The organism is Mammaliicoccus sp. D-M19 (assembly GCF_022386695.1).
GTDB classification, from domain to species: domain Bacteria; phylum Bacillota; class Bacilli; order Staphylococcales; family Staphylococcaceae; genus Mammaliicoccus; species Mammaliicoccus sciuri.
On sequence record NZ_JAJNHW010000003.1, the window covers coordinates 57,672 to 115,342 of the forward strand.

64 protein-coding genes and 1 riboswitch (2 of these 65 cut by a window edge) are annotated in these 57,671 nt (G+C 32.6%); of the genes, 8 read left to right on the plus strand and 56 right to left on the minus strand.

Translation table 11 applies throughout. From position 1 onward, the window contains the following. The 4 genes in view from LQ675_RS08365 to LQ675_RS08380 are tightly spaced (at most 13 nt apart) and all read right to left on the minus strand, a layout consistent with a single transcriptional unit that may run on beyond the window. On the minus strand, positions 1-47 hold the 5' end (the start) of the coding sequence (locus tag LQ675_RS08365; protein ID WP_088592226.1) for a YqaA family protein. The gene continues 490 nt to the left of window position 1, outside the view; the window shows 47 of its 537 coding nt (coding positions 1-47); the start codon lies at positions 45-47; the stop codon falls past the left edge of the window. Next, on the minus strand, positions 41-670 hold the full coding sequence (locus tag LQ675_RS08370) for a lysophospholipid acyltransferase family protein (RefSeq protein ID WP_048540950.1): 630 nt from the start codon (positions 668-670) through the stop codon (positions 41-43). Before LQ675_RS08370 ends, LQ675_RS08365 begins: the two co-directional genes overlap by 7 nt. Positions 671-683: 13 nt before the next feature. Continuing rightward, the gene (locus LQ675_RS08375) at positions 684-1,622 is read right to left on the minus strand and encodes a phosphatidate cytidylyltransferase (protein ID WP_075578115.1); all 939 of its coding nucleotides are present in this window, start codon (positions 1,620-1,622) and stop codon (positions 684-686) included. After that, a complete protein-coding gene (locus LQ675_RS08380; protein ID WP_197738484.1) occupies positions 1,619-2,227 on the minus strand; it encodes a CDP-alcohol phosphatidyltransferase family protein in 609 nt (202 codons plus the stop codon). Before LQ675_RS08380 ends, LQ675_RS08375 begins: the two co-directional genes overlap by 4 nt. Positions 2,228-2,377: 150 nt before the next feature. Between LQ675_RS08380 and coaW the strand changes: the two genes are divergently transcribed. The 3 genes from coaW to LQ675_RS08395 are packed head-to-tail and all read left to right on the plus strand — an operon-like array spanning position 2,378 to position 4,605. Continuing rightward, positions 2,378-3,175 carry a type II pantothenate kinase gene (gene coaW / locus LQ675_RS08385; RefSeq protein WP_107601768.1) on the plus strand — a complete coding sequence of 266 codons (798 nt, stop codon included), beginning with the start codon at positions 2,378-2,380 and terminating at the stop codon, positions 3,173-3,175. An 18-nt stretch (positions 3,176-3,193) separates the two neighbouring features. Beyond that, complete coding sequence (locus tag LQ675_RS08390; protein WP_107601767.1) at positions 3,194-3,823, plus strand: pentapeptide repeat-containing protein; 630 nt, start codon at positions 3,194-3,196, stop codon at positions 3,821-3,823. A gap of 11 nt (positions 3,824-3,834) precedes the next feature. Beyond that, positions 3,835-4,605, plus strand: coding sequence for a TrmB family transcriptional regulator (locus tag LQ675_RS08395; protein WP_107576511.1), 771 nt, complete (start codon positions 3,835-3,837; stop codon positions 4,603-4,605). Between the two features lie 73 nt (positions 4,606-4,678). Here the strand turns inward: LQ675_RS08395 and LQ675_RS08400 are convergent, their stop codons facing one another. The 8 genes from LQ675_RS08400 to LQ675_RS08435 form a co-directional block, all read right to left on the minus strand. Then, positions 4,679-5,212 (minus strand): hypothetical protein, encoded by a 534-nt coding sequence (locus LQ675_RS08400; RefSeq protein WP_075578116.1) that lies wholly within the window; start codon positions 5,210-5,212, stop codon positions 4,679-4,681. Continuing rightward, on the minus strand, positions 5,209-5,829 hold the full coding sequence (locus tag LQ675_RS08405; protein ID WP_048540961.1) for an ATP-binding cassette domain-containing protein: 621 nt from the start codon (positions 5,827-5,829) through the stop codon (positions 5,209-5,211). The genes LQ675_RS08400 and LQ675_RS08405 overlap by 4 nt, the downstream gene beginning before the upstream one ends. Beyond that, a complete protein-coding gene (locus tag LQ675_RS08410) occupies positions 5,826-6,524 on the minus strand; it encodes a hypothetical protein (RefSeq protein WP_239727476.1) in 699 nt (232 codons plus the stop codon). Before LQ675_RS08410 ends, LQ675_RS08405 begins: the two co-directional genes overlap by 4 nt. Positions 6,525-7,163: 639 nt before the next feature. Continuing rightward, positions 7,164-7,928 carry a hypothetical protein gene (locus LQ675_RS08415; RefSeq protein WP_229412533.1) on the minus strand — a complete coding sequence of 255 codons (765 nt, stop codon included), beginning with the start codon at positions 7,926-7,928 and terminating at the stop codon, positions 7,164-7,166. Positions 7,929-8,169: 241 nt separating this feature from the next. Continuing rightward, positions 8,170-8,832: a DUF2750 domain-containing protein gene (locus LQ675_RS08420; protein ID WP_048540968.1), complete on the minus strand. Its 663-nt coding sequence runs from the start codon at positions 8,830-8,832 to the stop codon at positions 8,170-8,172. 95 nt (positions 8,833-8,927) lie between these two features. Beyond that, on the minus strand, positions 8,928-10,121 hold the full coding sequence (gene ldmS / locus LQ675_RS08425; RefSeq protein WP_239727480.1) for an L-aspartate--L-methionine ligase LdmS: 1,194 nt from the start codon (positions 10,119-10,121) through the stop codon (positions 8,928-8,930). Then, the gene (locus LQ675_RS08430; protein WP_048540972.1) at positions 10,118-11,305 is read right to left on the minus strand and encodes a M20 family metallopeptidase; all 1,188 of its coding nucleotides are present in this window, start codon (positions 11,303-11,305) and stop codon (positions 10,118-10,120) included. The genes ldmS and LQ675_RS08430 overlap by 4 nt, the downstream gene beginning before the upstream one ends. Positions 11,306-11,364: 59 nt before the next feature. Continuing rightward, positions 11,365-11,464, minus strand: a riboswitch (SAM riboswitch). A 43-nt stretch (positions 11,465-11,507) separates the two neighbouring features. Next, the gene (locus LQ675_RS08435; protein WP_048540974.1) at positions 11,508-12,050 is read right to left on the minus strand and encodes a GrpB family protein; all 543 of its coding nucleotides are present in this window, start codon (positions 12,048-12,050) and stop codon (positions 11,508-11,510) included. A 137-nt stretch (positions 12,051-12,187) separates the two neighbouring features. Here LQ675_RS08435 and LQ675_RS08440 point away from each other — a divergent pair, with 137 nt between their 5' ends. Continuing rightward, a complete protein-coding gene (locus LQ675_RS08440; protein WP_048540976.1) occupies positions 12,188-12,655 on the plus strand; it encodes an S-ribosylhomocysteine lyase in 468 nt (155 codons plus the stop codon). A gap of 515 nt (positions 12,656-13,170) precedes the next feature. Here LQ675_RS08440 and LQ675_RS08445 read toward each other — a convergent pair. The 5 genes from LQ675_RS08445 to LQ675_RS08465 form a co-directional block, all read right to left on the minus strand. After that, positions 13,171-13,521 (minus strand): DoxX family protein, encoded by a 351-nt coding sequence (locus tag LQ675_RS08445; protein ID WP_048540978.1) that lies wholly within the window; start codon positions 13,519-13,521, stop codon positions 13,171-13,173. Continuing rightward, positions 13,521-14,705 carry a phosphopentomutase gene (deoB, locus tag LQ675_RS08450; RefSeq protein WP_048540979.1) on the minus strand — a complete coding sequence of 395 codons (1,185 nt, stop codon included), beginning with the start codon at positions 14,703-14,705 and terminating at the stop codon, positions 13,521-13,523. The genes LQ675_RS08445 and deoB overlap by 1 nt, the downstream gene beginning before the upstream one ends. 11 nt (positions 14,706-14,716) lie before the next feature. Further along, positions 14,717-16,018: a pyrimidine-nucleoside phosphorylase gene (locus LQ675_RS08455; RefSeq protein WP_107601766.1), complete on the minus strand. Its 1,302-nt coding sequence runs from the start codon at positions 16,016-16,018 to the stop codon at positions 14,717-14,719. Positions 16,019-16,099: 81 nt separating this feature from the next. Continuing rightward, positions 16,100-16,762, minus strand: coding sequence for a deoxyribose-phosphate aldolase (deoC, locus tag LQ675_RS08460; protein WP_058611928.1), 663 nt, complete (start codon positions 16,760-16,762; stop codon positions 16,100-16,102). Positions 16,763-16,847: 85 nt separating this feature from the next. Continuing rightward, positions 16,848-17,783, minus strand: coding sequence for a sugar-binding transcriptional regulator (locus tag LQ675_RS08465; RefSeq protein ID WP_048540985.1), 936 nt, complete (start codon positions 17,781-17,783; stop codon positions 16,848-16,850). A 112-nt stretch (positions 17,784-17,895) separates the two neighbouring features. On the opposite strand from LQ675_RS08465, the gene deoD reads away from it, so the two are divergent. Next, positions 17,896-18,606: a purine-nucleoside phosphorylase gene (gene deoD / locus LQ675_RS08470; RefSeq protein ID WP_025906394.1), complete on the plus strand. Its 711-nt coding sequence runs from the start codon at positions 17,896-17,898 to the stop codon at positions 18,604-18,606. A 285-nt stretch (positions 18,607-18,891) separates the two neighbouring features. Here the strand turns inward: deoD and LQ675_RS08475 are convergent, their stop codons facing one another. From LQ675_RS08475 to LQ675_RS08610, 28 genes are all read right to left on the minus strand, one after another. Next, positions 18,892-20,148 carry a (Fe-S)-binding protein gene (locus tag LQ675_RS08475; RefSeq protein WP_107601765.1) on the minus strand — a complete coding sequence of 419 codons (1,257 nt, stop codon included), beginning with the start codon at positions 20,146-20,148 and terminating at the stop codon, positions 18,892-18,894. Next, positions 20,138-21,547 (minus strand): FAD-binding oxidoreductase, encoded by a 1,410-nt coding sequence (locus LQ675_RS08480; protein WP_058591119.1) that lies wholly within the window; start codon positions 21,545-21,547, stop codon positions 20,138-20,140. Before LQ675_RS08480 ends, LQ675_RS08475 begins: the two co-directional genes overlap by 11 nt. 140 nt (positions 21,548-21,687) lie before the next feature. Beyond that, the gene (locus tag LQ675_RS08485) at positions 21,688-22,131 is read right to left on the minus strand and encodes a Dps family protein (RefSeq protein WP_025906400.1); all 444 of its coding nucleotides are present in this window, start codon (positions 22,129-22,131) and stop codon (positions 21,688-21,690) included. Positions 22,132-22,315: 184 nt separating this feature from the next. Further along, a complete protein-coding gene (locus LQ675_RS08490; protein WP_048540992.1) occupies positions 22,316-23,230 on the minus strand; it encodes a D-ribose ABC transporter substrate-binding protein in 915 nt (304 codons plus the stop codon). A gap of 24 nt (positions 23,231-23,254) precedes the next feature. Beyond that, complete coding sequence (locus LQ675_RS08495) at positions 23,255-24,193, minus strand: ABC transporter permease (RefSeq protein ID WP_048540993.1); 939 nt, start codon at positions 24,191-24,193, stop codon at positions 23,255-23,257. Then, the gene (locus LQ675_RS08500) at positions 24,174-25,670 is read right to left on the minus strand and encodes a sugar ABC transporter ATP-binding protein (RefSeq protein WP_048540996.1); all 1,497 of its coding nucleotides are present in this window, start codon (positions 25,668-25,670) and stop codon (positions 24,174-24,176) included. Before LQ675_RS08500 ends, LQ675_RS08495 begins: the two co-directional genes overlap by 20 nt. A gap of 11 nt (positions 25,671-25,681) precedes the next feature. Beyond that, on the minus strand, positions 25,682-26,071 hold the full coding sequence (rbsD, locus tag LQ675_RS08505; RefSeq protein WP_075578125.1) for a D-ribose pyranase: 390 nt from the start codon (positions 26,069-26,071) through the stop codon (positions 25,682-25,684). After that, positions 26,064-26,945, minus strand: a complete 882-nt coding sequence (gene rbsK, locus LQ675_RS08510) for a ribokinase (protein WP_075578126.1) — start codon at positions 26,943-26,945, stop codon at positions 26,064-26,066. Before rbsK ends, rbsD begins: the two co-directional genes overlap by 8 nt. A gap of 1 nt (position 26,946) precedes the next feature. Next, the gene (locus LQ675_RS08515; protein WP_075578127.1) at positions 26,947-27,912 is read right to left on the minus strand and encodes a LacI family DNA-binding transcriptional regulator; all 966 of its coding nucleotides are present in this window, start codon (positions 27,910-27,912) and stop codon (positions 26,947-26,949) included. Positions 27,913-27,978: 66 nt separating this feature from the next. Then, on the minus strand, positions 27,979-28,383 hold the full coding sequence (locus LQ675_RS08520) for a thiol-disulfide oxidoreductase DCC family protein (protein ID WP_201277786.1): 405 nt from the start codon (positions 28,381-28,383) through the stop codon (positions 27,979-27,981). Positions 28,384-28,642: 259 nt separating this feature from the next. Beyond that, positions 28,643-30,067 carry a Na+/H+ antiporter NhaC gene (gene nhaC, locus LQ675_RS08525; RefSeq protein ID WP_075578128.1) on the minus strand — a complete coding sequence of 475 codons (1,425 nt, stop codon included), beginning with the start codon at positions 30,065-30,067 and terminating at the stop codon, positions 28,643-28,645. Positions 30,068-30,194: 127 nt separating this feature from the next. Then, entirely contained in the window at positions 30,195-30,554 is a 360-nt protein-coding gene (locus LQ675_RS08530; protein WP_048541006.1) for a transcriptional regulator, SarA/Rot family, read from the minus strand. A gap of 244 nt (positions 30,555-30,798) precedes the next feature. Next, positions 30,799-32,172 (minus strand): alanine/glycine:cation symporter family protein, encoded by a 1,374-nt coding sequence (locus LQ675_RS08535; protein WP_048541009.1) that lies wholly within the window; start codon positions 32,170-32,172, stop codon positions 30,799-30,801. A 140-nt stretch (positions 32,173-32,312) separates the two neighbouring features. Further along, on the minus strand, positions 32,313-33,683 hold the full coding sequence (locus LQ675_RS08540; RefSeq protein ID WP_048541010.1) for an EVE domain-containing protein: 1,371 nt from the start codon (positions 33,681-33,683) through the stop codon (positions 32,313-32,315). A 211-nt stretch (positions 33,684-33,894) separates the two neighbouring features. Further along, positions 33,895-34,911 carry a LysM peptidoglycan-binding domain-containing protein gene (locus LQ675_RS08545; RefSeq protein WP_048541012.1) on the minus strand — a complete coding sequence of 339 codons (1,017 nt, stop codon included), beginning with the start codon at positions 34,909-34,911 and terminating at the stop codon, positions 33,895-33,897. 364 nt (positions 34,912-35,275) lie between these two features. Further along, complete coding sequence (locus LQ675_RS08550) at positions 35,276-35,506, minus strand: hypothetical protein (RefSeq protein WP_048541014.1); 231 nt, start codon at positions 35,504-35,506, stop codon at positions 35,276-35,278. Between the two features lie 15 nt (positions 35,507-35,521). After that, on the minus strand, positions 35,522-36,463 hold the full coding sequence (gene manA / locus LQ675_RS08555; RefSeq protein ID WP_048541016.1) for a mannose-6-phosphate isomerase, class I: 942 nt from the start codon (positions 36,461-36,463) through the stop codon (positions 35,522-35,524). A gap of 173 nt (positions 36,464-36,636) precedes the next feature. Beyond that, positions 36,637-38,172, minus strand: a complete 1,536-nt coding sequence (locus LQ675_RS08560; protein WP_239727482.1) for an AbgT family transporter — start codon at positions 38,170-38,172, stop codon at positions 36,637-36,639. Positions 38,173-38,589: 417 nt separating this feature from the next. After that, positions 38,590-39,294, minus strand: a complete 705-nt coding sequence (locus LQ675_RS08565; RefSeq protein ID WP_025906426.1) for a FadR/GntR family transcriptional regulator — start codon at positions 39,292-39,294, stop codon at positions 38,590-38,592. Positions 39,295-39,373: 79 nt separating this feature from the next. Then, on the minus strand, positions 39,374-39,742 hold the full coding sequence (dhaM, locus tag LQ675_RS08570) for a dihydroxyacetone kinase phosphoryl donor subunit DhaM (protein ID WP_048541021.1): 369 nt from the start codon (positions 39,740-39,742) through the stop codon (positions 39,374-39,376). Between the two features lie 2 nt (positions 39,743-39,744). Beyond that, entirely contained in the window at positions 39,745-40,320 is a 576-nt protein-coding gene (dhaL, locus tag LQ675_RS08575) for a dihydroxyacetone kinase subunit DhaL (RefSeq protein WP_048541023.1), read from the minus strand. Positions 40,321-40,332: 12 nt separating this feature from the next. Next, entirely contained in the window at positions 40,333-41,298 is a 966-nt protein-coding gene (gene dhaK, locus LQ675_RS08580; RefSeq protein WP_075578131.1) for a dihydroxyacetone kinase subunit DhaK, read from the minus strand. A 295-nt stretch (positions 41,299-41,593) separates the two neighbouring features. Further along, positions 41,594-43,249, minus strand: coding sequence for an alpha-glucosidase (locus LQ675_RS08585; RefSeq protein ID WP_239727534.1), 1,656 nt, complete (start codon positions 43,247-43,249; stop codon positions 41,594-41,596). 14 nt (positions 43,250-43,263) lie between these two features. Next, entirely contained in the window at positions 43,264-44,268 is a 1,005-nt protein-coding gene (locus LQ675_RS08590; protein ID WP_048541027.1) for a LacI family DNA-binding transcriptional regulator, read from the minus strand. A gap of 15 nt (positions 44,269-44,283) precedes the next feature. Then, positions 44,284-45,126, minus strand: coding sequence for a sugar ABC transporter permease (locus LQ675_RS08595; RefSeq protein WP_025906438.1), 843 nt, complete (start codon positions 45,124-45,126; stop codon positions 44,284-44,286). Then, a complete protein-coding gene (locus LQ675_RS08600; RefSeq protein WP_103354225.1) occupies positions 45,126-46,394 on the minus strand; it encodes a sugar ABC transporter permease in 1,269 nt (422 codons plus the stop codon). The genes LQ675_RS08595 and LQ675_RS08600 overlap by 1 nt, the downstream gene beginning before the upstream one ends. Positions 46,395-46,402: 8 nt before the next feature. Next, positions 46,403-47,656, minus strand: coding sequence for an extracellular solute-binding protein (locus LQ675_RS08605; RefSeq protein ID WP_048541032.1), 1,254 nt, complete (start codon positions 47,654-47,656; stop codon positions 46,403-46,405). A 41-nt stretch (positions 47,657-47,697) separates the two neighbouring features. Then, positions 47,698-48,798 carry an ABC transporter ATP-binding protein gene (locus LQ675_RS08610; RefSeq protein ID WP_075578133.1) on the minus strand — a complete coding sequence of 367 codons (1,101 nt, stop codon included), beginning with the start codon at positions 48,796-48,798 and terminating at the stop codon, positions 47,698-47,700. Between the two features lie 249 nt (positions 48,799-49,047). Here LQ675_RS08610 and LQ675_RS08615 point away from each other — a divergent pair, with 249 nt between their 5' ends. Continuing rightward, positions 49,048-49,506, plus strand: a complete 459-nt coding sequence (locus tag LQ675_RS08615) for a MarR family winged helix-turn-helix transcriptional regulator (RefSeq protein ID WP_048541036.1) — start codon at positions 49,048-49,050, stop codon at positions 49,504-49,506. Further along, the gene (locus LQ675_RS08620; protein WP_075578193.1) at positions 49,499-50,935 is read left to right on the plus strand and encodes a YhgE/Pip domain-containing protein; all 1,437 of its coding nucleotides are present in this window, start codon (positions 49,499-49,501) and stop codon (positions 50,933-50,935) included. The genes LQ675_RS08615 and LQ675_RS08620 overlap by 8 nt, the downstream gene beginning before the upstream one ends. 323 nt (positions 50,936-51,258) lie before the next feature. On the opposite strand, the gene LQ675_RS08625 is transcribed toward LQ675_RS08620, so the two are convergent. From LQ675_RS08625 to LQ675_RS08635, 3 genes are read right to left on the minus strand one after another with little or no spacing between them, the layout of a single operon-like run. Further along, entirely contained in the window at positions 51,259-52,263 is a 1,005-nt protein-coding gene (locus LQ675_RS08625; RefSeq protein ID WP_075578134.1) for a zinc-binding alcohol dehydrogenase family protein, read from the minus strand. A gap of 18 nt (positions 52,264-52,281) precedes the next feature. After that, a complete protein-coding gene (locus LQ675_RS08630; RefSeq protein ID WP_075578135.1) occupies positions 52,282-52,722 on the minus strand; it encodes a GNAT family N-acetyltransferase in 441 nt (146 codons plus the stop codon). Between the two features lie 19 nt (positions 52,723-52,741). After that, positions 52,742-52,945, minus strand: a complete 204-nt coding sequence (locus LQ675_RS08635; protein ID WP_048541044.1) for a DUF1272 domain-containing protein — start codon at positions 52,943-52,945, stop codon at positions 52,742-52,744. Between the two features lie 87 nt (positions 52,946-53,032). On the opposite strand from LQ675_RS08635, the gene LQ675_RS08640 reads away from it, so the two are divergent. Beyond that, positions 53,033-53,176 carry a hypothetical protein gene (locus LQ675_RS08640; protein ID WP_167739975.1) on the plus strand — a complete coding sequence of 48 codons (144 nt, stop codon included), beginning with the start codon at positions 53,033-53,035 and terminating at the stop codon, positions 53,174-53,176. Positions 53,177-53,199: 23 nt separating this feature from the next. On the opposite strand, the gene LQ675_RS08645 is transcribed toward LQ675_RS08640, so the two are convergent. The 8 genes from LQ675_RS08645 to truA form a co-directional block, all read right to left on the minus strand. Further along, positions 53,200-53,661: a DinB family protein gene (locus tag LQ675_RS08645; protein WP_107601763.1), complete on the minus strand. Its 462-nt coding sequence runs from the start codon at positions 53,659-53,661 to the stop codon at positions 53,200-53,202. A gap of 17 nt (positions 53,662-53,678) precedes the next feature. Further along, positions 53,679-54,050, minus strand: a complete 372-nt coding sequence (locus LQ675_RS08650) for a VOC family protein (protein ID WP_048541315.1) — start codon at positions 54,048-54,050, stop codon at positions 53,679-53,681. A gap of 80 nt (positions 54,051-54,130) precedes the next feature. After that, positions 54,131-54,340: a helix-turn-helix domain-containing protein gene (locus LQ675_RS08655; protein WP_048541047.1), complete on the minus strand. Its 210-nt coding sequence runs from the start codon at positions 54,338-54,340 to the stop codon at positions 54,131-54,133. A gap of 10 nt (positions 54,341-54,350) precedes the next feature. Continuing rightward, positions 54,351-54,830, minus strand: a complete 480-nt coding sequence (locus LQ675_RS08660) for a hypothetical protein (protein WP_048541048.1) — start codon at positions 54,828-54,830, stop codon at positions 54,351-54,353. A 131-nt stretch (positions 54,831-54,961) separates the two neighbouring features. Continuing rightward, on the minus strand, positions 54,962-55,639 hold the full coding sequence (locus LQ675_RS08665; RefSeq protein WP_107610312.1) for a YjjG family noncanonical pyrimidine nucleotidase: 678 nt from the start codon (positions 55,637-55,639) through the stop codon (positions 54,962-54,964). Between the two features lie 175 nt (positions 55,640-55,814). After that, entirely contained in the window at positions 55,815-56,207 is a 393-nt protein-coding gene (rpsI, locus tag LQ675_RS08670) for a 30S ribosomal protein S9 (RefSeq protein WP_025906473.1), read from the minus strand. Positions 56,208-56,226: 19 nt separating this feature from the next. Beyond that, positions 56,227-56,664, minus strand: coding sequence for a 50S ribosomal protein L13 (gene rplM, locus LQ675_RS08675; RefSeq protein ID WP_025906474.1), 438 nt, complete (start codon positions 56,662-56,664; stop codon positions 56,227-56,229). A gap of 209 nt (positions 56,665-56,873) precedes the next feature. After that, positions 56,874-57,671: the 3' portion of a tRNA pseudouridine(38-40) synthase TruA gene (gene truA / locus LQ675_RS08680; RefSeq protein ID WP_048541054.1), read on the minus strand. The gene runs 6 nt beyond the window's last position; the window shows 798 of its 804 coding nt (coding positions 7-804); its start codon lies off the right edge, out of view; it ends in the stop codon at positions 56,874-56,876.

The following is a 57,671-nucleotide window of genomic DNA, read 5'->3' on the forward strand; positions in this document are numbered from 1 at the left end:
AAGAAAACAATTGCTTCAAGAAAAGCCCATATAAATATGATTACCATTCTTTAAAATCACCTTCATTTCTGAGTTCATTCATTCGTTCATTAAGCTCATCCATAAATGCTTTTCTATTCTCATTAAATAAAAATGGACGCCCTACAAAAATATCAACAAAGAATGGTACAAATAGTTTTGAGCCTTTTGGTAATGATTTTCCTAAACCATGTAGAAACAAAGGTTGTATAGGAATGTTTGGTCGTTCTCTCATTAAATAATAAATGCCCGATTTATACTTTGATAACTTTTCAGGTTCTCCTCTACTTCCCTCCGGATATAAGATAATAATACTACCTTCATCTAAAGCATCAACAATTGGTTCAAATAATCCTTTAATATCTCTCGTCATTTTTCGCTCTATTGGTATGATTCTCATAATATTCATGGAAAACCATTTTAATAGTTTGTTTTTTAGAAAATAATCACCTGCTGCTACAGGTCGTGCTTTCTTAAACCCTTCTCCTTGAAACAATGAAAGTAGTACAAGTGTATCTAAATGTGAATTATGATTGGCAATAATCACAATAGGACCTTTTTTAGGTAACCATTCTCGTCTACGTATATTTAATCCTAAAACAATTAAAATAATTGGCTTAATGATACATGTATATATAATGAGTCTTAACATATCGGTTCACCCCTTAAAAGTAAAAGAACCTTACAAAGTGGAAGAAGAGTGGTGCTGTGTACGTTAAAGAATCTACTCTATCCAAAATACCGCCATGACCTGGTATTGTTTGAGAAGTATCTTTAATATTTAAATCTCTTTTTAAAGCTGAAATATTCACATCTCCCACAAATCCCATAATACTAATATATAAACCTGCTACAATCATGCCTAATAATGTGAATGGCGTTAATAATGGTGCTAAACATAACGATAGAATTGTCGTTGAAATAATCCCTCCAACAAAACCTTCCCAAGTCTTGTTCGGACTCACTTTAGGTACAATTTTGTGTTTACCAAATGCTTTACCAAACAGAAATTGAAAAACATCATTTGCTTGCGTTAATATAACTAAAAATAAAACAAGGCTCGCACCGGGTACTGAACTTTTTTCGCCAGGTAAGACAATTAAATATGCTAAATGACTTAAACTAAACACCATCAACATCATGCCCCATTGTACAGATCCCATTGATTGTAAAAACCCTTTTGTTTCACCTATCAATATAGCTTGTATCGGTATAAATAAGAACATATATACCGGTATAAAAATAATAAACATGCCATAAAACCCAAAATAGATAAATGTAAATTGAATCGGTATAGATAAGTACGCCCAGAATAATACAGCTCTATGACTACGATTCGTAGGTATTAGAGAAAAGTACTCTTTCAAAGCTAAAAAACAAAGTAAGCCAAGAAAAATCAATGACATAGTAGAGTGAATGACTAAGGCGATTGTAAAGATAATACACATACTCCACCATGATTTAATTCTTAATCTAATTTCAGTGAAGTCTTTTTCAGGATATCGTTTCGTTAAATAAATACTAATCAAACTGGATAATACGAGTACGATAAATACCCCAATCATAACAATCAGCATTTCTGAAGATATCTTCCCTAAGTTCATGATTTAACCTCCTTCAACCCATTTGTTATTCGATTATAAATATTGATTAACATGAGTATTGAACAAATATAAAACACAAAATGTAAATAAGGTATGATATTTAAATGAACAAAAATCAAGAAACTGATGAAACCTACAATAAATGCTCGGTCACTTTTACCCATCGGACCGTCATATCTTCTTGAACTACCTATCACTCGAACAGTTACACCAGCCATTTCACTAATGATTGATAAACTGATAAACAACATAATACCTATTCCATAATCTTCAGCAATAAACACGAATGGTATAAATAGAAATAAATCACTTATAACATCCCCTAATTCATTCAACAAGAACCCTAAATGAGATTTCATTTGATATTTTTTTGCCATTACACCATCAATTGCATTTAAAGCCATTCTTACAAACATCACGATAGGCATTAAAATATAAATCCATTTGTTTTCATGAAATATACTTAAAATAATTCCCGTTACGATAGATAACACTAATGCTAATATTGTAACTTGATTTGGTGTCATTCCGATTTTTCTCATCCAGTCAACGATAGGCATTAATAGTTGCTGAAATTTCGGCTTTATTTCGTATATGCTAATCAAAATATAACCTCCCTCATTTATACTTGGTATCATCTTATCATGTAATTATACAATTTTTGCAATATATTTCTAAAAACCATTAATTTATCATATACAATTTTTTATAGTATAATAACGATAATTATTTACTTTTCTAGATGAGGTGTTCGTGTGAAAATTGGTATTGATGCAGGTGGTACTTTAATTAAAGTCGTAACTGAATTAAATAATGAAAGAACGTATCAAAAATGGTTAGCAACTGACATTGATCAAGTTGCAGATTGGTTAAATCAATTAGATGATGTTCAAGTATCGATTACAGGTGGTAAAGCACAATACTTAGACTCATGCATTAAACATCAAGCAAAACGTAGTATTGAATTTGATGCGACTTATAAAGGAATTCAAATATTTTTAAAAGAGAACAATATAGATCTTGAAACATATATATTCTCGAATGTCGGTACAGGTACTTCTATTCATTACGCTACTACTGATCATCAAGAACGTGCAGGCGGTACAGGAGCTGGTGGTGGTATGATACAAGGTTTAAGTTATTTACTGACTCAAATTAGTGATTATGATGAACTTGTTCAAACAGCTTTAAATGGGGATCGAGATAAAATAGATTTAAAAGTTAAACATATTTATAAAGGTGATAACACCCCTATTTCTGGAGAATTAACTGCTGCTAACTTTGGACATGTATTACAACATATGAACGATGCATTTCCAAATGCTGATCGATTAGCAGCTGTAATGGGTATTGTAGGAGAAACAGTCACAACCGTATCCATTCATGCCGCAAGACAGTACAATACAGAAAACGTTGTGTTTATTGGATCTTCATTTGTTAAAAATGAACTACTCAAAAATATCGTCGTTGATTACACGATTTTAAGAGGTCTAAAACCATACTTCATTGAAAATGGTGAATTTTCAGGGGCGCTCGGTTCAATATATTGTTAAACATTAAGGAGCATTAATATGAAAATTATAGAACCTAAACTACGCAATGAATTTGAATATGAGGAAGAAAATGATGTAACACTCTATCAATCTTCGTATGACTTATACTTTGATAAAGCATTGATTCAATTAGATGAAGAAACGAGTCAAATCGATACAATGTATTTCAATCAATGTACATTTGAATCTGTTGATTTCACTAAAATTCACGGATTAGATATTATATTTAAAGGATGCGACCTTTCAAACTGTATATTCAGCGAAGCCTCTCTTAATAGAATACACTTCAAAGATTGTCGTATGATCGGTGCTAACTTTACAGATGTTAAACTTAAGCATGTACAATTTTCAAATTGTCAGTTGAAAATGAGTCAATTTCAAAATTGTAACTTAGATCACGTGTTATTTAACGATAATCAAATGTCAGAAACATACCTTTCATTCTGTACTCAAAAATCTGTCGCAATTGAAGGATGCGCACTAGAATCTCTTGAAGTTGTTGAAACATCATTAAAAGACATTGATTTATCGTCCAATACAATCGAACAACTTGTTGTACAACCTAATGACTTAAAAGGTGCAACAGTTTCTGAATTTCAAGCATATGATATACTTCCGTTATTCGGGGTTAACGTAACATCAAACTAGAAGGTGACAATATGAATCAAATGATAGACATTTTAAAGCGCTTTGGATTAAGTGAATATGGCTCTAAAGCTTATATCGCCCTTGTTCAAAATCCAGGCATAACAGCTTATAAACTAAGTGAAATATCAAGCGTACCACGTTCAAAAATTTATGAAGCGCTCAATAAACTTGATGAACAAGGACTCGCTTATTTCAATTTACAAGACCAAAAGAAATACTACTATGCCCTATCACCAAAACAAACCATTCAACTATTTGAAAAAAAACAAAATGAAGAACTCCTTCAACTCGAACAAGAAATCAATAAATTAAATATCGTAACAGACAATGCACCAATTCAAATAGAAGTCTTAACAAATGAATCAACAATCATCGATGCCGTAACATCTGCAATTAAACAAGCTAAAAGACAAATAACCGTTTCAATATGGCCAGACTTATATGACATCTTAACAAACCATGTCTCAGAAGATATCCATATACAAGGAATCACATTCCAAGTCGACCAACCCGGCTATGATCTCATTAATCATCGTTATACAAACTACGTCAAAAGTTCATTAGCACTTAAACCATTTGTCGTAATCGTAGATGATGAACACATGATTTACGGACAAACAGCAGAATCAAATATGCGTGCTTATATCAGTTATGACCACACACAAATAAAAATGATGAAAGACTACATTTGGCATGACGTCTTAGTCAATAAATATATTAGTAAATTTGAAGAAGATATAGAAGACGAAATAACCCTTAAGAGAAAAACCTTTTTCTCTTAAGGGTTATTATTTGGGATAAATGATTTTACTACGTTGGGATGTAGTAACTACCTTAGTAGTTACTAATAATGTATCAAACAATCTTCCCACCGTCAACACGAATCGGTAAATATAATTTCTTCAACTTATGGCCATTACGGTCGAGGTAAGCAAGTTCTAAATCATTTTCTCCATCAGGATCTATTGGTGTATAACTAAATGTAACTTGCCCCTCATATACATTATGCTTATCAAAGTAAGGTCGATCCGGCATAAGTCTTTTACCTTTTTTCGTTTTAAAGTCAATAGACTGTTGCAAGATTTCATCATTAACACGTAAAAATAAACTTGCATCAATATTATTATAATATTTATCTGGATAGTCATTCTTTTTAACTATTTTGATATCAGCACTTAGAAATATTTCTTTATCTTTAACTTTATAACTCAAATTACTAAATTGCATCGTTCCAAAAGTTATATTATGCGTTTGATTGAGTTTAATTTTCTCTTCCTTAAATTCATAATCTTGAAATTCTGCGTTTACTTTATGATACTGATTGAATCCTAATATAACGAGAACTACAATTACAATTAAAGAAAATAATAGAATTACTTTATTTTTCATTCTAATGCACCCGCTTCTATATGAACAACCTCATCTACAATACTTTCTATGTCTTCAAATTGATGAGAAGCAATCAGTATTGTACATCCTTGCTGTTTTAATCTTTCAAGGATTTGAACAAGTTTCTCAATACTCTTTCTATCCAAAGCATTGGTAGGTTCATCTAAAACAATTAACTCTGGTTCTCCCATTAGCGTTTGAGCGATACCTACTTTTTGTTTCATGCCTAGTGAATATTTTCTAACTTTTCTTTTATCCTTATAATCTAATCCAAGTTCTACTAAATATTTAGTCATTACATTGATATCTGTTATACCTTTTAATGCAGCAATTAACTTAAGATTTTTTAAAGCTGTAAATTCAGTTATGATACTTGGTTTTTCAATAAACACGCCAACTTTAAGTGGATATTTCTCTCCAAATTTAAGTGGTTTATTATTAATAATAACTTGCCCTTCAACTTTAATTAATCCTAAAATTGCTCTTAAAAGCATCGTCTTACCAGATCCATTACGTCCTTTAAATCCATAAACTTTCCCACGTTCGATTTCTAAATTAATATTATTCAGCAATAGATTACGCTGATGTTCTTTTGAAACATTTACTAACTTAATCATTCTTCATCATCACCTCTTTGGAATTTAATGTGATGATCACGTCCTAATTCAATAAACAACAACATATTCACCACAACAATAGATAGTGCACAACACAATAAATTTGTGTAAGATACACCTTGTATTCTTGAAAACAAAGATGCATTTAATATATTAATATCCAAATCAAACCTTGTTGTGGCAATTACCCACAATAACGATATCATAAAGCTTATATAAAATTTATAAGCAATGTAAGTCCAAATAAATACAATCATTAAGAAATAAACACTCACTATTAAATATGATAAATGTATAGCATTAATAGTAAATTCGCCTTCGATAAGAGAAATGATCAACCATATACTTATAATATAAATGAGACTTAAAATAAACGGGACTATAAGAAGAACCATCCATTTTCCAGCAATATTTAATAGCATTTGCCACTCTACAATATAATATTGATAAATAACGTGTATAAATCGATAAATGAAGATAATAGCAAGTACCATAATCATTATATATAACCCAGGTATTCTATATAAATGCATACTCAATTCAATGTCATTGTTACCTCGAAAAATAAATTCCCATAAACCAACTCTTATATATGGCTTAAACAACAATAAAACTAAAATAAATATACCATTTATAATAATGAATATTTTCCATAAACTTTGAATGATGTCACCTATAAATTTTAAAATATTCATCGCATTATTTCCTTCTTACTAATAATCCACTCTACAACTAAATAAAGAAATATTATGAGAACCAATTGATACATTATCCACGACCAAGAAAGATTAAATAATCTCTTTGAATCAATAATCAACCAATTCCTGTTTCCACCTTGCATTATGATGAAATCTAAATACATTAAAATATTTGCTATTATTAAGGAAATACCTCGATTTAAAAACTTAAAATATAGTGTTATTGACACTAAAGAAATCGTAAAATTACCTACCATCAACAAACAAGCTGTTACAAAAAGTATCATATTAAATCTAACTTGAAAATTCATTGCAATCATGCTTCCGAATATCATTAGTAAGCTTATTATTAAGGATATAAAGCTTACATATAGTATTACATCAATTTTTAATTTCTTCCTATATTCAATAAATGTATTATGGATATATTCGTCTCGATAAAACACAATAGTGCTGATAATTAAAATAGGTAATACAACGTAAGTAAGCGTAAAATTACTCAACAATAAATTTGTAAATTGAAATTCATCAGAAGGGAAATAATCAACATTCCCCTTCTGATACAAAGCTATTAACACAAAGAACAATATATTCCAAATTAGAAATTTTATATTAATCATTGAAGCAACTCTATATTTAATCAAGTTCATATTTGCGCATACCTCTTATATAGAAATAAATTGATAAACTGACATATAAAATAAAAGTCAACAAAATCGGCAAAACATCTATATACATAAATCCTGTTTTTCCTAGCAAAAAGTATATAGGTGGCGCTATATATGGTTGATCAGTAAAATTAGTCAAGATAATTAGTATAATTTGAAAGATAAATGACCCTATAATTGCATATATCCTCTTATTCGTATATAAAGAAAGAGTTATCGATAATACATTCATAGTGGCAGCCCACATACCAACTAATAGAATATATAATAAAATATATAATATCGGCATAGCATAATAAAGAGAAGCATTTAATGTATAAGTTGTAAAAAACCCTAATGGTTTATTAGTAAATCTTTCTGGTAATATATTCGGCAGTATTAAAAATTCACCAATAAAATTCATTATCAAAGGTGTAATTACAAGTAACGCAGCAACAACACTAGAATATAAAATCACTTTTAAGTCAACATTCTTCCTTAATTGATACATATAGGCATAATGTAACAAATTTTGTTTACGATCTTGTATATATATGTCGCTAACACCTACAGATACAGCTAAAGGCATTATTAGTAAATAAATTAATGGTACGCCACTAAAGCTATCAAATAATAAAGATTGTGTATACGGTGTATTTTCTAACAACTTATTAATTCCATAAGTTTGATAAGCATCGTATAAATGTAACAATGCAATTATCATTAATATGCTAAAAACTATTAATAATTGCATCCTCATTGTTCGTAGTTTCATATAATTTAAAATTGTTATCACCTACTTTAAAAGGTACAAAGCGCATAGTTTTTTAATTTTTTCCATCATAATGTTAAAAGTATTATAACTCCTTGAAAGCGCTTTTACAACAATCGAATAATATTATATTATTAATTAATTGCAATTAATTCGAAAGACAAAAAAAGACGCTTGCTTTATAGCGAGCGTCTTTTTTAATTACAATTATTTATTTAATTATTTAACAAGGCATTGCGTTTAAAATGGCTTTTGGATCTGTTACTGTACCGATCATGCCTGATTTTAAGTTGACTCCTAATGCGATGTCTTCTTGTTTCAAGTCTTCTAACCATTCTTCAAAGACTTCTGTTTCTACTTCAATAATATCGTATTCTTCAAAGTCATCACGATGTACTTTTTCTGCTAATTTACGCGTACTCCAGACTGTCATCATGTTTGGTAGACTTGCATCTTCTTCTGATACGATAATAAATTGTTTTTGTCCTTTAACTGTTAACCCGTATACATAGCTTTCGTTGCAAATGTCTTCTGCAAATTCTTCTATTCGGATATCATCTAATTCACTCATGATTTCTTCTATGAATGGAATTGCTTCTACAGTTAACCCTTCATTATCTTCGGATTTGTCTACAATGAATTGATCGCCTTCATCAAGGATATCATCCATTTCATATGTAACAAATCTATCTAAATCTAACTCCATAATTTTATCGTATTTAGTAATTTCATACGATTTCAAATATGACTCTGCACTTTCTTTCGTTGACCAAATAAGACGGTAATCTGTATCATTGTCTCTTAATATTTTACGGTCATTCAGCACAACATAAAATCTTTCTTTTGTTAATATTTGTTTAAATTTAGACATATCCTGGATAGCCATTCTACCACCCTTTTCTTTATATTTAATCCCAATAAAATATATTATACGTATAAGGTATAAGTCAATATAAATTAAGTTAAATTGTAAAAAATTTTTTATTCAATTTGACTACTTAATGCATCTAGAAATAGTTGCTCTTGTTCTAATGCCTTTTCTTCAGTTTCTGCATGCCAAATTCCAACAAATCTTGATTTTACGTTGTTTTTACCGAAATAGTCACCATCATAGTATGCAAGAGGATAGAGAAGTCCATTTTTGATGAATTGTTCAATTGTATTGATGAAATGTGTGTTATTGCCTGTGGAATGATAACTTAGAAATTTATGAAAACCTTCATGCAAGCGATCTTTAAGTAATAACATGCTTGTTGAACCATTTTGTCTGAAGTTTAAATCAATCGCATATACGTCATGGTTTTTATCTACTAGAAGATCAAAGCCCGACACTCCTTTATAACCATATTCAACACCGTTTTTCATTATTTCGTATCCAGCCTCAATCACGCTTTGTGGTACATGATTCGAATTAACATTACCATTGTAGAAGCCATATTCATCTGTAAGCTGTTTTACAGCACCTATATATTGTATACCCGTCTTTTCACTATAGACGTATTGAACACAATAATTCTCAATTTCTTCGATAAATTGTTCGATGATAATGTATTTTGTATCTGATGCTTCTTTAATTCGATTTGTTGCTTTCTTTAAATCCGCTTCATTATAACAAATCATTACACCATACCCACCTGCTGTAGGTAATTCGTCTCCCGGTTTAATGACCAATGGTAAATCCCAGTTTTGAATAGCTGCCTCAAATTCTTCTGCTTTCACAATTTCTCGTTTCGGTAAATATTTACCACCTGTCCATTGTTCAATTTTCGATTTATTATTTAAATCTATAAATTTAGGTTTATAAACTGCATATTCTTCATCTTTACATAAATGTTGACCATGTATATATTGGAAGAATATTTTTTTATTTTCAGCAGTTAACTGTTGTAGTAAATGTTCATATTGCGTTCTATCTTTAAAAGTATATATATTGCTCGGAATATCCACATTTACTAACTTTAAAATTCTTTTAACATTATCTGTTAAACATGCTTCATGAACGATCATGGGCATGTTACTAATAATCATTTCTCTTGCTGTTAAAAAATTAGATTGTGCTTCTTCAGCTTTTAACCAAGGATTATCTTCATAAGAAGGTCTCGCATTATATACAATATCTTCTTCATATAAATCTCTTAACGTTAAATTGAGTGGTTTCCTATATTCTTTTTTCATAACAAGTTCTCCCTTAATGTTTGATGATGCTCAATGATTTCATTTCTAAGGGATACATTCTCTATAAGTTCTAATCCCATTGAGGCCAATATTTTAGCACCATTAATTAATGCCTTATCGCCCTTTGTACTTGCAGCAGCTTGGCAAAATTCTTTCGTATGGCCCACTAAATTAGATGGTCCAATTTTAATGTGTGGGTGTATAGTCGGTACGATATGACTTACATTCCCCGTATCTGTAGAACCAAAACCAAAATCGTCATCAATGACTTCTTCACCAACTTGTTCAGCGTGCTTTCTAAATAATTCGTCTAAAGGCTTATTAATCACGAATTCATTTACACCATTTTGGATTGGTCTTAATTCGTATGTACCACCTGTTTGTATAGCTGCACCTTCAGCTATTTTCCTCACTTTATCAGTAAGGATATCTAATTCTTTACGTGAAGTGGCACGTGTGTAGAAACGTGCATGTGTAAAATCAGGAATAATATTCGCTGCTTCACCTCCATTTAATATAACGCCGTGTACTTTATCTGTCTTTTTAATTTGTTGTCTTAACATGCTCACGCCATTAAAGAAAGATAACATAGCATCTAACGCATTAACCGCTTCAAAAGCATTTTCAGAGGCATGAGCGCTTCGTCCATAGAATTTAACATCAAATACATCTACAGCTAATGAAGGCACTGTCACGTATGTCTCATGGCCAGGATGAACCATTAGTGCAATATCAATATTATCGATAATCCCAGCTTTCACATAAGTTGCTTTAGCACTACCATTAATACCTCCTTCTTCAGCAGGACAACCTAACACGACAACTTTGCCACCGATTTGATCAATCACTTTAGACAAACTGATACCTGCTAACACACTTGAGGTTCCAATAATATTATGACCACACGCATGACCAAGACCAGGTAATGCATCATATTCTGCTAAATATGCAATAGTTGGACCTTCTTTTCCTGAGTCATACGTTGCAATGAAACCTGTCGGATGTTTCGCAATATTCTTCTCTATCTTAAAATGATGATTCTTTAATTGGTCGCTTAATAAACGTGATGCAAATACTTCTTCATTACCTAACTCAGGACGTTCATGAATTTGATGACTCATTGATAAATATAAATGTCTATTTTGTTCTATATAATTAATAATATTTTGCGATAAGTTACTCATTAATGATTCACCTTTCCAATATAAAAGCGCACTACTTTGTAAGGAGTGCGCCAATCGTTCTTTTATCTTCCAGTAACAAACTGCAGGAATTGGCACCTTTCCATTATGGGAGGTTGCTGGACTTCATCGGGCCCTTCCCTCAGTCTCTCTTGATAATTCGTATGAAATTTGAATTTAATTCTAACTGTCTAACTCGGATATGTCAATGATTTGTTGCAATATCATTGGAATTTAAGTACCATTTTTCTGCTTTTTTCTCAAATTCTTTAATCATGCTGTCTTTGCCTTTATAGTACTGTTCACTGTCATCAGGAAATTCAATCACTAAGTCGTGCTTTAGTCGACTATATCTTTCTCTTTCACCATTGAATGTTCTTAAATAATCCCTAAAGGATAATAATCTTAAAATATGTGGGCTACCTTCATCATAAATATGTAAATGGTGAGAAACTGCACCGTATTGATCATATTTTTTGAAATATCGATTACCGATAACACCACGTTCTCCTTTAGATTCATATCCTAAACCTGATAATTCATGTGTAAATTCATCAATCGATTTACTATCTTTTACAACTATTAATATATCTATAATCGGCTTCGCAGATAATCCAGGAATAGCCGTTGATCCTATATGTTCAATGCTGATACTATGTTCTTTCAATAACGACTGTAAATATTTTTTCTCTTCAAGAAAAAGGTGTTGCCATATACTGTCGTATGGGACTACACGTAATCGCTCCATCTCATCACCTAATTTCAGAATAATTTATTAATATTATCTTATAAAGTAACATAGAAAGAAAGTAAAAGAAATCTGAATTGATTGTTTTTTCAAAATTAACTTGATATAATGATGCCGAAATCAAAGGAGGAATCTTCATGACAAAAATGAATGTTGAAAGTTTTAATTTAGATCATACGATAGTAGACGCACCATTTGTGAGACTTGCGGGAATCAAAGAAGGACAAAATGGTGATGTTATTCATAAATATGATATTCGATTTAAACAACCTAACAAAGAACATATGGAAATGCCTGCATTACATTCCCTAGAACATTTAATGGCTGAGAACATTAGAAACCATACAGATAAAGTGGTAGACGTAAGTCCAATGGGATGTCAAACAGGATTTTATGCTTCATTCATCAATCATGACGATTATGATGACGTACTTGCTATATTAGAAGCAACACTTAAAGATGTAGAACAAGCAACAGAAGTCCCAGCATGTAACGAAGTACAATGCGGTTGGGCAGCAAGTCATTCATTAGAAGGCGCACAACAATTAGCAACAGAATTTTTAGCAGAACGCGATAATTGGAAAAATATCTTTAAAGAAGATTAATGAGGAAAGCCCAGGATTCATGTCCTGGGCTTTTTTATGTTGAAATGTCGGTGCGTTGCGGACACTTCTGAGCAAACTTGTTCATAACGGAGTTGTTGTGAACACTTCTCGCCAAACTTGTTCATAACGGGAGCGTTAGTTACAAAACTCGGCTGAAGTGTTACTATGGAACGCCTTAGTTACAAATCTCGGCTGAACTGTAAACAAGGAGCTCCTTATTTGCACTTCTAGCCAAAACTGCTAATAACGACAGCAGTATTTGCACTTCTTACCAAAACTGCTAATAACGACACCAGTATTTGCACTTCTTACCAAAACTGCTAATAACGGCATCACTATTTGCACTTCTCACCAAACTTACTTCTAATGACACCAGTATTTGCACCTTCAGCCAAAACTGCTAATAACGACACCCAACTCCCCAACATTATATTCAACTAATCCATACATCACACTTACCCTCACATAAAAAAAGAGTTTGGGATACGATATCCCAAACTCTTTCTATATAAAAATTACATTTTTCGTACTAGTTTAATCATCACATATTGTAGTGGTAATCTACCCCACAATGCCCATTTTGGTAATTGTTTACCGTTTAATGGGATGTTCTTTTGCGCCATATAAACATTCGCTGGAAATACAGCTAGTAAGAACCATTCGATTAATTTTTTCATTAAGCTACTTGGTTTTTTGATAATTAACATGATACCAAATACGATTTCCATCACACCTGTTATCCAAACAATTGCTTTTTTAAATGGTAAATAGTTTGGAACGATTGCTTCAAAACCTTTTGATCTCACAAAATGCATGACACCTGCAAATGAAAATCCTATACCAAATAATCGTCTAACTATATTCATTACTTAATCCCCATCTCATTTAAATAGCTTTTACCGAATTCAGGTAACGTCACATTAAAGTTATCTGCTATTGTTGCACCAATTGAACTGAATGTATCATCACCTGATAGTTCATGATATTCTTTAATACTTGGACTATACATTAATAATGGTACATATTCACGTGTATGATCTGTTCCTGGAGCAGTTGGATCGTTACCGTGGTCAGCTGTAATAATGACTAAGTCATCTTCATTTAATACTGCTTGTAAGTTTTCTAATCGGTTATCAAAGTCTTTAATTGCATTTGCATAACCTTCTTTATCTCTTCTATGACCATATAATGCATCGAAGTCAACTAAGTTTAAGAAACTGATTCCAGTGAAATCACTTTTCACAACATCGATTAATTGATCCATACCATCCATGTTGTCTTTTGTTCTTATAGCTTTTGTAACACCTTCACTATCATAAATATCATTAATTTTACCGATTGCAATGACATCGTAATCAGCATCTTTTAAAGTATTCATAACTGTTTTACCAAATGGTTTCAATGCATAATCATGTCTGTTTGATGTTCTAGTGAAGTTACCTGGTTCGCCAACGTATGGACGTGCAATAATTCTTCCTATTAGATATTTAGGATCTTTCGTAAGCTCTCTTACTTTCTCACAAATATCATATAATTCTTCTAAAGGAATGATATCTTCATGTGCTGCAATTTGTAGCACTGGATCTGCAGAAGTGTATACAATTAAATCTCCAGTTTCCATTTGATGCTTGCCATATTCATCGATAATTGCAGTACCTGATGCTGGTTTATTTGCAACAACTTTTCTACCAGTAATTGATTCAATTTCTTTCACCAATTCTTCTGGGAAGCCTTCTGGATAGACTTTAAAAGGTTTATCAATATTTAGACCCATGATTTCCCAATGTCCAGTCATTGTATCTTTACCAACTGAAGCTTCACTTAATTTAGTATAGAATGCTTCTGGATTTGATACTTTTTGAACTACTGGTAAGTCTGCTATATTGCCTAAGCCTAACTTTTCTAAGTTTGGTAATGTTTCATTAAAACCTTCAAGTGTATGTTTTAATGTATGAGAACCTTCGTCACCAAATGCTTTAGCGTCTGGTGCTTCACCAATACCTACTGAATCCATTACGATTAAATGAATACGTTTAAATCGGTTTGTCATTTGACACACTCCTAATCTGTAATCACTTTATGAATTAATGTTGGTTTAACTTGTTCGTCAGAAATTGTGATGTTTTCTAAAATTTTAGCTTCTACATCTTTAACATCTTCTTGATTTGCGTAAATCGTTACTAACGATTCACCCGCTTCAACTTTATCGCCAACTTTTTTATTTAATACTAAACCAACTGCTAAGTCAATTATATCATCCTTTGTTGCTCTTCCTGCACCTAAAAGCATTGAAGCAACACCAATTTCATCTGCAACGATATGTGATACGTAACCTGAAGTTTCAGCTTTAACTTCGAAAGTATATTGAGCTTGTGGTAATTTCGTTACGTCATCTACTACAGAACCGTCTCCACCTTGATTTTCAAGGAATACTTTGAATTTTTCTAAAGCTTTACCGTTATAAATCACTTCTAAAAGTTTTTCTCTCGCTTCATCTAAAGTTTCAGCTTTCTTAGCTAATACAACCATTTGAGAACCTAAAGTTAATACAAGTTCCGTTAAATCTTCTGGACCTTCACCTTTTAATGTATCGATAGCTTCTTTCACTTCTAAGCCGTTACCAATTGCTCTTCCTAAAGGTTGGCTCATATCAGAAATAATCGCCATTGTATTTCTACCTACATTATTCCCGATTTTAACCATTGCATGTGCAAGTAACTCAGAATCTTCAATCGTCTTCATAAATGCACCTGCACCAGTCTTAACATCTAAGACAATCGCATCAGCACCTGCTGCAATTTTCTTACTCATAATTGAAGATGCAATTAATGGAATTGAATTAACTGTACCTGTTACATCTCGTAAGCCGTATAGCTTTTTATCTGCAGGTGTTAAGTTACCTGTTTGACCGATTACGGCTACTTTATCTTTATTCACTAAATCAATAAATTCTTGTTCACTAATTTCAACATGGAACCCTTCAACTGCTTCAAGTTTATCAATTGTACCACCTGTATGACCTAAACCACGTCCACTCATTTTTGCGACTGGTACGTCTAATGCTGCTACTAAAGGTGCAAGTACAAGTGTAGTTGTATCACCTACACCACCTGTAGAATGCTTATCAACTTTAATACCTTCAATTTCAGATAAATCAATTTGATCCCCTGATTCAACCATAGCCATTGTTAAGTTTGCACGTTCTTCATCTGTCATATCTTGAAAATATATAGCCATTGCTAAACTAGACGCTTGGTAATCCGGAATATCGCCTGCAGTATATCCTTTAACAAAAAATTCAATTTCTTCTTTCGTTAATTCTTTCCCGTCACGTTTCTTTGCAATTACATCAACCATTCTCATCGTTAATACCCTCCAATTTTTGTATGAATACGCTTACCTTAATCTTAAAAATTAAAGGTACTATTTCAAGTACCATTAATTTTAGTAATCTGAATCTGACGCTTCACCTTTTAAAATTTTAACGCCTGCTGAAGCACCAATACGTGTTGCACCATTATCTATCATTGTTTTAACATCTTCGTATGAACGGATACCACCAGAAGCTTTTACGCCTAAATCAGGACCAACTGTTTCACGCATTAATTTAATATCTTCTGCAGTTGCACCACCAGTTGAAAATCCTGTTGAAGTTTTAACAAAATCAGCACCTGCTGCAACAGCAAGTTCACATGCTCTCACTTTTTCAGCATCTGTTAATAATGAAGTTTCAATGATAACTTTAGTTGTTACACCGTTAGCTGCTGAAACAACACTTTCGATATCTTTTTTAACATCTTCATCTCTGCCGTCTTTTAATGCACCAATGTTGATAACCATATCTACTTCTGAAGCACCTTTTTTAATTGCATCTTCTGTTTCAAATGCTTTAACTTCACTTGTGTTAGCTCCAAGAGGGAATCCGATTACTGTACATACAAGTACATCTGTCCCTTCTAATGCTTTCTTGGCATGTGCAACGTGTGTAGGATTGACACATACTGATTTGAATCCATATTCTTTCGCTTCACTTAATAAAGCGTCAATTTGTTCCAAAGTCGTATCTGGTTTTAATGCTGTGTGATCGATATATTTAGCTAATGACATGTTGAATCCTCCTAATATTTTTTTGATTAACTCTATTATATAATGTTGTTGAACATTTGTAAAACGATAACTGAAATATTGTTCACTAATCTAATAACGCCTGTGCAGTGTATTGATCCGTAATTAAAATATTACTCAATTTACCTTCAAGTGCACCTCTAATAGAAGCGATTTTATGCTCACCTCCAGCAACTAATACTGAATGTTCTATACCTTTTAACGCATCAAGTTCAATACCTATCGTTCGATTATTAATAGCTTCGTCTGCTACTTCTCCTTTGCTATTATAAAATCTTGAACAAATATCACCTACTGCTGATTTTTTAAGCCTTTCTTTTTCTTCTTCACTCAAAAATCCAAGTTTAAATAATAGGGAAGAATCTCTTACAGTTCCTACAGTAAAAATCGCAACGTCAACTTGTCTACCTTGATCGAGTATTGATTTAATATGTCTGTCTTTTTCAACCATATCTTTAACTTCTTTTACATCAAAAATAACGGGTAACGGTAAATCTCTCGGTGTCGCATTATAAGCTTGAGCAAATCTTTCTAGAATTTGATGACTTCTCGTGTCAACATCTGAAAAACTAATACCGCCCTTCAACTGAATAATACCAATATCTTTATAATGACTTTGTTCTAGATATTGAGAGACTTGATACATCGTTTTACCCCAACTTATACCAATATTATCCCCGCTTTTCACAATTTTATTTAAATATTCAGCAGTCTTTTTACCAATTGCCGTTTGAATATTTGAATAATCGTTATAAGATGCATGTTCAACAACACAATCTTTTAAATTGTATTTCGCTTTTAAAAGTGAAGCTAAACTTTCTGCATCTTGATAAGGGTCATCAATTTTAATCGTCACAAAGCCTTGATTTTTAGCATGATTCAATAATCTTGATATAGTTGGTCTTGAAATATTTAACTTTTTCGCAATCGCTTCTTGACTCAAACCTTCTTGATAATATAGCTTTGCAATCTTGATACTATCCTTGTTCTTTTGTAAATCCATCCCTATTCACCACTTTCTTTCACTCTTATCGTACAAAAATTCGCAAAAAATTTAAACAAATGTTATCTTTAAGATGAAAAAACTTATATTTTATTTAAAGGAGAAGATAGTTATGACTCAAGGGACACCACATATTCAACCAAATGGTGTAAAAATCGCAAAAACAGTACTAATGCCGGGGGATCCATTACGTGCTAAATTTATCGCTGAAAACTTTTTAGAAAATGTAGAACAATTCAACGATGTAAGAAATATGTTAGGTTACACAGGAACTTATAAAGGTAAAGAAGTTTCTGTTATGGGTTCAGGTATGGGTATCGCTTCAATCGGTATTTATTCTTATGAACTTTATAATTTCTTTGACGTAGACACAATTATTCGTATCGGATCATGTGGTGCTATGCAAGAAGATATCAACTTATACGATATTATTATCGCTCAAGGTGCATCTACAAACTCTCGTTATGTTGATCAATTCAACGTGCCAGGTTACTTCGCACCAATCGCAGACTTCGGCTTAGTAGCAAGCGCTAAAAACAAAGCAGACGAAATCGGCGCAACATCACACGTAGGTAATATCTTCTCAAGTGATATTTTCTATAATGCAGATTCAGAAGTAACAAGCAAATGGGCAAGATTAGGTATCTTAGGCGTTGAAATGGAATCAGCTGGATTATATGTAAATGCCGCTGCAGCTGGTAAAAAAGCATTAGGTATCTTCACAGTAAGTGACCACTTATTAAGAGATGAAGCAACAACAGCAGAAGAAAGACAAAATTCATTTACACAAATGATGGAAATTGCATTAGAAATCGCAGAATAATTATAAAAAGAGAGCTGAGACGATTATTCCCGTCTCAGCTCTTTTCATTTGTGATAGTTAAGGAGTTATATAGATTGCGTTAACTTCCAGAAGTTAGATAATTAGAGGTCGCTAACTATCATTATTCTGAATTGTGGTAATTAGAGGGACACCTCTTACGGACATTTCTCGGAATTCTGTCCCTAACGACCACTCTTACGGACATTTCTCAGAATTCTGTCCCTAACGACCACTCTTACGGACATTTCTCGCCAATTATCTCTCACCATCATCTCAACATCCTCATTATTCTATACCACATGCTTCTGCTACGACTTCTACGATATGTTTGACTTGTATTTTATCTTCTAATCCTTCATTTTTAACACCTAACAGCATTTGCAAGTGACAGCCTGGATTTGATGTGATGATTAATTGCGGCTCTATTTCTTTTACGTGACTCATTTTTCGATTTAAGATTTCCATCGATGCATCATAATTCACGATATTATATATACCTGCTGAACCGCAACAGATGTCTTTTTCAGGTAATACTTTATATGTTAGTCCTTTTATTTGGTTGATTACTTTTTCAGGTTCATGGAATACATGTTGTACGTTTTGCAAGTGACATGATGGCTGATATGTGGCTTGTATATTGATCGGGTGTTCTAAATTTAAGTCAATGTCTTCTAATATAACTGATATGTCTCTCACTTTATCGACAAACTGTTCTGCTCTATCTTTCCACTCCGCTTCATTTCTCAATAAATGATCATATTCTATTAACGAAGCTCCACAACCGCCAATAGCATTGACATAATAATCTACATCGCATTTTTCTAGCGCTTCAATATTTAGTTTGGCTAATTTTCTTGCTTTATCCATTTCTCCTGCGTGATGTTGAAGTGCGCCACAACATGTTTGTTGTTTAATTTCTACAACTTGAATATTATGAGCTTCTAAAATTTTTATCGCAAGATCGTTTATATGTGAGAAAAATGAGTCCATCATGCAACCTCTGAAAAAGCCAATTGTTGTTTTTTTCGTTCTAAATGGTGTTTGGTAAGGTCGCTTATCTTTTTGAACTGGTGGCAAAATCATCGCCATATTCCCTAATCTTTCTGGTAGTAATTTTAATGCATTTGTCTTATTTAAAATGCTTGAAACAAATGACGTATGATAGAGCTTCAAGCCTTTATACATCACATCTAACATATATTGACGTTCTAAAAATACAGACATGATTTGTGTGTCTAATTTTTTATTGCGCTTTTCTCTTAATACTTCGACTGCCGATTCATAAATGTCTCCATATTGAACATTCGTTGGACAAACTGTTTCACATTGTCTACAGCCTAAACATAAATCAATCGCTTCTTCTAAATCTTTAAGTTCTGCTTTACCTTCAACTGCATATTTAACAAGATTGATTCTACCTCGTGGAGAATGCTTTTCTTCTTTCATCGTTAAATATGTAGGGCAAGACGGTAAACAAAAGCCACATTGAACACAATCAAAAGTTGCATCATAAGCTAATTTTTCGATTAGATTATTCGTCATGGACTAACACAAACCTTTCATGCTCGTCTGGAAAGATTTTACCTGGATTCAGACGATTATTAGGGTCCAATGCTTGTTTTACATCTTTCATAAATTTCATGCCCGCTTCATCAAATTCGTTATACATAAATGGCTTTTTAAACAATCCAATACCATGTTCACCGCTTAATGTACCACCTAATTTCAGTGAAGCTTTAAAAATTTCAGCAACTGCTTCTTCTGCTCGTTTCATTTCTTCTGGCTTACGTTTATCCGTAATAATATTAGGATGTAAATTGCCATCTCCAGCATGCCCAAACACAACTAGATTTAATTGATAAGTTTGTCGAATTCTTTCGATTTCTTCAAAGAAAGCTGGAATTTGACTGACCGGCACACTTGTATCTTCGCTTATCTTTGTCGGTCCAAATTTTACGATAGCTGGTGACACAAGTTTACGTACTTCCCATAGTTCAGATGCTTGTTTTTCATCTTCAGCAATGATGACTTTACAGCCAGGTAGCGCAGCACATGTTTCTTCGATGATTTTCATTTCTGCTTCAAGTGCTAAAGGATGACCATCTAATTCGACTAACAATACTGACTCAGCATCAGCCGTCACATTCTCAATTGGATGTGTCGACAATACAGCATCAACACAATATTTATCCATGATTTCGATTTTAGAAGGTAATATACCTGATCTTAAAATTTTAGATACCGCTTCACCTGATGTAATGAAATCATCAAATTGCAACATTGCCGTCTTTGTATCAATCGGTTTAGGTATCAATTGTAAAGTAGCTTTTGTAATAATACCGAGCGTACCTTCTGACCCTACAATTAATTTCGTCATATCATAACCTGTAACATTTTTCACTGTGCGTCCACCACAGTGAATCACATCACCATTGGCCGTTACGACTTCTAATCCAACAACATAGTCTTTCGTCACGCCATACTTTAAGCATCTTGGTCCACCTGCATTTTCAGCTAAGTTACCCCCAATTGTTGAAACACGAGAACTGGATGGATCAGGTGGATACATCAATCCATAGGATTCAGCAATTTTATGAATTTTCTCAGTGATAACGCCTGGTGAAACTTCCATCATTAAATCATTTTCGTAAACTGTGATTTCATTGTCCCATCTTGAAAAGTCCAATACTATGCCACCATGAACTGCAAGTGGTCCCCCACTTAAACTTGTACCACTACCTCTTGGATAAATTGGTACGTCATATTGATTACTTAACTTTACAATATGCACAACTTCTTCAGTAGACATTGGCTGACAAATAATATCAGGCATGTATTCACCGAAAGAAGCATCAAAACTATAACTTGAAAGATCCGCTACTTCTTTAGAAACGCGCCCATTATCTAAATGTTTCTTTAAAGCATGATAGAGTTCTTCCATGTTATCCCCCCTCAATATGAAATTATATTCATGATAGCACTGTTTACTTTAATTTTCATTTCAAGTGAATACGTTTACATTTATGATTAAAAAAATACCTAATCCAACATGTTCATGGATTAGGTATTTTTAATTCAATATTATTTTAAGAATGATTTTAACATCCAGTTGTGTTTTTCAAGACTTGTTACCATTGCTAATAACATATCACCAGTCATATCGTCGTTAACTTTTTCTGCTAATTGAATACCTTCTTCTAATTGAGCAATTACAGTTGTGAAGTCTTTAGATAATTGTTCAACCATTTGGTTTGCAGTTAAGTTTTTCTCAGCTTCTTCAATAACTGACCATTCTAATGCTTCTCTTAAAGTAGCGATTGGGTTACCTTCAATTGCTAAAATACGTTCAGCTAAATCGTCAACATACACACTTGCTTCATTGTAAAGTTCTTCAAATTTCTCATGTAGTGAGAAGAAGTTTGGTCCTTTAACATACCAGTGATAGTTGTGTAATTTAGTATATAATACTGTCCACTCTGCTACTTGTTTATTTAACGCTTCGATTACTTCTTTATTATTTGTCATTTATTTTACACTCCTCTATAGTTATCTTTTCTTGATTACATTAATTATTATATTATAATCATTCTAATCTGTCAACGATATTTAGCGATTTATTTATAATAATTATAAATAAGAGTTTAAATCTACATAAAAAGAAGGTAAAGCCTACATTAGACTTATACCTTCTTTATCGTTTTATAAACATTTATTTTGCTTTCTCAAGCTTAAGTGGAATCTTAATTTCTTTCTCAAGTTTCTTACCGTCCATCAATTTAATGATAGAGTCTACTGAAGCTTTACCCATCTTATCAGGTTGTTGAGCGACAGTTGCATCTAGTTTGCCGCTTTTAATTGCTTTCATTGCATCTTCATTACCATCAAATCCAACTACGATTACATCTTTATCACCAATTGCTTCGATAGCACCGAGTGCCATTTCATCATTGTGTGAGAATATCGCTTCTACTTCTGGATGTGCTTGTAAGATATTTTGTGTCACGTTTAATCCTTCTGCTCGATCAAACTTAGCACTTTGTTTAGCAATGACATCAAGTGATTTGTCGGCAACTTTATGGAAACCTTCTCCTCTTTCTCTTGTTGCACTTGCACCTGGAACACCTTCTAATTCGGCAACTTTCGCATTTTTACTTAATTTATCTAAAATAAACTGTCCGCCCATTTTACCGCCTTCAACGTTATCTGAAGCGATAAATGTTGCAACATCACCTTTATCAACTGATCTATCTAATGTAATAACAGGTATACCTTCATTATTTGCTGACTGAACCGCACTAGAAATTGCACTAGAATCTGTAGGATTCACAACTAAATAATCAACTTGTTGTTGAACTAAATCTTCTATATCATTTGTTTGTTTAGCTGAATCATCTCTTGCATCAACTACTTTCACTTTCATACCTTGTTTTTCAGCTTCTTTTTCAATACCTTCTTTAATTGAAACGAAGAATGGGTTATTTAATGTTGAAACACTGACACCAATCGTTATATCAGATTTTTTCTTATTTGTTTTACCTTCATTATCTTTTTTCAAAGGCGATTCAAGTGAACATGCCGCTAAAAATAACACAGTTGTCATTAGTAGTATTAATAATTTCTTCATTTGTTTTCCCCTCAATCTAATTGATTATTTTTTTCTATCTATTAATACAGCAATTAAAATAACAATACCTTTTACGACTTGTTGGTAGAATGATGATACACCTAATAAATTCAATCCGTTATTAAGTACACCTATAATAAGTACACCAATAAACGTTCCAACAATTCTACCTTTACCGCCTGTTAAAGAAGTTCCGCCTAATACAACTGCAGCGATAGCATCTAACTCATATGATGTACCAGCTGTAGGTTGAGCTGAGTTTAAACGTGATGTTAATATCGCACCTGCTAATGCAGACATTAAACCAGAAATACCATAAATTAAAATTTTCACTCTGTTCACTTTAATACCAGAAATTTTTGAAGCGACTTCATTACCACCGATAGCATATGTATGTCTACCAAATGTTGTTTTTTGTAAAATAATCGCCAATATAATAAATACAATAATCATTGTGACTGCTGGTACTGGAATACCGAAGAAATAACCTTTACCAAATAGTTGGAACATATAACTATCACCTAAATTAGTAATAGGGTTACCATCAGTAACAACGAGTGTTAAACCTCTAAATATTGTCATCGTTGCAAGTGTTGCGATGAATGGTGCCATACTCCCGAATGTTACTAATACACCGTTAAATACACCTAATAAGAAGCCACCAATTACTCCGACAATCAATGCTACGATTGGATCTAAACCACTTGTAATTAAGATTGCAGTAAATGCACTTGATAATGCGAGTATCGAACCGACTGATAAGTCTATGCCACCAGTTAAAATAACAAATGTCATACCAAAAGCAATTAACCCGTTAATTGAAACTTGTCTTAATAAGTTTAATAAATTCGATAAATCTAGAAATGCAGAGTTCATAATACTAATCACGACGATTAATAATATAAGTCCTATAAATGGAATAATTTTTTCGACTAATGAAGTCTTAGCTGTTAGTTGTTGCATGTAATTCCCCTCCTGTAGCTAATGTCATAATATTTTCTTCTGTTATATTTTCGCCTTCAACTTCACCTTTAATATTGCCTTCTTGAACAACAATAACGCGATCACTCATGCCGATAACTTCAGGTAACTCTGAAGAAATCATAATAATCGATACACCACGTTCAGTTAGCTCATTCATCAACTGATAAATTTCTCGTTTAGCACCAACGTCTATCCCTCTTGTCGGTTCATCTAAAATCAAGATTTGAGCACCTGTACCAATCCATTTTGCCAACACTACTTTTTGTTGGTTACCACCTGAAAGTGAGGATACTAGTGCTTTTCGTGGTGTCTTAATATTGAGCCTTTTGCTCATTTGATCCGCAAACACATGCGTCGCTTGTTCTTTAATAAACCCTTTATTTGAAAAGCTTTCAAGAGATGGTAGAACCATATTATGTTCGATTGAGAAATCGAGAATGAGTCCTTCATCTTTTCTATTTTCAGTAATTAAGCCTAAACCATGTTTCATTGCATCTTCCGGTGACTTAATCAATACGGATTGACCGTTAATGTCAATATCTTTATAACCTTTATCAATTCCGAACAGGCTTCTCATAATCTCAGTTCTACCAGCGCCCATTAAACCACTAAATCCTAATATTTCACCTTTTCTTAATGAGAATGAAATATCTTTGATGCCTTGTTCATCATTATTAAGAGATTTAACATGCATCAATGTTTCACCTGGGTTGACTGTTCTTTCTGGGAATTGCTCTGTTAAGTCTCTACCTACCATCGATTTAACAATTTCATCATAATTGGTTTCACTTGTTGGTTTATACAATACAGTTTTACCATCTCTCATAACGGTAATTTCATCAGAAATCTCAAATATCTCAGCCATTCTATGTGAAATATAAACAAATGAAACGCCTTGATTTTGAAGATTTTTAATGAGTTTAAACAACTGTGTGATTTCTTTATCTGTAAGTGCTGCAGTTGGTTCATCCATGATGATAATTTTTGCATTGGTCATTAAAGCTTTAGCAATTTCTATCATTTGTTGTTCACCGATTGAACATTTTCCTGCAACTTTCTTCAATGAGATATTAAAGTTTAATTTTCCAAAGACTTTTAATGCTTCTTGTTTCATTTTCTTCTCATTTAATATGCCAAATTTATTTCGCATTTCTTTCCCGATAAATAAATTTTCAAGTACTGTTAACTCTGGCCAAATATTAAGCTCTTGATGTATAAACGTAATACCTGCTTCTTCTGACATTTGAGCATCTTTAAAGACAACTTCTTGATTGTGATAATTAATTTGACCTGCATCTTTTTCATGAATACCAACAAGAATCTTCATTAAAGTAGATTTCCCTGCACCATTTTCTCCCATAAGTGCATGAACTGAAGCTTCTTTTAATTTAAAATCTACGCCTGTTAACACTTTATTTTGGCCAAACGCTTTATGTACACCAGACATTTCTAACATGAAATCCCTCCTTAAAATAAAACATCACTTTCTAATATGACGTTTGCATATGGTGTTGCTTCCCCTGTTCTTATAATAGCGACAGTATCTTGTGTTAATTTTTTAAATGCTTCGTGTGATACAAATTCTCTTTCAACATCTGTTTCTTTAATCTTTTCATAAAGTGGTGAATTATCAGTCTTAATTTCTTCTGCAAAAATCATTTTCTGTACAGACATATGTTCTAACAAAACATCGTAAACGCTTTCAAAACTTGGTACACCAAAAGTCAGTGCTAAATCAATTTTTCGCACGCCTTTTGGTACTGGTAAACCACAATCTGCGATCACAATACGATCTGTATGACCAAGATCGCTTAATACTTTAGAAATTTCACTGTTTAATATCCCTGTCTTATACATCCCATTCTCCTTTAATATCTTGTAATGTTGGCATTCCACCTTGTGCACCTAATCCAGTTACTGAATGACTTGCTGCTAAATTAGCAAATGCTAATGCTTGATCTAAGCTGTATTCTTTTTGAAGCGCTACTGCAAATGCACCATTAAATGTATCTCCAGCACCTGTCGTATCTTTCACTTCACGTTTATAACCTGGTACTTGAACTTTTTCTTTACCATTATGATAAGCTGCACCTTTATCACCTAAAGTTACAATCAATTTCATTGGATAAGCTGCTAACGCTTCATCTAATTCACCTTTAAACATCTCATCACTTTCTGTTTCGTTTGGTGTTAAATAATCAACTTTTTCGATAACAGTGTGACTAATCTCTCGATATGGTGCAGGATTCAGTATTGAAATCAAACCGTGCTCTGAACAATATTCAACCGCAAACTCCACAGTTTCACTTGGAATTTCTTGTTGTAATAAAACGATATCTCCTTCAGACAATGCTTCTAGATGTTTTTTTACATAGTCTGGTGTCACTTCATTGTTAGCTGAAGGTACGACAATAATACTATTATCTTGTTCAGATAATGTTATATGTGCTGTTCCCGATGGCATTTGTGTAACGGGTTCCACACCATCCACAATAACGTGATTATTTTGAAGATTTTCGTATATTTCTTTACCAAAATCATCATCGCCAACTCTACCAATCATATGTACATTATCGCCTAATCTTGCAGCTGCGACTGCTTGGTTCGCACCTTTCCCACCAGGTGTTGTAAAGAAATCGTCCCCAAGAATTGTTTCTCCTTTACCTGGTCTTTTAGACGCTGATACAACTAAATCTATAGACATACTTCCGATAACTGTAATTTTATTCATATTAATCTCTCCTTGTTGATTGTCGTTCTACTAAAGTAACATCTAATATTTGATGATGTTCTCTTTGTTTACCTTCCAACTGTTTAATCAATTGTTGACAAGCTTTTTGACCAATTAAATAAGCAGGTTGATGAATCGTTGTTAAACTTGGTGAATATGTACGTGATAACGGAATATCATCATATCCAACAACTTGTATATCATCTGGTACTTTATATTGATGATTATAAAGAATACTCATGACGTAAAATGCACCTACATCATTACTACAAATAATACTATCAATGTCGTGTCCTTTAATTAAGTTGAGAAAATCATCTTCTGATAAAGATAATTCATTAGCTGAGATATACTTGATGCCCGCTTCATCTAACATTAACTTCGCACCATTGAATCGCTCTCTAAATGATTTGTAATTTAAGTCTTGTTCTAAAATAAGAACAGATTTGGCTTTACCATTTATCACTGCTTGAGCTTGAAGTTGTCCACCTTTGTAATGATTTGTTTCAACAAATTCATGATCTTCGTACACACGGTCTAACAGAACAAAAGGCATATTATATGATTTAAATGAATCAAAAGTTTCCTTACTCGATAATTGTGAAGCAATAATACCACTACAATTATGTACGTTAAATGTATTTAAATAAGCAAGTTCTTTCTCATCATTGCCATCACCATTTCCAATAATGATATGATAGCCCATCGCCATCGCTTCATCTTCAACACCTCTAGCAACTACTGTAAAAAAAGGGTTACTCATATCTGGTAACAATAGTCCTATCATTCTAGATTGTCGTTTATATAAAGTTCTTGCTGTTTCGTTAGGTCGATAATTTAATTCTTGAATTGCTTTATCAATTTTATCTTGTGTTTCCTTCTTAACATAACCACTTTTATTAAGCGCTCTAGATACAGTAGCAACAGATACTCCTGCATGTTGCGCAACTTGTTTAATTGTTGCCATACTTCAACTTCCTTTTGTGTAACCGTTTACACAAAAGGATATCACGCAATCTTTATTTATGCAATATTAATTTAAAAAATATTTTCTTTCTTCAGGTGTCGGTATCTTACATTCGTTTTTCAAAATCACTTTATGTCTGATTTTGGCAAATACATCGTAACCAACATCTCGAACACATCTCGGTATCCATTTCAAAGCCCACCCCAATAGTTGATAGCCTTTTATTTGATATAATAAATGAATAATCGCACTTGATTTAATCAATACTTTGTCACCATCTACAACGATAATACTATCAATTTTTTGCAAGTCAGGTCGAACATCAATTAAATGATCACCATATGAAGATTCAAGTTGAGCAAATTGAAAACGAGTCGAAATCTTATGATGAATTAACCACATCACAGCACGATTACAGTATCCACAATCCCCATCATAATAAACAATAGCGATAACAATCACTCCAATCATTATTTTCTTTAACGTAACACGACAGTATGATAAATAAAAGTTTTACGGACACAATTCCGAATAATGTCCCTAACGATAAAAAAGAGACTGGGACATAATGTAATGTCTCAGTCTCTTGTAGTATCTTGGCAGTAGATGACTGAATTGAAATGCGCTTGTACCAAGCTTTTTCAACTCTAGTCATCCTTGCCGGGGCGGGACTACGAAATCTTTTTTTACAAATTAGATTTCTGTCCCGCTCCCCTCTTCATTTCTATTATTAAGTAGCTTGTTTTTTAAATTCTTTATATTCTTCTTCATTAATTTTGATAATTTTAAATCCTACATATCCAAAGATGATGGATATAATTGGTACTGTATAATTAAAGATTGCATAAATACCATATTCTAATACATTCACATTCAATGTTTGGGCGATAAATACCCCACATGTATTCCATAAGAAGAATACTGAAGTTACTGTACCACCGTCTTCAAGTGCACGTGATAAGTTTTTCGGATGTAGCCTTCTTTCCAAAAATGTATTAATGTACATTCTTGAAGGAACTACAATCGATATGTATTGCTCTGAGCATGAAGCGTTTGTACCTATACATGAGATAATAACAGATGCTATTAAACCACCAGTACCTTTTGCGATTTTTAAAATTTTTGTAATGATAGCTTTCAGCATGCCTGAGTATTCTAGGATGCCTCCAAATGTCATAGCAACTATAGTCATTGAAATTGTATAGAACATGGATTCTAATCCACCTCTGTTGAACAATTCTTTAACTAAGTCGTTTTTTGTTTCTAGTACAAAACCAGTTTGTAATGTTTTCACACTGTCATGAAGACTACCACCTTGAATAAATATTTGTGATAAGAATCCTAAGACAATACCGACGACTAAAGCTGGGATTGCTGGCACTTTAAATGTTACTAATATTATAACAATTACGGGTACGAGCAGCAGCCACGGTGAAATTGTAAATTTATTTAGCATTTCACTATTGATAGCATCAATTTTTGCTTGATCCATATTACCAGCTGAAAATTGTTGTCCTAAAATAAAAAATACAATTAGTGAAATGATAACGGCAGGTACTGTCGTATAGAACATGTGTTTAATATGATCGAATAAATCCGTACCTGTTAGTCCTGCTGCTAAGTTTGTCGTATCTGATAATGGACTCATCTTATCACCAAAGTATGATCCAGATATAATAGCTCCGGCTATCATGCCAGCTGGAATATCCATACTTAATCCGATTCCCATACCTGCTACACCAACTGTTGCCATTGTTGACCAACTACTACCAATTGCTAATGATACGATTGCACAAATAACTGCGATGGTTACTAAAAATAATGATGGCGTTATTAATTTCAAGCCATAGTAAATCATTGTGGCTACTACGCCTCCACCTATCCAAGCACCAATGATCAGTCCAACTAAAATGATAATGACGATTGCTGGTAAGGCTAGCCTAATACCTTTATACATCATTTCTTCAATGTCTTGCCAGCTATAACCATGATAGTACGCTACAATTGCAGCAATTGCTGTTCCTATCATTAACGGTATGTGCGGAGCTTGTTCTAAAACGACTACCGTAAATAACATACTGATAATCATAAATAAAAATGGCACAACGGCCCAAAAGAAACTAATCTCTTTCTTAGATGTACTATTCTTCTCCATAGATAACCTCCTAAAATAAAGCGCTTACATTTATAATTTTAATATTTCATGCTACATAATACAATGCCATAATTACAAAGCCTGGACAAATATTTATGTGCCAGGCTCATACTTATAACTCATATAACTATTCATTAAGCATATATATAACTTCTTGCATAATTTCATTGAATTCTTCTTTATATTCATTGTTAAAACGTAAAATTACTGCTCGTTCGTCTGATTTTAAGCGATTTTTTAATATGTATCTTTTCTCAAATAAACGTTTGATCGCTCTCGCTGATTTATTTTGTTTAATATAGCCTTTTTCAATAGCATCTTTAAGATGTACTTCTTCCACTTCATTTAATTTCATTAAAAAGAAAAATTCATGCTTCTTTAGACCATACTTTTGTTCAATAACTAAAAAGATATTATCAATTTTATTTTGCTGATCGAAAAACGCTGAACATGTTGAAATTGCTTCTGAATAAGATTGAGTCTTCATAGTCTGACCTCCTGTTTTTTCCATTAATTAGATTTTCTTAAAATAATTTTAACACAAAATTAAATAACATCAATATGGAATTTAAATATATATTTGACAATTTATGTATTTTTATGGCAGTTAATTATCAAACCGAATTGACTAACTCACAAAGTGCATAGAAGTACTATAATTTTACAAATAAAAAAAGATTATAACTGTAATCGTTATAATCTTTTTCTTGTATTCAATTAATTGTAGATACTTACTTTTTAGTTTTATCTTTTAAATAGAATTCTTTTCCAGTAAAGAATTCTGTTGTTAAACTTTTAACTTTAGGCGCTAACATCACGACTGCGATAATATTTGGAATCAATATACATGCAAGTGCAATGTCTAATAAATTCCAGAGTTGTGTACCAGCACCGAATGCACCAAGTGCGATTGATAGTACATAAACAATCTTCATAATAAATCCTGCCGTTAAGCCAAATAAATATTCTGCCATTCTTGAACCATAGTATATAACAACAATGATTGTTGAGAATACGAAAAAGACCATAGAGATAGAAACAATCCAGCTTCCAAATGTTCCAAACGCATTGTAAAATGCACGAGCTGTAAGTGCAGCAGATTGTTCTTTAGCATCATTATCTTTCCAAACATCAGATACTAAAACGACAAATGCTGTCGTACTACATATGATTAATGTATCTACAACAATTTCACTTACACTCCAGAATGCTTGTCTTACAGGATGGTCAGTCTTTGCAGCCGCATGTGCAATTGGTGACGTACCAAGACCTGCTTCATTCGAATAAATACCACGTGCAAATCCCCAACGTACTGTTGTGGCTAACGCAGCACCGAAACTACCACCTAATGCCGCATCTGGATTAAAAGCCTTCTCAACAACTAAAGCAATTACGCTAGGCACATGTTGAATATTCAGTATAATAATCAAGAAGCCCATAATACAATATAAGCCTACCATAACCGGTACGATCATTTCGGTAAATGTTGCAATACGCTGAATACCACCAAATACAACTAAAGCTGCAATAACAGCTAGTACAATTCCTGTTATACCCATGTGAATATCGAATGTATCTTGTACAGTACTTGCTGCTGAATTCCCTTGTACCATAATACTTGGGATAAGTTCAATCATTAAAGCAAATGCAAATACAAACGAGAATACTAGTCCGACTTTTTTATTTTTGAAACCTTTTTTCATATAATATGTAGGTCCACCAACAAATTCTCCTTTATCGTTTTTCTCACGATAATATATACCTAGTACATTTTCGGAATATTTTAATGCCATTCCTAGAAACGCGATCACTAACATCCAAAATACTGCACCAGGTCCACCCATCATAATGGCTGTAGGTACACCGACAATGTTTGCCGCACCTACTGTTGATGATAAAGCAGACGTTAACGCTTGCCTCGGAGTAATCGTACCTTCTCCTTTAGGCTCTTTATTAATACTTCCAAAAGTTTGTTTCATCATGTAACCAAAATGTCTGAATTGAATTAAACCTAAATACAATGTTAAAAATAAGCTTGATACTAATAAAAGTGTGACGATTGGATACCCCCATAACCAATCTGAGAATGCTACGATTTTCTCCATAAAATGACCCCTTTGCTATTTTATTTGTGAAATATAAACCAAGCATAATTCTATATTACAGAATATTCTGCAATTTATAAACCTTTAAAAATATAAAAACGGAATAAAATCTTAAGTGTTAAGATTTTATTCCGTCTATTTTATCCTACATGTAATACTCTACAATGTTTTAAAAATTGATGTGAGTATTGTTCTTTAATTTCTTCAATCGAACCATAACATAAACCAATCATGCGCCATTTAGGATTATGACGATAGAATGAGTCTTTTTCTAAACTCCACTTCACCATTTTACCTTCGTGATTATATCTTGGTAATGTCATTTCGTGGCCATCAAGCACATTTAAGAATAATTGAAAGATTTCTGGATCTATTCTTTCAAACTGGTCAATCACTAGCCATTCTCTTTCTGAGTTCGTAATATGTCCTGTAATGAAACCTTCTCTATAATATAAAGCGCCACTTTCATTTGGTAAATATCGACCATATAACATTTCTTCTGAGAAATCAGGATGACCTACTGTATATATACCTTTAGCAAGTTCACGTTCAACATAATGTTTCGCTTTTTTCAAACCGTCTTCCTTATTGTCACAAAGCATTAAAATAATAGGTTTATCTTTTTTAGGTTCATTTTCCTGCTCACGTTGCACAGACATCTCATATTGATTGCTAGAACTTTCTTTGTACGTCCCGTTACTCATATCTATCATTGCATCATATTGTGCTTTTGTTAAATTAGCAATAGATTGTTTTGAACTATCTTGCAAGAAATATAATTTCTTTAAAGTTTGATGTCTATTTAATTCGCCAATATTCACAGGATTAATATCTTCATGATATTTAACTTCAATACACGTAGAATCTGTTCTACCTGGTTGTGGTGGCAACTTATGTATACTATCTGACACTTCCCCAGTTCCTATTATAGACTGATTAGCATTTCTACTTAAAAATATAATCTGGTCTCCTATTTCTAACTGAGTATAGTATGTATAACCATTTCTCTTTATACCATTTACAGTATGTGTAAAAATTGTATACGTTTGCTCTTCTTCAAATTGAATTTCTTCTGTTAGTAAGAAATACCTAGGAATTTTTATAGCGCCTTGTCCCAAGCCTATAATTAATTCGAATTCTTCTTTCGTAATTCGATTAAACAATTGTTCTGTCATCTGTTTAATTCTAGATTCTAATTGTTCACTTCTCTTTAAATATTCAATAGATAACATTGTTAAAGATTGCTCAAACTTAAATTGGATACTTACTTTTTGATTACCACCCGTTTGAACTTGTAAGATCTCACCGAACCCAAGTAAGCCGACTTGATTTTGTACTTGATAATAAATCACTTTATCTCCTGGTTTGGCTGTCTTAAATGCATGATAGCCTTGCGTTGGATTAAAGCTTGCACCTGATTCAAACACTGCAGTTTGGCCTTCTAATGGTTCCGTATGACGCCACCTATTATATCCACAATTTAACCAAAAGTAGTTTCTTTCTTCAGACATATGTATACTCCTTAATATCTATAATGATCGATTTTCATAATGATGTTTACTTTGATATCTTAACTTTTTCATATAATAATTACGCTTAAAATTTACTTTTTTAACAACACATTAATATTAACATTGTATAAGACATTCACACTCATGTCTATGTTTACAATCATAAAAAAAGAGCCGAGGACACATCATAATGTCCAAGACTCTTCACTGATTAATGTATAAAATTATAGCTTGAAACTTGAGAAGCTGGTACCGTTCTGTAAGTTAGTACTCCTGGTGATGAACTAAAGTTCATTTCTGATACTTGAATACTTCCATTTGAATTAATTCTTTCAACAAATGATACATGGCCATAGTATCCAGCTGATGATTGAAGGATTGATCCTACTGCTGGTCTATGATTGACTACATAACCGTCTTTAGCAGCTGCACTTGCCCAGTTATTTGCATTCCACCAATAAGTACTAATTGGTTTACCTATAGCTTGACGACGATTAAATACATGCCAAGTACATTGACCCCAGTCGTATAAGTTTTGATGATTGAATGTCGGTGATGTGTATCCACTGTTGTTATTTGAATTAGAAGTAGAACCTGAGCTTGAAGTTGTTCCACTCACTTTTAATTTTTGTCCCGGATAAATGATAAAGTTTGACAAACCGTTTAATGACATAATTTTTTGGTATGTCGTTCCATATCTAGCTGCAATCGCTGATAGTGAATCTCCTGACTTAACTGTATAAGTAGAAGTGCTGCTTGAAGCATTAGACGCTCCGCTATTACTAGAGCTACCCGTGTTACTACTAGAAGTTGCTGTACCATTAACTTTTAATTTTTGTCCCGGATAAATAATTGTGTTGCTTAACCCATTCAATGACATAATTTTTTGATACGTTGTACCATATTTACCAGCAATAACCCCTAATGTATCTCCCGATTTTACTGTGTAATATGTCGTTGATGAAGTTGAAGTATTACTTGAGCTCGTGTTTGATGTACTTGATGAATTTGAAGTTCCAGGAACTTGCAATACTTGATTAGGAAAAATAAGGTTTGAACTTAATTTATTTAAGCTTTTAATTTTCGCAATCGTTGTATTATGTTTATCAGCAATCAGCCATAAAGAATCTCCACTTTTAACTTTATAAGTTGCTGCTTCCGCTTGATGAGAAGATACTGCAACTGCCACCGAAGCACCAACAAATGCCGCTATTGTCTTTTTCTTCAAAATAACTTACCTCCATCTTCTTACAGTTTTTTTATGAATTCTTATTAATTATACACCGTAATGTTTATCGTTTATATTACAGTTTTATTTCATTTTCATTAATCCTATAATAGTATATTACTTTTAAAGATTAATTAGAAAATGAACAAATATAATAAATCGCATATTATAAATAGCGCAAGGTAAATTGAGGAGGTGGGTAGGAAGATAATATGCGTGAGTCTTCGTGCAGTACACCCTGATTTTGTACCCTAGCGCACGATATCTACGAGTCTTCGTGCGTTACATCCTGATTTTGTACCCTATCATACATAAAAACAGTAGAAATTCTATTACAGAATTTCTACTGTTGATTTATTATGATTTATACGATCAGCGATAACCCTGCTAAGCATGGCATAAGATTGACTAATATGCCGCCTATTTTGAGTCCTGCTGATATGTCTTTATCTTTTAATGTAGAGATTGCAAGTATTAAACCAATTAACGCAATGATAAATGGTATGACTGGCGTTGGATACTTAGGCATTCCGAAAAACAAACCTAATCCTGCAATGACTGCACATACTAATGATAAATATAGAAATTTTTTCATTTGATAGACCCCTATCTACACATAACTAATGATGACTTCTAATTCACCATTTATGTGATTATCTAAATCATCTGCTGTCATGATTAAATGATCGCCTTTTTCTACTTCAAATACATTACCATCTGTAATAATTTCTCCGCTTCCAGCTATCACACTTACTAAGCAATAGTCTCTAGGTTTTCTAAAATTAAATGTCCCACTAATTTCCCACTTTGCAACTGTAAAGAAGTCGCTTTCGATTAATAATGTTCCTTTTTGTTCTTCATCATCAATCTTTTTAGGTGGTACATTTGGACTTTGTGCACCTACTGTTATAACGTCGATACTCTTATCTAAATGAAGTTCCCTCTTCTTGCCGTCTTTATCAATTCTGTCATAATCATAAATTCTATATGTTGTATCAGAATTTTGTTGTGTTTCTAGAATCATTATACCGCTACCTATTGCGTGAACTGTTCCACTAGGTACATAGAAGAAGTCTCCTTTTTCTACTTTTACGCGTTTAAATAAATGATCCCAATCTTCATTCTGTATAAATTCTTCTAATTGTTGTTTTGTGTTTGCGTATGTTCCATATATAATTTCTGCATCTTCTTTAGCATCTATAATATACCAACATTCTGTCTTACCAAATTCACCGTTTTCATGTTCACGTGCATATGTATCATCAGGATGTACTTGTACAGATAGTTGATCATTTGCATCAAGAATCTTAGTTAATAATGGGAACTTTTCTTCTGTAGGATTACCGAAAAGTTCTGGGTGATTTAACCAAACTTCATCTAAAGTTTGTCCTTTGTATGGTCCGTTTGCGATTTCGTTTGGCCCATTTACATGTGCAGATATTCCCCAACATTCACCGATTCGTCCTTCAGGCAGGTTATATCCCATATTTTCTAAATTTCTACCACCCCATATACGTTCTTTGAATACAGGCTTTAAAATTAATGGAGACATTCAATCATCCTTTTCTTATTGTTGTTATATATTGTATACCGCTTATTTTTATAATCGTTTTAATGTACCAATGGTGATTGTACCATAACGACACTATATTGTGGAATACTCATAACACAGATAGATCGAATTTATAACTATTATTAATTTTATAATTATTAAAATGCATAATACTATTTATTAAAATAAATATCTCCTCCTGGTCCTAGAGGTATACCAAGTAAGTACCATATAATCATAAATAATGGCCAAACGATTCCTAACACAATTGAATATGGCATTAAACTAGATATTAATGTACCTAGTTTCATATTTTTATCATATTTTTGAGCATATGAAAGTAATAATGGTAAATATGGCATCATCGGTGTAATCGGATTTGTAATGGAGTCTCCGATACGATAAACCATTTGTGTAAATGCTGGATGATAGCCTAATAACATAAACATTGGTATAAAGATTGGTGCTAATATTGCCCATTTAGCTGAGGCAATTCCGATTAATAGATTGATAAGACTACTTAAAATTATAAATCCAATAATCAAGATGACTCCATTTTGACCTTGCAATAATTCTGCACCTTTTACAGAGATCACAATACCTAAATTGCTCCATTCTAAATATGCTAAAAGTTGAGCAGCAAAAAATACAATAACGATAAAGCTACCCATTGTGGACATGGAATCTGATAACATTTTTCCTAAATCTTTTGTATTTGAGATTTTCCCGGAAAGAATACCATATACAAATCCAGGCACGAAAAAGATAACTAAAATAATGATACCTACACCATCCATCAATGGTGCTTTATCAATTAAACTACCTGTCTTTGGATTTCTTAACCAACCATTTTCAGGAATCGCTAAAGCAAGTAATAACGCTACAACAACAAAGAAACTAATATTCGCAAACTTCAATGCTTTACTTTCTTTTGCACTAATTTCATTATCATCACTTTGATCCTCAGAACCTTCATCAGGTTTATATATACCTAAACGCGGAATAACGACTTTCATACTGACGTAATAAATAGCTGGTAATAATATAATTGTTGATGCTGCAATAAAATACCAGTTCATCGCGACATTTAAATTGATATCTTTATCAATTATTTCAGCTGCTGGTTTCGTAAACGCATATACTAACGCATCACTCATACCTAATGTAACGTTCGCAGCAAATGCACCTAGTGCTGAGGCATAAGCCATCGCAAGTCCAGCAATCGGATGATAACCTAACTTTATAAAGACTAATGCTGTTAATGGTGGTAACACGACTGGCGCTGCATCTCCTGCAGCATTACCGATAATACCTACAAATATAATAATTGGTACAATGATTTTTCTAGGTGCTTTCTGAACAACTTGTATCATTAACTTATCAAAATACCCCGTCTTTTCAGCAACACCTATCCCTAACATAACTGCTAGTACTAAGCCTAATGCGGGAAATTCCGAAAAATTCGTGATAGATTCACTAATAATTTTTCCGAAACCTTCTCTAGAAATTAAATTTGTAACTTCTACAGTCTTTCCAGTTGCAGGACTTTCAACTTTTATGTGAAATAATGAAATAAACCAAGACAGAAATATTAACGCTGCACATAAGAAGAAAAATAGTATACTTGGATCTGGTAATCTATTACCTGCTCTTTCTATTAAATTAAGAAATCTATTTATGATTGAAACCCTTTCTTTTGTTTGGTTCATATGTGATCCTCCCATCAGTAAATTAAAAACAGTATATCAAATAGCACTTATTTTTTGAAGGTTCTGATAATTTTACAAATATTTTTATAACAAGTCTTTATATAAAATTTTAAATCGCATTTAAGTGTAAATTTGGCATCTTTTTTTAAGAATTAACATTGATAAAGTGCACCGTTGACCTTATACTAAGTATACAGATGATAAGTTGTAATAAATGTACTTCATTTTCGAATAGACATCATGCAATTTATTATTAACTGTAAGAAGTCTTTATATATGATTATGAAATGGAACGGATGGGGTTACATACCCTAAAGCGATAAGCCTCCTGAAGCTTATCGCTTTTAATTTTGCATAAAATAAGAAACTGCTATCATGTCTCTGTTAGACATTAATAGCAGTTATCATCATCAATTATTATTGTTCTGTTTTTTTAATATTACTAAGTACAACTTTCTCAACTTCTTCTAAATGAAATGCCATCTTATGTTGCGCAAGCTCTGCATTTTGAGATTTAATAGCTTCAAAAATTTCTTTATGCTCATTATATAACTTCTCGATTGATTTACTTTTCGTATATAAATAAATCCTTCTCGTTTCTTTCATTGTATGTCTCATGATTTCAGATACATTTAACAATAATTGTTTAAGCATATCATTTTTAGCCGCTTCTACTACAGCTAAATGAAATTTCAAATCAGAAGCTTCTCCTAATTCATTGTCTTGAATGGCTTGTTTCATATCTTTTAATGCAGATTCAATAGCATGCAAGTCATCATCTGTTCTTTTTTCTGCTGCTAGTCTTGATACACCGACTTCAACAATTTTACGGACTTCTAGTAAATTTTCAATATCTTTAACGTCTCCATTGATTGCTTCGATATTAAAATAAACTTCTTCTCTTTCAACGATGAAAGTACCTTGCCCGTGTTTAATTTCAACATAGCCCATTGCTCTTAACGCATTCAATGCTTCTCTTATCGTTGCTTGTCCTACCCCAAAACTTTCAGATAAAGCCTTTATAGATGGTAAGCGGTCTCCTATTTTCAAACGACCTTCATTAATATCTAATATGATGACATCTGCAACTTTTTCGTATAATTTCTTGTTCGATATCTTCATTCTTCTTTCTCCACCTTGTTAAAATCATTAGTAGAGCAATTATATCATTTAAAATATATTTCATCTTAAAGAATTTAAATTATTGATGAAATTCTCTTTTAATACTTTCCATTGCTTCTTCTAATGTTGCACCTGTTGATAAAGATACACTTGCTAAAAATGCACCTTCTACAATGGGACCGTCTACTTTGTACAATTTATGTTCACCATCATATAAGTCTAACGCCATTTCTAAATTCATTTCAGATGAACCAATATCGTAAAATAACAATGCATCTTCAGTTAATGCATCAATCACTTCATTAACCGTATCAATACTTGTGCCGATTTCACCTTCATTTGTCCCACCTTTTGCGATAACTGTAACACTTGGAGACATTTGTTCCAATAATGCTTTTACACCTTGTGCGATATCGTTACTATGACTAATAATACCTATTGTCGCCATATTTACACACCCTCACTTAAAGCTTTTAATACATAAACCATACTTTGAGCACCAGGATCTATATGTCCTATAGAATCCTTTTTGAAATAGGCTGCTCTACCTTTAGTTGCTTCTAAATCTTTAGTATCTTCAGCGAACTGTTGCAACACATCTTCAGATAATGAATCGCCATTCGATAAGTGATCTGAGGCTTTTAATAACACATCATACATTGTTTTTTCGCCGCCTGTTACTTTACCTCTAGCTGCAACTGCATCTTTAAAAGTATTTATATATTCTAATAAATTATCAGAAGTGATTTCGTCATAATCTAGACCTGCCATTTTAACAAAGCTAAATCCATACAGTGGACCTGATGCACCACCTACTGAACTCATTAAAGTCATGCCAGTAGATTTCAATATATTACTCACTGTATCTCCTGTAACTTTTTCGTCCACTGCTTTAAATCCGCGTAACATATTAACACCATGGTCGCCATCACCGATTGCTCTGTCTAATTGCGTTAAATTTTGTTCTTCTTGTTCAAACGTATGACTTAAATCTTTAAGTTTGTTTAACAATGTTTCTGCGTTCATTTAAAATGCCTCCTATTTAAAATATTTACTTTCTGTCGGTGCGTTAAATGCTTCTTCAACTTCTTGTTGATAAGGCACTAATGTAATAGAAAATCCTTGCATATCGAGTGCAGTCATATAATTACCAACAAAATATTTTTTAACCTCTAATTCATTTTGCTCTGCATATTCATTAAAATAATGCGCGATGATTGCAAGTTCTGAATCTGGTGTCGCACCCATACCATTAATCATAACGATTAATGATTTATCAGAAACTTCCTTTTCAAGTTCATGCATTAAACGATTAATGATTTTATCGATTGTTTCAATATTTTCTTGATAAATACCACGTTCACCATGAATACCAATACCAATCTCCATTTTATTATCATCTAAATCAAATCCGTATTGACCAGTTGTTGGTACTAAACAAGGATAAATGGCCATTCCAATTGTTCTAATATTTTCAATAAATGATTCTACTTTTTCTTTAATAGCTGCTAAATTATATCCATTATCAGATAGATAGCCGGCATACTTATGTACAAGAACTGTACCCGCTACACCTCTTCTATCTTGTTCATTTTCAATAGAAATATCATCACGTACGATAACTGATTGGCAAGAAATACCTTCCATTTCTGCCATCTCTTGTGCCATTTCAAAGTTCATAACATCTCCGGCATAGTTCTTAATGATTAATAAGACACCTTCATCAGTCGCGACATGTTTAATCGCTTCGAGAATTTTATCTGGTGTAGGAGAAGTAAAGACTTCACCACATACAGCTGCATCTAACATACCTTCAGCAACATATCCAGCATGTGCAGGTTCATGACCAGATCCACCACCAGAAACTAAAGCAACACCACTCTTTTTAACATTTTTACGAACGACAACATTGTCACTAATAATTTCAACTGAGTTATCCATTACTTCGATTCCCTTAAGCATATCCGCTACAAAGTTTGTTTTTTCATTCATTAATTTCTTCATAAAATGACCTCCCGTCTAAATTCTATGTTTTCTATTCCATTATAAAACGTTTAGATAGGTAAGCGTTAACAATATGAGTTAATAAGAGATGATAATTTAAGTTTGAGCTTGTATATGGTGCTTGGGGACAGAATTCCGAATAATGTACCTATCATGGGCGCTTACGGACAGAATTCCGAGAAATATCCCTAAGAGAGTACCCATCTTATTACCATTATTCTGAATTATGGTTGATACATTACCATCCACAACTAAAAAATCCGAGACAAAGCCTGTTGTCCCGGATTTCAACTTATTATTCTTCTATTCGATACACTCTAGTTTCAAATGGTTCTAATTCGTTGGTATCTTCTATCGTTATATAGTTGTGCAATAATAACTTACTTTTTTCTATATTAAGTGGATATGTGATAGTAGCTTTTTCGCCTGTTAAGTTACTCATAATAATAACTTCTTCGTTATCTAATATGCGTTTATAGCTATAGATTTGTTTATGATCTTTATCGACTAGTTCGTATTTACCGTAATTAAACACGTCATAATCTTTTTTCAATTGAATCAAACGCTTATAATAATTTAATACAGAATGCTCATCTTCTAACTGATCTGCTACGTTGATTGTTTTGTAATTTGGATTTACGAGGAACCATGGTTCTGTTGTGGAAAATCCTGCATACGCACGATTATCCCACTGCATCATTGATCGAGAATTATCTCTATTTACTTTACTCAAATTATTTAATAAAGATGATGTATCTTCTCCATTTTGTTCTTTCAATTTAATTTCATTTTTAACAGAAACATCATTAAAATCTTCTAATGATTCAAACGGATAGTTCGTCATCCCTATTTCTTGTCCTTGGTAAATAAATGGTGTGCCTTTTTGTAAGAAATAATTTGTCGCATGACTTGTTGCACTTTCATACCAATAATGCTCATCATCTCCCCAAGTTGAAACGAGTCTTGGTTGATCATGATTTTCGATAAATAGTGCATTCCATCCTACACCTTCAAGTTGGTCTTGCCATTTAGACATGATATTTTTATATTGTATAACATCAAATCCACTATCTTCTGTATTCCATAATCCTAAATGTTCGAACTGAAAAATCATATTAAATATACCATTATCAAAGCCTACCCAATCATTCGCATCATCAGGACTGACACCATTTGCTTCACCTACCGTCATAATGTCATATTTATTGAATGTTTCATCTCTCAATTCACGTAAATGATTTAATATACCTGGTCTATTCGTATAACGTTCAAATGCTGCTTTATACTGTTCATCACCAGGTTCTACTGGTATGTCGCCATCTTCAAATGATTTTTGAATATGTGTAATCGCATCTACTCGGAAACCATCGATACCTTTATCAAACCACCAGTTAATCATATTATATAATTCCGAACGGACCGCTTCATTCTCCCAATTTAAATCTGGTTGTTTTTTACTGAAAATGTGCAAGTAATACTCATCTGTTTCTTCAGTTCTTTCCCAAGCTGAACCGTTGAATATACTGCCCCAGTTATTAGGTTCTTTACCGTCTTTTCCTTCTTGCCATATATACCAATCTCTTTTAGGATTGTCTTTACTCGATTTAGACTCGATAAACCATGGATGTTCATCTGATGTATGATTGATGACTAAATCCAATATGAGTTTCATACCTTTATTGTGTGTCTCTTTTAAAAGTAATTCAAAGTCCTCCATCGTACCAAACTCATCCATAATGTCTTGATAATCACTAATATCATAGCCATTATCATCATTAGGTGATTTAAATATTGGTGAAACCCAAATCACATCTATACCTAGATCTTTCAAATAATCTAACTTTTCTCTAATACCATTTATATCACCAATACCATCATTGTTAGAATCATTAAAACTTCTAGGATAAACTTGATAACATACCGCTTCTTTCCACCAAATTCGTTCCTCCATCATTTAGTCACCTCTTATTTTATCGTTGATTTTCTCTCTATTATATCTGTTGGAATAATCGTATTTTTTCTTAAAATATTAGGATTCTCAATCAGTTTAATTAATGCTATACCTGCTTCCTCACCTAAATGTTCAGGATAAATATTTACAACCGTTTGAGGTGGTGAAGCAAAAGTATTAATAAATGAATCATTAAATGTTGCTGTCATCACTTCATCTGGCACTCTTATATTAAGTTCATATAATGAGCTTAATAAATTAATATTGATCATGCTATCTGATGTAATAATCGCTGTAGGGCAAGCCGCAGTTTCTTTCATTTCTTTAATGATTGCTAATATTTCATCTCTATTAGGATTTGCATGATAAATTTCATATTGATTAATACCATGTTTATCGCAAGCTTTCTTAAAGCCTTCTACCCTATCCAATGCAACAGCATATGAATCTGGTTCAGCTATAAAAGCTATATGTTCATGCCCTTTTTGAATCATAAATTCAGTTATCATTTGGCTTGCTTCGACATTATCATTGTCGATATGAATAATTTCTCTTTCACCTAGTTGTTTACCTACAACAACAAACGGAAATTGATATTTTTTGAGTAGTTGTGTAACAGGATCATTTTCTTTTGAATAAAGCATAATAAAGCCATCTATTGATTTAGATTTAATGAGATTTTCAACTTCAACTAATAAGTCAGCTTGTTCAACTGATGTTGTCATAATCGTAGAATATTCTCTTTGTTTACAAGCAATTGATATCCCCATCAGAACATCTGTAAAGAATGGATTTTGTGTCATTTCTTTAGAAGCTGATTTTAAAATTAAACCAATCGTTTTAGATTTTTGTGTTACAAGTGTTCTCGCGGCAATATTAGGTTGGTAGCCCAATTGCTTCATCACAGCTTTAACTTTCTTTGATGTCTTATCACTTATACTTTTATGTCCACTAATCACTCTTGATACTGTTGATGGTGCAACATTTGCTTCTTTCGCAACATCTTTTATTGTAACCACGAGATCACTCCTTTATTATCCTTTTGTAGCACCTGCCGTTAAACCAGTCACTAAGTATCTTTGTAATAATAAGAATACGATAGAAATTGGTATTGCAATCATCATTGCCCCAGCAGCAAATACTGTAAAGTTGTTTCCGAATTTATCATTTATAAAATTAAATAATCCGACTGCTAGTGTGTATTTTTCAGGACTTCTTAATAATATTCTTGGCAGAATAAAGTCCATAAACGGTCCCATAAAATTAAATAGTGCAACAACTGCTAGAATCGGTTTAGCTAACGGTAACATAATTGTGAAAAATATTCTCATATGTCCTGCACCATCTATTTTAGCAGATTCATCTAATTCTTTAGGGATTGTATCGAAATATCCTTTTACTAAGAATGCATTCATCGGAATGGAACCACCTATATAAATTAAAGTAAGACCAAATAGTGAATCTAATAAGCCTATTGTATTTAATAAGATATAAATTGCTACCATTGCCATCAATACAGGGAACATTTGTAAAATTAAAAATGCAATCAGTCCGTATTTTCTACCGACAAAACGATATCTTGAAAATGCGTATGACGTTAAACCAACAAAGATCACTGAGAATAATGCATTAGCCGTCGCCACGATTAAAGTATTCTTATACCAAGTGAGGTAGTCACTTGATGGATCAGTTAGTAAATAAATATAATTTTTCAAAGATGCATCTTTCGGAATCATCGAAGAACCATAAAGATTAGAACCTGAGTTGAGTGATAATCCTAAAGTCCACAGTAATGGATAAATAATGATAATAAACATAATAATCAAAATGCCATACATGATAATCGCTCTTAATATATTTTTATTCTTCTTATTCATTAAATATCCCCCTCATCTTTAAAAGTACTCGTCTTTCTAAATTGTAAGAATGCAATAATGGCAATAAACACGCCAATAATTAATGAAATCGTTGCAGCCATATTATAATTTTGCATATCAAATGTTAATCGATAAACCCATGAAATTAAGATATCTGTACTACCTGCATTCTGACCAGAAACAGGTGGACCACCTTTATTAAATAAGTAAATTAAATTAAAGTTATTAAAGTTTCCTGCGTATTGCATAATTAATAATGGTGCAGTCGCAAATAAAATATGTGGAAACGTAATATTTCTAAATTTTTGCCAACTTGATGCCCCGTCCATATCTGCCGCTTCATACCAGTCTGATGAAATACTTTGTAGAACACCTGTGAATAAAGCAAATACGAATGGGAATCCAAGCCATACTTGAATTAATATTAAAGCAACCTTTGCCCAGAACGGATCATTTAACCATGCTGGTGCAATACCAAATAATGGTTGTAAGATATCATTATTAATCGAACCAAAATCATCATTAAAAATGGCAGCAAAGATTAATATTGTCACAAACGATGGCACTGCCCAAGGCAAGATTAATACTGTTCTAATTAGCTTTTTAAATCTAATAAGTGGATGATTAACAATAATAGCGAGTAATAACGCTAACGCGATTTGTAAAGTAGTCGCTACTAAAGTCCAAACAATCGTCCAAGTTAATACGTTAAAGAATGTTGTCTTCCAAATAGGTACCGTAACTAATGATTTAAAGTTATCAAATCCTACCCATTCTAATAAATGTCTAGGTGGTGCATTATATAAATTGTAGTTTGTAAAAGCTAAAAAACACATGAATAAAAGTGGAAATACGACAACAAATATTAATAAAAAGATACCCGGTGATATTAATAAATATGGGAAAGTCTTATCCCATGTTGCCGTCATTCGACCTTTACGATCTTTAATTTCAAATCCTTTATTATATTGATCTGCATTACGATAAGCATCTATGATATTCACGACATATAAAGTGATCGCAAATGCAATTAATAATAACGAAATGATACCTTGTGCTAATAGAACCCTTGAATCATCTAATTTAGGCACTGTACCTAAAGTGAATAATCCCCAGAATCCAATATTCATAAATTGATAAAATACTGAAATAAAACTAATAAAAAATACGATAAATATACTACCTTTTATATATCTTTTATTATAGAACTGGCCAATACCTGGAATAATCGATAGCATGGCTGCTAATTTTGGATTTCTCATTTTCACACCTTCTTTTATTTTTTAGATGCATTCATAATTTCTACTTGTTCATCAATACCGTTTTTCGCTTCATCAAGTGCTTCTTTAGGGTCTTTACCGTTGGACATGAATACTGCTGCATTTCCCATCGGATCCCATACTTGACTCATCTCTGGAATATTTGGCATTGGAATAGCATTTTGAGCTTGTTCTTCATATGGCTTTAATAATTTATTTTTAGAAGAAACGTCTGTACGACCTGTAATTTCTTGCATTTCATCTGTATATTTCTGCATATTATCTTTATTTGTTAAATACAGCATTAAGTTTTTAGCCCAGTATTTCTCTTCACTATATTCGGATATAAACCAACCTCTTACCCCTAGGAATGGTTTCATTTCTTTACCATTATCAGTTGGGAAAGTTGCTGTTCCGAAATCATCGCCAAGTGCTTCTTTAAACTCATTCGTTTGCCAAGGTCCTGTAACAAACATGCCTACTTTGCCTTCTTTAAACAGTCCAACAATAACATCTTGATTAGCTGACTTCGTAATATAACCTTTGTCATACCAAGATTGTAATCTCTCTCCATTTTTCACGACAGATGGATCATTTACTGCAACATCATTTGTATTAAATCCATCTTTTTCTTCTTTAAATATGTATCCGCCTTTTGAGAATAAAAATGGATAATTAAAGTAGAAGTTCTTTGCATCAAACATAAATCCATATTGCTTTTTATCTTTATCCGTTACATCTTTTGCGATTCTTTCAACATCATCCATCGTCTTTGGTGGTGTCTTAACGAGTTTCTTGTTATAGACAACAGCCGTTGATTCTACGATAACGGGTAATGCTAACTGTTTACCTTCATAATTTAAAGCTTGTAAAGCTTCTTTGGAATAACCTTTCAATTCTTCATCTGTAAAATCAATTTCTGCCGCTAATCCTTGTAAATATGCATCACCTGCACGGTCATGCGGTTGAAAGAATAAGTCAGGTCCATTACCTGAAGGACCATCAAGCGATAAGTTATCTACTTGATCATCTTGAGCTGTATTTTTAAGAATGACTTTAATACCTGTCCTTTTTGTATAATCTTCCGTTACTTTCTTGTAAAAAGACATTTGTCTATCGCCATCTACCCACATCGTAAGTGACTTAGGTTTGGCTGTTTTTTCATCATCGTTAAGTGCTTTATCAATATCTTCTTGTGTTCGATTAGGACCACAACTTGCAAGCAATAATGTCACGAGTAATATTGAGCAAATTTTTATTAAATGTTTCATCTAATCCCCTTCTTTCATTAATTGTTGATTCACTCAATAAATTAATTTTTTATTTTTTCTCCAGTTTCCTTATCAAAGAAGTGACATTTATTTAAATCTAAAGCGAGCTCAATTTCATCATTTGGATGAATCACTGTTCTAGCATCTAACTTGGCACATATTTCTTCATCGTTAAATAATCCGTGGATCATAATTTCAGAACCTAATAACTCACTAACAAGTACTTTAGTTTTGAAGGTTACATCCTTATTAGCATTAATAAATACAGGTTCATCATGAATGTCTTCTGGTCGAATACCGAATCGTATCGTCTTGCCATCATAGCCATTATGATTTAACATGCGTGCTTTACTTTCATTTAATTTAATCACTTGATTACCAATGAATAACTCGTCTTTATTTACCTTTGCGTCAAAGATATTCATTGCTGGTGATCCAATAAATTGTGCAACAAACTCATTCTCTGGTGCATCATATACTTCACGTGGCGTACCTATTTGCATAATATCGCCATCTTTTAAGACAACAATACGTGTTGCCATCGTTAAAGCTTCTGTTTGGTCATGCGTGACATAAATCGTTGTAGTTTGTAATCGTTCATGCAACTTTAATATTTCTGTTCTCATTTGAACTCTTAATTTCGCATCTAAATTAGATAAAGGTTCATCCATTAAGAATACTTTCGCATCTCTTACAATTGCTCGACCTAATGCGACCCTTTGTCTTTGACCACCTGATAAAGCTTTAGGTTTTCTTGGTAAGTATTCTTTTAATCCAAGAATTTCAGCTGCGTATTGAACCCTTTTATCTATTTCTTTTTTATTCATTTTTCGTAGTTTAAGACCAAACGCCATATTGTCATAGACTGTCATATGTGGGTATAATGCATAATTTTGAAAGACCATTGCGATATCTCTATCTTTCGGTGCGACATCATTCATTCTTCGATCATCAATTAAAAAATTTCCTGATGTAATGTCTTCTAATCCTGCGATCATTCTCAAAGTTGTAGACTTTCCACACCCTGATGGACCAACGAAAACAATAAACTCTTTATCTTTAATATGTAAGTTAAAATCATGTACTACAGTATTACCTTTGTCGTAAGTCTTCTTTATATTCTCTAATTTCATTTCAGCCATAGATAAACCCTCCATAATTGTAATCGCTTTCAAAATTTAATATAGATTTATCATATGTGTAAAAAGTTAAAAAGTCAACAATTTTATGCAAACGATTGCATTGTTGTTTTCCAACAATATGAGTCATTTATTTTCAAAAGAAAGCCTTTACATGCAAACGATTGTATCTTTTTTGAGTTAAACTTCTTGCAATTATAGTACATAGGGTGTACTATACTCTTTGTATTAAGTACAGGAGGTGTACTAATTATGGAAGAAGAATTAAAAAAAGCTTTTAACTTATTCCAAGAATCCATCATTAATATACACAGTGAAGTTGCAAAGATTTTAAATAACTCTGGATTAGATGAAGTAGTTTCTAAAGAACAATATCAAACTTTAAAAATTATTAAAGATTTTCCTAGATGTACATACAGTTTTATTGCTGCTAAACAAGGTGTCTTTAAAACTGCTATATCAAACAGAATTAATAAATTGAAGAACCAAGACCTCATTGCAATTCAGCAAGGCGAAGATAAGAGAGAGAAATCTGTTATGCTAACGGATAAAGGTTTCGAACTTGTAAAGCGTACTGAAGATGTTATTTACGAAACATTTAATCGTAAACTGTCTTCTCACTTTTCAAACGATGAGATTATAACGTTTGTTAAACAATTAGAGAAAGCTAATAAACTTATAACAGGAAAGGACAATGTTAATCATGTTTGATGATATAAAAAATTTATGGACACATAAGTTTCTACTCGTATCACTTATAGCAATTATGCTTATTCCACTTATTTATAGTTCAGTATTTGTAGGTTCATTATGGGATCCATACGGAAAGACGGATTCATTAAAGATATCTGTAGTGAATAGCGATAACGGTGGAAAAATCAATGGTGAAAAGGCAGACATCGGTAAAGACGTAGTAGATAAATTAAAAGACAATGATAAATTTAAATGGGAATTTGTTTCTCAAAAAACTGCTGACAAACATTTAGAACATGGTGAATCATATGCTGTCATTTCTATACCAGCTGAAACGACTAAAAATGCAGGTTCTATGTTAGACAAAAATCCTAAAAAAATCGACTTAAATGTCAAAACGAACCCTGGTTATAGTTACACTGGTTCACAAATCGCATCTAAAGCTACTACAGCTGTTGAAGATAACTTAAGTGAATCTGTTCGTGAGAAATATATTTCAGAATCATTTAAAGGTATGAATAAATTAACAGATGGTTATAAAGATACTTCTAAAGCACTTGGACAAATGTCAGATGCAGAATCTCAACTCATTGATGGTAATAAACAAGTTGAGTCTGGATTAGAACAACTTGCTCCAATGGCTGGCGCAGAAGGACAACAACTTTTACAAGGCAGTATGAAAGTATCTCAAGGTTTAAATGATTTACAAGCTAATAACGATAAATTAAAAGCAAATATTGATAAAGCTATTAAACAATCAGATGATAAATACTTTGAAGACAAAAATGTTAAAGCAATCAATAATCCAGTCGTATCAAACGAGGATGATTTAACAGAAGTTAATAACTATGGTCAAAGCTTTGCGCCATATATCCTATCATTAAGTTTATATGTAGGTGCAGTTGCATTCTCAGCAGTTTACCCTATTGATAAACGAATTGGTGATTCTACAGGATTCAAATGGTGGTTAAGTAAGTTTGCAATATTCATGATGCAAGCTTTAGGTTCAGCATTAGCACTAGCGGTACTATGTTTATACGGATTTGAAATTGATATCGCCAATCCAGGACACTTCACTTTAACACTTATCTTATGGAGTATTGCAGCATATATGATTGTGACATTCCTAACAGTAGTATTAGGTAATATCGGTAAATTCTTAGCGATTATACTATTAATCTTACAATTAGGATCAAGTGAAGGTACATTCCCAATAGAATTATCAGGTAAGTTCTTCCAAGACTTACACCCATTCTCTCCAATGAGTTATGTAATCAAAGCATTAAGAGAGAATATCTTTAACTTCACAAGTGACGTAACTTATGGACAATCAATGCTTATAATAGGACTTATCGCAATCGTATTCGCAGCACTAACATTACTTGTATATGTAATACGTTCTAAATATCCACACTTAAGACGTATCGCAAACGAAAACGATTATTAAGATGTAGAAAAGCACAACCTCGCGTGAGGTTGTGCTTTTTTTGTAGTTTATTTTAAGTAGTGACGGCTCCGTTAGTTACACTTCGGCTGACTTTTGTAATTATAGACCACCATAGTTACATTTCCGGCAACTTTTGTTACTATAGACCCCCATAGTTACATTTCCGGCAACTTTTGTAATTATAGACCCCCATAGTTACACTTCCGCCGACTTTTGTAATTAACACACCCGTTATGAACTAGTTTGGACGAAAGTGTTTGTAACACCCTCGTTATAAACAAGTTTGACCAGAAGTGTTCGTAACGAAATCTCTATTAGTACTCTTAATATTCTATTACTATTTTACCAATACTTTTTCCTTCTTCTATTAAACGATGAGCTTCTGTAATTGTTTCTACGCTTAATCCTTTTAATGTCTTGTTTACAGTTGTTTTAATCGTACCTCTATCTAATAAGTATGTTAACTTTCTCAAATATTCATGATGTGCAATCATGTCGTCTGTTTCGTATTTTGGTCTAGTGAACATAAACTCAAATGAGAATGTCACACTTTTATCTTTTAATAAATTTAAATCTACTTTATCCATAAAATTAACAAGTGCTACGACTTTTCCTCTTGGCTTTATCATTTCTGCCATTACATTAAAGTAAGCATCACTACTATGCGTATTAAAGATATAATCTACTTGATTAATTTTATGAGCTCTTAATTCATCTGGTAAATGGTGTTTATGATTGAGTACTATATCAGCACCCATTTTCTCTGACCATCTTCTTGTTTCTTTACGTGATGCAGTCGTGATAACTGTTAGCCCCAAATGTTTCGCAATTTGAGTAGCTACAGAACCTACGCCACCTGCACCATTAATAATCAGTAATTTCTTATCTTTATTATCTTCAGGGTTAGATGAAATATTTAGTCCTTCTAATAATGCTTCAAATGACGTTAGTGCAGTTAAAGGTAAAGCTGCTGATTCAACGTAAGATAAGTGTTCTGGTTTAATGCCCACAAGTCGTTCATCTACTAATTGATACTCTGCATTCGATCCTTGTTTCGTATTTGTGCCGGAATAATAGACTTCATCACCTACATGAAATAATTCTACTTCTTCTCCGACCGCTTCAACGACACCTACTGCATCATAACCTAATATTTTAAATTCCCCATCAGATGTATTTCTTGATTTCGTATCTATAGGATTTATACTCGCAGCTTTCACTTTCACTAAAATATTTCTTTCTTTAGCTTCTGGAACTGGTATATCTCTTTCTTCAAATTCGTTTGATACTTTCAAATCAAAACTGTTACTAAAACCAATTGCTTTCATCTAAAAGTCACCTCTTGTTTATAAATGTTTATGATAATAGTTATGTTCATCATCAATTTGCATGCCTAATTTTTGATATAAACGATTACCAGCTATATTTGATTTTTCGGTTTCTAAATATATTGTCTCATATCCATTTTCTTTCCCATAAGTAAATGCTTGATTCATTAATTGTTCTCCAATTCGTTGACCTCTCGCATCTGCTGTTAAAAATAAATCATTAATAAAAAGTAGGTTTGACATTTTCATTGATGACAACATCTTGTATAGTTGTACAAATCCTAGCACTTGCTCATTCGCTTCAGCTATAAATATAACAGCATCTTCACGAGAAACATTTCTATATATAAATTCATACGTCGTCTTTATATCTGATTGTTGACCAAAATGAACACGATAGTCATCAAATACAGCAATAACTTTCTCTATCTCATTGAGTTGTAATCTTCGAATATTCAATCCATCACCTCATTTATCATTAACGGTCTCCCATTACAGTTTTAGTATCAGCTTTTGCTTTTGGACGAACGACAAGTTCACCATTACATTCTGGACATACATAATATAAATTTTCAGCGCATTCTCTGCAGTATGTTGTTTCTTGAACACATATAAAAGCATTACTTTTCTTATGAAATTTATAACCACATTTTTCGCAATTCGGTTTCATCTCTAAAGCCATTTCAATCACTCCATAAAAATATGTTAGTATATACATAATTATCATATCACTTTTAAGTACATAAAATGAATTTTAAGGTGTGATTCTATGGAAAAAGAATTCGTAGGTAAATGTGCAAAATGCCAAACAGATATTTATTGTAATAGTGGCTTTATAGAAGGTGTCGTGCAAGAAGATAAAACATTATTATGCTTTGACTGTTCTAACGAAAAAGAGAGAAAAGAAACTTAATCGTTTCTTTTCTCTCTTTATTTTTATACGCCTTGATCTAATTTATCTAACATTGATTTCATCAACTTAATTTGACCAGTATGATAATTCATATGCAATATGCCAAATGGAATTGTTTCTGCAAATGTATCCATATTCGCTATCGGTGCTTTTCTAGATTTGTCCATTTGTTCATCAAGTGCATTTAATATTCTTTCTAGTTGTTGATTTAATATGCCTTTTAATTCTTGGAAAGTTGGTTCAACACCTGTAAAATCCTGTGGTGAAGTACCTGGTGAGAATGATTTACCTAACTTTTCACCGAGTATATTACCTTCTTCACTTGTACCAAAGACAAATGATTCATTTGCCACAATTACGTGACCAAGTTGCCATTTAATATTATTTTTTGCTAACTCCAGTTGAAAATCCGCTTGTTTCTCATCTATATCTTTGACAACATCAGATAGCATACTATAAGAAATTCGGAACTGCGCTTCTATCATTTCAATTCCCTCCGTTTTTACTCAGTAATCGCAAAATAATTACCTTGTTTATCATGAAAATTAAATACTCTACCCTCAGGCATTTCTATAATATCATGACCAGTTAATCCTCGTTCTTTTAACGACTTATATAATTCATCAAAATTCGAAGCTTTAAACATTAAAGAAGGTGTTTCTAAACTTACTTCAGGACTGTACTTTTCAATAAAAGCTTTATCAAATAATACAAATGACGTTTCAGCATCTTCACTAGGCGCAATTTCTACAGACTTGAAACCTTCAGGCAACTCATCTTCAGACTTCACAACAAAGTTCATTACATCCTTCCAAAATTCAACAGCCTTTTCTTGATCATCAACATATAACATGACTTGATGTAACTTTTCAATCATACATATCACCTTCATTCATTTAATATATTTAGAATACGCTTTATACGATTCAAGTGCAAAAATAACAAAGTTTAACTTCACTCTGCATCCTTTTCATAAACCATGATGTCACCAGGCTGACAATCCAAGTATTCACATATTGCTTCTAGCGTACTAAATCTAACAGCTTTAGCTTTTCCAGTCTTTAAAATAGATAAATTTGCAATCGTAATATCTACCTCTTGAGCAAGTTCAGTCAGAGAAACATGCTTTTCTTTTAATATTTCATCTAATTTAATTTTTATCATCTTGTCACCCTTAAACAGTCAAATCATTTTCTTTTTTTATTGATTTAGATTCATTATAAATCGTAAGGAAGTTTAACATCATTAAAGAAATATTCAACAATAATACCGTTGTAAATGGTGCAGTATTTAATAACTCTTTATATGTTACATCCACCCCAATATTGTTTTTCATAGTATTTAACGTAGCATATATCATAATAATGATTGAAGAATAGAATATTTTATTGTAATTCCCAGAATTAAAGAAGTCCTTTTCATTGATATTTTTTAGAAAACTTAGAACAAATATAAAGAAAACTACTGTTAACAACGATTGAATAGTAAAGCATATTAAGTAATAGAATACGCCATCCTTTAAATTAAATGCTGTACTTACAGGTACTTTGATAAAGAAACGTACAAGAACAAGACCCAGCATCAAAGTATTAATGATCATTGTAATTATCGTAATCATATAAGTACGTTTTTCAGTTTTGCTAATTTTACTCATCGAAATCTCTCCCTTTTATCGTTTTTCAATAAAAGTTTAACACCTTTTTTATTGTTTATCAATAAAAATTATCGTTTTTCGATAAAAAATGAGCATGAAACAGTCTGACTGCTTTATGCTCGAATAAATTTTTATTTACATATATCCTTTAACGCTTCTAAATGATTAATAACATACGTTGCAATATCGCCGTTACTAAGATTTTGATGGTCAAAGTAACATGAATCAATACCATATTCATTAGCACCAGCAATATCAGATGTTAACGTATCTCCTATCATTAAATAATGTGCAACATCGTCGTCTTTAACACCACTTAAACAATGGTCGAAAAATTGTTTATGAGGCTTTTCAAATCCAATTTTCTCAGAAATAAAATGATCATCAAAATAATCAAAAATACCTGCATCACGCATGCGTTTCATCTGAGTTTCATAAACACCATTAGAAGCACTATAAAGATGATAACCCGCTTCTTTCAAATAACTTAATATATCTCTCGCACCATCAACCAGCTCATGATTATCATTCAACGTCTTTCTAAAAATAGCCTCTTTAGCACGCGCATCAACATTTAAATCAAACAGCTCAAAAAACTCTTTAAAACGAGTCGTTAACACCTCATCCTTCGAAACCTTGCCCTGCTCAAGCTCTAACCATAAACGCTTATTAATTTCCTGATACTGCTTAAAATTTAAATCATTAAACACAATACCTTCAGATTCAAAAACTGCCCTAATCCCTTCCCTTTCACCAGCATTAAAATCTAATAACGTATTGTCCAAATCAAATAAAATATGTTTATACATCGAAAGTCCCCTTTTAGTCTGTAAGGTTATGGGATATATTATACCATTACATAAAAAATCACTCCTCGAGGTTGTTCGAGAAGTGTTGAAACGTATATTCGATTGAACACAAATTGCATATACAATTTGCGTACCAAATCTGTAAGCAAAGAAGTTCGCAACAACTTTGGCAATATTAACGTTTTGAGAATTGTGGTGAACGACGAGCACCTTTAAGACCAGGTTTCTTACGTTCTTTCATACGTGGGTCACGTGTAAGTAATCCAGCGCGTTTTAATGATCCACGGTATTCTGGATCTGCTTCTAACAATGCACGTGCAATTCCGTGACGGATAGCTTGTGCTTGTCCAGTGAAACCTCCACCTTGAACGTTTACTAAAACATCGTAGTTACCTTTTGTTTCAGTTACATCAAATGGTTGGTTTAAATCTAAAATTAATGATTCAAATGGTAAGTAGTCACGTACGTCACGTTTGTTAATTGTTACGTTACCTTCACCAGGTACTAAACGTACACGTGCTACTGAATGTTTACGACGACCTGTGCCTTTATATTCAACTTGTGCCAATGTAGTATCCTCCTCTTAATTAACCACGTAACTCGTAGTTTTCAGGTTGTTGTGCAGCATGTGGATGCTCTGCACCAGCATATACGAATAATTTTTTACCTTGTTTTTCACCAAGTTTGCTCTTAGGTAACATACCTTTGATAGATGTTTCTAATAAACGAACTGGGTTTTTCTCTTTTAATTCACCAGCAGATACTGATTTTAATCCACCTGGGTGATTTGAGTGACGGTAGTAAATTTTATCTTGTTCTTTATTACCTGATAAGTAGATTTTTTCAGCGTTAATGATGATAACGTTATCTCCTGTATCAACGTGTGGTGTGTAAGTTACTTTATGTTTACCGCGTAAGATTGATGCGATTTCTGATGATAAACGACCTAACGTTTGTCCTTCAGCATCAACAACGTACCATTTGCGATCGATGTTTGCTTCATTAGCCATAAATGTTTGACGCATTATAGTGTCCTCCTAAATTTTAAAAAAGTTCTGGGTTAAGATGTATGTAATTACCTGTACCAAAGCTTCATACATACATCTTATTTCCTTAGTCTGATTCCTGCTTCTATATCTTAAAACACAATAAGATTCCGGGGCTTATCGTGGTGGTGATATAAAACAATACCGTTGTCTATAATATAATTTATTTGTCTTTTTGTCAATTGGTTTTAAACATTTTCTGAAGACTTTTTATTATATATTTTGATATCATTTCCGAACTCATTAATAAGTTCTGCTTTATCTAAATAAATTTTTTCTAAATATAGACCATGTGCTGGTGCTGTATGTGGTACTTTGTTTCGATCTTTTTCTTCAAGAAGCTGATGAATATCATCACCGCTTCTCTTCCCTTCACCGACGAGTATTAAATAAGCGACCATCACTCTTACCATATTGTATAAAAAGCCTGATCCTGTAACGATAAATTCAAATCCATCATCTGTTTCAACGACTTCACTTTGATAAATTGTACGTTCTTTATTTTGTACTTCAGTCTTTTGTGAACAGAAACTTGTAAAGTCATGTGTACCTATAAAATGTTGTGCAGCTTGATTCATCAAATCAATATCAACGGATTTCTTTTGTTGTACTTTTGTGTCATGTTCAAATACATGTCTTTCTGGATCGATATAAACTTTATAACGATATTTCTTACCTACACAATCATACCTACAGTGAAAGTCTTCATCAATTTGTTCTACACTTTGTACATGTATATCTTTAGGTAATGCCGAATTAAAAGCATATTCCCATTTATCTGGTTTAATATTTAATGGTGTATCAAAATGAAAATACTGCTCTATGGCATGCACGCCTTTATCCGTTCTACTTGAAGGATGTATTCTTACAAATGTTTGATGCATTCTTTTTAGAATTCTCTCAAATTCATATTGCACAGTTCGTTCATGATGTTGAATTTGAAATCCCATAAACTGTCCACCGTGATATGAAATTTTCACTAACAT

What these genes read in the sequence shown, in the direction of transcription:
- LQ675_RS08370 (WP_048540950.1), bottom strand. Translation starts at nt 670, where the DNA reads ATGTTAAGACTCATTATATATACATGTATCATTAAGCCAATTATTTTA.
- LQ675_RS08375 (WP_075578115.1), bottom strand. Translation starts at nt 1,622, where the DNA reads ATGAACTTAGGGAAGATATCTTCAGAAATGCTGATTGTTATGATTGGG.
- LQ675_RS08390 (WP_107601767.1), top strand. Translation starts at nt 3,194, where the DNA reads ATGAAAATTATAGAACCTAAACTACGCAATGAATTTGAATATGAGGAA.
- LQ675_RS08395 (WP_107576511.1), top strand. Translation starts at nt 3,835, where the DNA reads ATGAATCAAATGATAGACATTTTAAAGCGCTTTGGATTAAGTGAATAT.
- LQ675_RS08400 (WP_075578116.1), bottom strand. Translation starts at nt 5,212, where the DNA reads ATGAAAAATAAAGTAATTCTATTATTTTCTTTAATTGTAATTGTAGTT.
- LQ675_RS08405 (WP_048540961.1), bottom strand. Translation starts at nt 5,829, where the DNA reads ATGATTAAGTTAGTAAATGTTTCAAAAGAACATCAGCGTAATCTATTG.
- LQ675_RS08410 (WP_239727476.1), bottom strand. Translation starts at nt 6,524, where the DNA reads ATGAATATTTTAAAATTTATAGGTGACATCATTCAAAGTTTATGGAAA.
- LQ675_RS08415 (WP_229412533.1), bottom strand. Translation starts at nt 7,928, where the DNA reads ATGCAATTATTAATAGTTTTTAGCATATTAATGATAATTGCATTGTTA.
- LQ675_RS08420 (WP_048540968.1), bottom strand. Translation starts at nt 8,832, where the DNA reads ATGGCTATCCAGGATATGTCTAAATTTAAACAAATATTAACAAAAGAA.
- ldmS (WP_239727480.1), bottom strand. Translation starts at nt 10,121, where the DNA reads ATGAAAAAAGAATATAGGAAACCACTCAATTTAACGTTAAGAGATTTA.
- LQ675_RS08430 (WP_048540972.1), bottom strand. Translation starts at nt 11,305, where the DNA reads ATGAGTAACTTATCGCAAAATATTATTAATTATATAGAACAAAATAGA.
- LQ675_RS08435 (WP_048540974.1), bottom strand. Translation starts at nt 12,050, where the DNA reads ATGGAGCGATTACGTGTAGTCCCATACGACAGTATATGGCAACACCTT.
- LQ675_RS08440 (WP_048540976.1), top strand. Translation starts at nt 12,188, where the DNA reads ATGACAAAAATGAATGTTGAAAGTTTTAATTTAGATCATACGATAGTA.
- LQ675_RS08445 (WP_048540978.1), bottom strand. Translation starts at nt 13,521, where the DNA reads ATGAATATAGTTAGACGATTATTTGGTATAGGATTTTCATTTGCAGGT.
- deoB (WP_048540979.1), bottom strand. Translation starts at nt 14,705, where the DNA reads ATGACAAACCGATTTAAACGTATTCATTTAATCGTAATGGATTCAGTA.
- LQ675_RS08455 (WP_107601766.1), bottom strand. Translation starts at nt 16,018, where the DNA reads ATGAGAATGGTTGATGTAATTGCAAAGAAACGTGACGGGAAAGAATTA.
- deoC (WP_058611928.1), bottom strand. Translation starts at nt 16,762, where the DNA reads ATGTCATTAGCTAAATATATCGATCACACAGCATTAAAACCAGATACG.
- LQ675_RS08465 (WP_048540985.1), bottom strand. Translation starts at nt 17,783, where the DNA reads ATGGATTTACAAAAGAACAAGGATAGTATCAAGATTGCAAAGCTATAT.
- deoD (WP_025906394.1), top strand. Translation starts at nt 17,896, where the DNA reads ATGACTCAAGGGACACCACATATTCAACCAAATGGTGTAAAAATCGCA.
- LQ675_RS08475 (WP_107601765.1), bottom strand. Translation starts at nt 20,148, where the DNA reads ATGACGAATAATCTAATCGAAAAATTAGCTTATGATGCAACTTTTGAT.
- LQ675_RS08480 (WP_058591119.1), bottom strand. Translation starts at nt 21,547, where the DNA reads ATGGAAGAACTCTATCATGCTTTAAAGAAACATTTAGATAATGGGCGC.
- LQ675_RS08485 (WP_025906400.1), bottom strand. Translation starts at nt 22,131, where the DNA reads ATGACAAATAATAAAGAAGTAATCGAAGCGTTAAATAAACAAGTAGCA.
- LQ675_RS08490 (WP_048540992.1), bottom strand. Translation starts at nt 23,230, where the DNA reads ATGAAGAAATTATTAATACTACTAATGACAACTGTGTTATTTTTAGCG.
- LQ675_RS08495 (WP_048540993.1), bottom strand. Translation starts at nt 24,193, where the DNA reads ATGCAACAACTAACAGCTAAGACTTCATTAGTCGAAAAAATTATTCCA.
- LQ675_RS08500 (WP_048540996.1), bottom strand. Translation starts at nt 25,670, where the DNA reads ATGTTAGAAATGTCTGGTGTACATAAAGCGTTTGGCCAAAATAAAGTG.
- rbsD (WP_075578125.1), bottom strand. Translation starts at nt 26,071, where the DNA reads ATGTATAAGACAGGGATATTAAACAGTGAAATTTCTAAAGTATTAAGC.
- rbsK (WP_075578126.1), bottom strand. Translation starts at nt 26,945, where the DNA reads ATGAATAAAATTACAGTTATCGGAAGTATGTCTATAGATTTAGTTGTA.
- LQ675_RS08515 (WP_075578127.1), bottom strand. Translation starts at nt 27,912, where the DNA reads ATGGCAACAATTAAACAAGTTGCGCAACATGCAGGAGTATCTGTTGCT.
- LQ675_RS08520 (WP_201277786.1), bottom strand. Translation starts at nt 28,383, where the DNA reads ATGATTGGAGTGATTGTTATCGCTATTGTTTATTATGATGGGGATTGT.
- nhaC (WP_075578128.1), bottom strand. Translation starts at nt 30,067, where the DNA reads ATGGAGAAGAATAGTACATCTAAGAAAGAGATTAGTTTCTTTTGGGCC.
- LQ675_RS08530 (WP_048541006.1), bottom strand. Translation starts at nt 30,554, where the DNA reads ATGAAGACTCAATCTTATTCAGAAGCAATTTCAACATGTTCAGCGTTT.
- LQ675_RS08535 (WP_048541009.1), bottom strand. Translation starts at nt 32,172, where the DNA reads ATGGAGAAAATCGTAGCATTCTCAGATTGGTTATGGGGGTATCCAATC.
- LQ675_RS08540 (WP_048541010.1), bottom strand. Translation starts at nt 33,683, where the DNA reads ATGTCTGAAGAAAGAAACTACTTTTGGTTAAATTGTGGATATAATAGG.
- LQ675_RS08550 (WP_048541014.1), bottom strand. Translation starts at nt 35,506, where the DNA reads ATGAAAAAATTTCTATATTTATCATTAGTATGTGCAGTCATTGCAGGA.
- manA (WP_048541016.1), bottom strand. Translation starts at nt 36,463, where the DNA reads ATGTCTCCATTAATTTTAAAGCCTGTATTCAAAGAACGTATATGGGGT.
- LQ675_RS08560 (WP_239727482.1), bottom strand. Translation starts at nt 38,172, where the DNA reads ATGAACCAAACAAAAGAAAGGGTTTCAATCATAAATAGATTTCTTAAT.
- LQ675_RS08565 (WP_025906426.1), bottom strand. Translation starts at nt 39,294, where the DNA reads ATGAAGATATCGAACAAGAAATTATACGAAAAAGTTGCAGATGTCATC.
- dhaM (WP_048541021.1), bottom strand. Translation starts at nt 39,742, where the DNA reads ATGGCGACAATAGGTATTATTAGTCATAGTAACGATATCGCACAAGGT.
- dhaL (WP_048541023.1), bottom strand. Translation starts at nt 40,320, where the DNA reads ATGAACGCAGAAACATTGTTAAACAAACTTAAAGATTTAAGTCATACG.
- dhaK (WP_075578131.1), bottom strand. Translation starts at nt 41,298, where the DNA reads ATGAAGAAATTAATGAATGAAAAAACAAACTTTGTAGCGGATATGCTT.
- LQ675_RS08585 (WP_239727534.1), bottom strand. Translation starts at nt 43,249, where the DNA reads ATGGAGGAACGAATTTGGTGGAAAGAAGCGGTATGTTATCAAGTTTAT.
- LQ675_RS08595 (WP_025906438.1), bottom strand. Translation starts at nt 45,126, where the DNA reads ATGAATAAGAAGAATAAAAATATATTAAGAGCGATTATCATGTATGGC.
- LQ675_RS08605 (WP_048541032.1), bottom strand. Translation starts at nt 47,656, where the DNA reads ATGAAACATTTAATAAAAATTTGCTCAATATTACTCGTGACATTATTG.
- LQ675_RS08610 (WP_075578133.1), bottom strand. Translation starts at nt 48,798, where the DNA reads ATGGCTGAAATGAAATTAGAGAATATAAAGAAGACTTACGACAAAGGT.
- LQ675_RS08615 (WP_048541036.1), top strand. Translation starts at nt 49,048, where the DNA reads ATGGAAGAAGAATTAAAAAAAGCTTTTAACTTATTCCAAGAATCCATC.
- LQ675_RS08620 (WP_075578193.1), top strand. Translation starts at nt 49,499, where the DNA reads ATGTTTGATGATATAAAAAATTTATGGACACATAAGTTTCTACTCGTA.
- LQ675_RS08625 (WP_075578134.1), bottom strand. Translation starts at nt 52,263, where the DNA reads ATGAAAGCAATTGGTTTTAGTAACAGTTTTGATTTGAAAGTATCAAAC.
- LQ675_RS08635 (WP_048541044.1), bottom strand. Translation starts at nt 52,945, where the DNA reads ATGGCTTTAGAGATGAAACCGAATTGCGAAAAATGTGGTTATAAATTT.
- LQ675_RS08640 (WP_167739975.1), top strand. Translation starts at nt 53,033, where the DNA reads ATGGAAAAAGAATTCGTAGGTAAATGTGCAAAATGCCAAACAGATATT.
- LQ675_RS08645 (WP_107601763.1), bottom strand. Translation starts at nt 53,661, where the DNA reads ATGATAGAAGCGCAGTTCCGAATTTCTTATAGTATGCTATCTGATGTT.
- LQ675_RS08655 (WP_048541047.1), bottom strand. Translation starts at nt 54,340, where the DNA reads ATGATAAAAATTAAATTAGATGAAATATTAAAAGAAAAGCATGTTTCT.
- LQ675_RS08660 (WP_048541048.1), bottom strand. Translation starts at nt 54,830, where the DNA reads ATGAGTAAAATTAGCAAAACTGAAAAACGTACTTATATGATTACGATA.
- LQ675_RS08665 (WP_107610312.1), bottom strand. Translation starts at nt 55,639, where the DNA reads ATGTATAAACATATTTTATTTGATTTGGACAATACGTTATTAGATTTT.
- rplM (WP_025906474.1), bottom strand. Translation starts at nt 56,664, where the DNA reads ATGCGTCAAACATTTATGGCTAATGAAGCAAACATCGATCGCAAATGG.